Annotated in this window: 55 protein-coding genes, 1 tRNA gene and 2 pseudogenes (2 of these 58 only partly in view); 35 read left to right on the top strand and 23 right to left on the bottom strand. The window is 68.9% G+C overall.

Going from position 1 to position 56,008, the window contains the following annotated elements:
- The 7 genes from J8M50_RS05190 to J8M50_RS05160 all read left to right on the top strand — a co-directional run.
- Window positions 1–227, top strand: the 3' portion of a protein-coding gene (locus J8M50_RS05190) for a helix-turn-helix domain-containing protein (RefSeq protein ID WP_029183478.1). It extends 628 nt beyond the left edge of the window; 227 of the gene's 855 nt are visible here — the last part of the coding sequence; its start codon lies off the left edge, out of view; it ends in the stop codon at window positions 225–227.
- Between the two features lie 11 nt (window positions 228–238).
- On the top strand, window positions 239–439 hold the full coding sequence (locus J8M50_RS05185; protein WP_010351117.1) for a DUF397 domain-containing protein: 201 nt from the start codon (window positions 239–241) through the stop codon (window positions 437–439).
- 77 nt (window positions 440–516) lie between these two features.
- A complete protein-coding gene (locus J8M50_RS05180; RefSeq protein ID WP_010351116.1) occupies window positions 517–789 on the top strand; it encodes a hypothetical protein in 273 nt (90 codons plus the stop codon).
- On the top strand, window positions 786–1,214 hold the full coding sequence (locus J8M50_RS05175) for a type II toxin-antitoxin system VapC family toxin (RefSeq protein WP_010351115.1): 429 nt from the start codon (window positions 786–788) through the stop codon (window positions 1,212–1,214). The genes J8M50_RS05180 and J8M50_RS05175 overlap by 4 nt, the downstream gene beginning before the upstream one ends.
- A gap of 71 nt (window positions 1,215–1,285) precedes the next feature.
- On the top strand, window positions 1,286–1,738 hold the full coding sequence (locus J8M50_RS05170) for an aminotransferase class IV (protein WP_141655539.1): 453 nt from the start codon (window positions 1,286–1,288) through the stop codon (window positions 1,736–1,738).
- A gap of 331 nt (window positions 1,739–2,069) precedes the next feature.
- Window positions 2,070–3,434 (top strand): ATP-binding protein, encoded by a 1,365-nt coding sequence (locus J8M50_RS05165; protein ID WP_078480476.1) that lies wholly within the window; start codon window positions 2,070–2,072, stop codon window positions 3,432–3,434.
- Between the two features lies 1 nt (window position 3,435).
- The gene (locus tag J8M50_RS05160; RefSeq protein WP_141655538.1) at window positions 3,436–4,161 is read left to right on the top strand and encodes a DUF4435 domain-containing protein; all 726 of its coding nucleotides are present in this window, start codon (window positions 3,436–3,438) and stop codon (window positions 4,159–4,161) included.
- On the opposite strand, the gene J8M50_RS05155 is transcribed toward J8M50_RS05160, so the two are convergent.
- A protein-coding gene (locus J8M50_RS05155) for an IS5 family transposase (protein WP_370516800.1) occupies window positions 4,151–4,977 on the bottom strand; the annotation gives its coding sequence in 2 pieces (ribosomal slippage) (window positions 4,151–4,618 and window positions 4,621–4,977; 825 coding nt in all). The two genes, J8M50_RS05160 and J8M50_RS05155, sit on opposite strands and share 11 nt — an antisense overlap.
- A 275-nt stretch (window positions 4,978–5,252) precedes the next feature.
- Between J8M50_RS05155 and J8M50_RS05150 the strand changes: the two are divergent.
- A pseudogene (locus tag J8M50_RS05150) lies at window positions 5,253–5,905 on the top strand (transposase family protein); the annotation flags it as partial.
- Here the strand turns inward: J8M50_RS05150 and J8M50_RS05145 are convergent.
- Window positions 5,902–7,098, bottom strand: coding sequence for an ISAs1 family transposase (locus J8M50_RS05145; RefSeq protein WP_079187963.1), 1,197 nt, complete (start codon window positions 7,096–7,098; stop codon window positions 5,902–5,904). The pseudogene J8M50_RS05150 and the gene J8M50_RS05145 sit on opposite strands and share 4 nt — an antisense overlap.
- Before the next feature lie 157 nt (window positions 7,099–7,255).
- On the opposite strand from J8M50_RS05145, the pseudogene J8M50_RS05140 reads away from it, so the two are divergent.
- A pseudogene (locus J8M50_RS05140) lies at window positions 7,256–7,432 on the top strand (IS5/IS1182 family transposase); the annotation flags it as partial.
- Between the two features lie 7 nt (window positions 7,433–7,439).
- On the opposite strand, the gene J8M50_RS05135 reads toward J8M50_RS05140, so the two are convergent.
- Both J8M50_RS05135 and J8M50_RS05130 read right to left on the bottom strand, forming a co-directional pair.
- Window positions 7,440–7,868: a hypothetical protein gene (locus tag J8M50_RS05135; protein WP_010358538.1), complete on the bottom strand. Its 429-nt coding sequence runs from the start codon at window positions 7,866–7,868 to the stop codon at window positions 7,440–7,442.
- A 320-nt stretch (window positions 7,869–8,188) separates the two neighbouring features.
- Window positions 8,189–8,950 (bottom strand): phosphoglyceromutase, encoded by a 762-nt coding sequence (locus tag J8M50_RS05130; protein ID WP_010358539.1) that lies wholly within the window; start codon window positions 8,948–8,950, stop codon window positions 8,189–8,191.
- Between the two features lie 137 nt (window positions 8,951–9,087).
- On the opposite strand from J8M50_RS05130, the gene J8M50_RS05125 reads away from it, so the two are divergent.
- Both J8M50_RS05125 and J8M50_RS05120 read left to right on the top strand, forming a co-directional pair.
- Complete coding sequence (locus J8M50_RS05125; protein ID WP_010358540.1) at window positions 9,088–10,335, top strand: MDR family MFS transporter; 1,248 nt, start codon at window positions 9,088–9,090, stop codon at window positions 10,333–10,335.
- Window positions 10,336–10,347: 12 nt separating this feature from the next.
- The gene (locus J8M50_RS05120) at window positions 10,348–11,115 is read left to right on the top strand and encodes a hypothetical protein (protein WP_010358541.1); all 768 of its coding nucleotides are present in this window, start codon (window positions 10,348–10,350) and stop codon (window positions 11,113–11,115) included.
- On the opposite strand, the gene J8M50_RS05115 is transcribed toward J8M50_RS05120, so the two are convergent.
- Window positions 11,100–11,939: an isocitrate lyase/PEP mutase family protein gene (locus J8M50_RS05115; protein WP_010358542.1), complete on the bottom strand. Its 840-nt coding sequence runs from the start codon at window positions 11,937–11,939 to the stop codon at window positions 11,100–11,102. The two genes, J8M50_RS05120 and J8M50_RS05115, sit on opposite strands and share 16 nt — an antisense overlap.
- Window positions 11,940–12,073: 134 nt before the next feature.
- Between J8M50_RS05115 and J8M50_RS05110 the strand changes: the two genes are divergently transcribed.
- Window positions 12,074–12,358, top strand: coding sequence for a hypothetical protein (locus J8M50_RS05110; RefSeq protein ID WP_141655643.1), 285 nt, complete (start codon window positions 12,074–12,076; stop codon window positions 12,356–12,358).
- Window positions 12,359–12,851: 493 nt separating this feature from the next.
- On the opposite strand, the gene J8M50_RS05105 is transcribed toward J8M50_RS05110, so the two are convergent.
- On the bottom strand, window positions 12,852–15,059 hold the full coding sequence (locus J8M50_RS05105) for a trypsin-like serine protease (protein WP_010358544.1): 2,208 nt from the start codon (window positions 15,057–15,059) through the stop codon (window positions 12,852–12,854).
- Window positions 15,060–15,176: 117 nt separating this feature from the next.
- Window positions 15,177–15,680: a hypothetical protein gene (locus J8M50_RS05100; RefSeq protein WP_178855099.1), complete on the bottom strand. Its 504-nt coding sequence runs from the start codon at window positions 15,678–15,680 to the stop codon at window positions 15,177–15,179.
- Between the two features lie 274 nt (window positions 15,681–15,954).
- On the opposite strand from J8M50_RS05100, the gene J8M50_RS05095 reads away from it, so the two are divergent.
- Both J8M50_RS05095 and J8M50_RS05090 read left to right on the top strand, forming a co-directional pair.
- Entirely contained in the window at window positions 15,955–19,335 is a 3,381-nt protein-coding gene (locus J8M50_RS05095) for an ALF repeat-containing protein (RefSeq protein ID WP_223786165.1), read from the top strand.
- Between the two features lie 29 nt (window positions 19,336–19,364).
- The gene (locus J8M50_RS05090) at window positions 19,365–19,751 is read left to right on the top strand and encodes a hypothetical protein (protein WP_010358455.1); all 387 of its coding nucleotides are present in this window, start codon (window positions 19,365–19,367) and stop codon (window positions 19,749–19,751) included.
- A gap of 286 nt (window positions 19,752–20,037) precedes the next feature.
- Here the strand turns inward: J8M50_RS05090 and phoU are convergent, their stop codons facing one another.
- A complete protein-coding gene (phoU, locus tag J8M50_RS05085) occupies window positions 20,038–20,718 on the bottom strand; it encodes a phosphate signaling complex protein PhoU (RefSeq protein WP_010358454.1) in 681 nt (226 codons plus the stop codon).
- Window positions 20,719–20,908: 190 nt separating this feature from the next.
- Here phoU and phoR point away from each other — a divergent pair, with 190 nt between their 5' ends.
- Window positions 20,909–22,174 (top strand): two-component system sensor histidine kinase PhoR, encoded by a 1,266-nt coding sequence (gene phoR / locus J8M50_RS05080; protein WP_010358453.1) that lies wholly within the window; start codon window positions 20,909–20,911, stop codon window positions 22,172–22,174.
- A gap of 5 nt (window positions 22,175–22,179) precedes the next feature.
- Entirely contained in the window at window positions 22,180–22,851 is a 672-nt protein-coding gene (gene phoP, locus J8M50_RS05075; protein WP_018568744.1) for a two-component system response regulator PhoP, read from the top strand.
- Between the two features lie 73 nt (window positions 22,852–22,924).
- Here the strand turns inward: phoP and J8M50_RS05070 are convergent, their stop codons facing one another.
- A complete protein-coding gene (locus tag J8M50_RS05070; RefSeq protein WP_010358451.1) occupies window positions 22,925–23,569 on the bottom strand; it encodes a copper chaperone PCu(A)C domain-containing protein in 645 nt (214 codons plus the stop codon).
- Window positions 23,570–24,185: 616 nt separating this feature from the next.
- Between J8M50_RS05070 and J8M50_RS05065 the strand changes: the two genes are divergently transcribed.
- The 6 genes from J8M50_RS05065 to J8M50_RS05040 all read left to right on the top strand — a co-directional run bounded on the left by J8M50_RS05065 (window position 24,186) and on the right by J8M50_RS05040 (window position 30,370).
- On the top strand, window positions 24,186–24,668 hold the full coding sequence (locus J8M50_RS05065; protein WP_003953493.1) for a CarD family transcriptional regulator: 483 nt from the start codon (window positions 24,186–24,188) through the stop codon (window positions 24,666–24,668).
- A gap of 257 nt (window positions 24,669–24,925) precedes the next feature.
- Window positions 24,926–25,672, top strand: a complete 747-nt coding sequence (ispD, locus tag J8M50_RS05060; protein WP_010358450.1) for a 2-C-methyl-D-erythritol 4-phosphate cytidylyltransferase — start codon at window positions 24,926–24,928, stop codon at window positions 25,670–25,672.
- Complete coding sequence (gene ispF, locus J8M50_RS05055; RefSeq protein ID WP_010358449.1) at window positions 25,662–26,150, top strand: 2-C-methyl-D-erythritol 2,4-cyclodiphosphate synthase; 489 nt, start codon at window positions 25,662–25,664, stop codon at window positions 26,148–26,150. Before ispD ends, ispF begins: the two co-directional genes overlap by 11 nt.
- Before the next feature lie 47 nt (window positions 26,151–26,197).
- Entirely contained in the window at window positions 26,198–27,598 is a 1,401-nt protein-coding gene (gene cysS, locus J8M50_RS05050) for a cysteine--tRNA ligase (RefSeq protein ID WP_010358448.1), read from the top strand.
- Between the two features lie 150 nt (window positions 27,599–27,748).
- Window positions 27,749–28,687, top strand: a complete 939-nt coding sequence (gene rlmB / locus J8M50_RS05045) for a 23S rRNA (guanosine(2251)-2'-O)-methyltransferase RlmB (protein ID WP_010358447.1) — start codon at window positions 27,749–27,751, stop codon at window positions 28,685–28,687.
- A gap of 96 nt (window positions 28,688–28,783) precedes the next feature.
- On the top strand, window positions 28,784–30,370 hold the full coding sequence (locus J8M50_RS05040; protein WP_075662825.1) for a DoxX family protein: 1,587 nt from the start codon (window positions 28,784–28,786) through the stop codon (window positions 30,368–30,370).
- A 34-nt stretch (window positions 30,371–30,404) separates the two neighbouring features.
- Here J8M50_RS05040 and J8M50_RS05035 read toward each other — a convergent pair whose 3' ends face one another.
- Window positions 30,405–30,608, bottom strand: coding sequence for a DUF397 domain-containing protein (locus J8M50_RS05035; protein WP_010358445.1), 204 nt, complete (start codon window positions 30,606–30,608; stop codon window positions 30,405–30,407).
- A gap of 13 nt (window positions 30,609–30,621) precedes the next feature.
- Complete coding sequence (locus J8M50_RS05030; RefSeq protein ID WP_010358444.1) at window positions 30,622–31,488, bottom strand: helix-turn-helix domain-containing protein; 867 nt, start codon at window positions 31,486–31,488, stop codon at window positions 30,622–30,624.
- Window positions 31,489–31,677: 189 nt separating this feature from the next.
- Here J8M50_RS05030 and J8M50_RS05025 point away from each other — a divergent pair, with 189 nt between their 5' ends.
- The gene (locus J8M50_RS05025) at window positions 31,678–32,106 is read left to right on the top strand and encodes an ATP-binding protein (protein ID WP_010358443.1); all 429 of its coding nucleotides are present in this window, start codon (window positions 31,678–31,680) and stop codon (window positions 32,104–32,106) included.
- Window positions 32,103–32,264 (top strand): hypothetical protein, encoded by a 162-nt coding sequence (locus J8M50_RS05020; protein WP_158002829.1) that lies wholly within the window; start codon window positions 32,103–32,105, stop codon window positions 32,262–32,264. The genes J8M50_RS05025 and J8M50_RS05020 overlap by 4 nt, the downstream gene beginning before the upstream one ends.
- Before the next feature lie 61 nt (window positions 32,265–32,325).
- Here J8M50_RS05020 and J8M50_RS05015 read toward each other — a convergent pair whose 3' ends face one another.
- The 4 genes from J8M50_RS05015 to J8M50_RS05000 are packed head-to-tail and all read right to left on the bottom strand — an operon-like array spanning window position 32,326 to window position 36,629.
- Window positions 32,326–33,078, bottom strand: a complete 753-nt coding sequence (locus J8M50_RS05015; protein WP_010358442.1) for a GAF and ANTAR domain-containing protein — start codon at window positions 33,076–33,078, stop codon at window positions 32,326–32,328.
- A gap of 9 nt (window positions 33,079–33,087) precedes the next feature.
- Window positions 33,088–33,942 (bottom strand): GAF and ANTAR domain-containing protein, encoded by an 855-nt coding sequence (locus tag J8M50_RS05010; RefSeq protein ID WP_010358441.1) that lies wholly within the window; start codon window positions 33,940–33,942, stop codon window positions 33,088–33,090.
- 22 nt (window positions 33,943–33,964) lie between these two features.
- Entirely contained in the window at window positions 33,965–35,404 is a 1,440-nt protein-coding gene (locus J8M50_RS05005) for a CheR family methyltransferase (protein WP_223786285.1), read from the bottom strand.
- A gap of 28 nt (window positions 35,405–35,432) precedes the next feature.
- Window positions 35,433–36,629: an ISAs1 family transposase gene (locus J8M50_RS05000; protein ID WP_079187963.1), complete on the bottom strand. Its 1,197-nt coding sequence runs from the start codon at window positions 36,627–36,629 to the stop codon at window positions 35,433–35,435.
- A 1,631-nt stretch (window positions 36,630–38,260) separates the two neighbouring features.
- Between J8M50_RS05000 and J8M50_RS04995 the strand changes: the two genes are divergently transcribed.
- Window positions 38,261–39,118: a slipin family protein gene (locus tag J8M50_RS04995; RefSeq protein ID WP_010355765.1), complete on the top strand. Its 858-nt coding sequence runs from the start codon at window positions 38,261–38,263 to the stop codon at window positions 39,116–39,118.
- A gap of 309 nt (window positions 39,119–39,427) precedes the next feature.
- The gene (locus J8M50_RS04990) at window positions 39,428–39,814 is read left to right on the top strand and encodes an STAS domain-containing protein (RefSeq protein ID WP_010355764.1); all 387 of its coding nucleotides are present in this window, start codon (window positions 39,428–39,430) and stop codon (window positions 39,812–39,814) included.
- Between the two features lie 372 nt (window positions 39,815–40,186).
- On the opposite strand, the gene J8M50_RS04985 is transcribed toward J8M50_RS04990, so the two are convergent.
- A tRNA-Thr gene (locus J8M50_RS04985) sits at window positions 40,187–40,260 on the bottom strand.
- A 214-nt stretch (window positions 40,261–40,474) separates the two neighbouring features.
- On the opposite strand from J8M50_RS04985, the gene J8M50_RS04980 reads away from it, so the two are divergent.
- From J8M50_RS04980 to J8M50_RS04970, 3 genes are all read left to right on the top strand, one after another.
- Window positions 40,475–41,560, top strand: coding sequence for an ABC transporter ATP-binding protein (locus tag J8M50_RS04980; protein WP_010355763.1), 1,086 nt, complete (start codon window positions 40,475–40,477; stop codon window positions 41,558–41,560).
- 209 nt (window positions 41,561–41,769) lie between these two features.
- The gene (locus J8M50_RS04975; RefSeq protein ID WP_010355762.1) at window positions 41,770–42,228 is read left to right on the top strand and encodes a hypothetical protein; all 459 of its coding nucleotides are present in this window, start codon (window positions 41,770–41,772) and stop codon (window positions 42,226–42,228) included.
- Window positions 42,229–42,356: 128 nt separating this feature from the next.
- Window positions 42,357–43,088, top strand: coding sequence for a nucleotidyltransferase family protein (locus J8M50_RS04970; protein WP_010355761.1), 732 nt, complete (start codon window positions 42,357–42,359; stop codon window positions 43,086–43,088).
- 35 nt (window positions 43,089–43,123) lie between these two features.
- On the opposite strand, the gene J8M50_RS04965 is transcribed toward J8M50_RS04970, so the two are convergent.
- The gene (locus J8M50_RS04965; protein WP_010355760.1) at window positions 43,124–44,227 is read right to left on the bottom strand and encodes a DUF4037 domain-containing protein; all 1,104 of its coding nucleotides are present in this window, start codon (window positions 44,225–44,227) and stop codon (window positions 43,124–43,126) included.
- A gap of 98 nt (window positions 44,228–44,325) precedes the next feature.
- Entirely contained in the window at window positions 44,326–45,243 is a 918-nt protein-coding gene (locus J8M50_RS04960; protein ID WP_063748092.1) for an aminoglycoside phosphotransferase family protein, read from the bottom strand.
- On the opposite strand from J8M50_RS04960, the gene J8M50_RS04955 reads away from it, so the two are divergent.
- Window positions 45,242–45,886 (top strand): rhomboid-like protein, encoded by a 645-nt coding sequence (locus J8M50_RS04955; protein WP_100216807.1) that lies wholly within the window; start codon window positions 45,242–45,244, stop codon window positions 45,884–45,886. The two genes, J8M50_RS04960 and J8M50_RS04955, sit on opposite strands and share 2 nt — an antisense overlap.
- A gap of 9 nt (window positions 45,887–45,895) precedes the next feature.
- Window positions 45,896–47,278: an NAD(P)/FAD-dependent oxidoreductase gene (locus tag J8M50_RS04950; protein ID WP_010355757.1), complete on the top strand. Its 1,383-nt coding sequence runs from the start codon at window positions 45,896–45,898 to the stop codon at window positions 47,276–47,278.
- A gap of 41 nt (window positions 47,279–47,319) precedes the next feature.
- On the opposite strand, the gene J8M50_RS04945 is transcribed toward J8M50_RS04950, so the two are convergent.
- Window positions 47,320–48,288, bottom strand: coding sequence for a zinc-binding dehydrogenase (locus tag J8M50_RS04945; protein ID WP_010355756.1), 969 nt, complete (start codon window positions 48,286–48,288; stop codon window positions 47,320–47,322).
- Between the two features lie 192 nt (window positions 48,289–48,480).
- Here J8M50_RS04945 and J8M50_RS04940 point away from each other — a divergent pair, with 192 nt between their 5' ends.
- Both J8M50_RS04940 and J8M50_RS04935 read left to right on the top strand, forming a co-directional pair.
- Window positions 48,481–49,170 (top strand): pentapeptide repeat-containing protein, encoded by a 690-nt coding sequence (locus tag J8M50_RS04940; RefSeq protein WP_010355755.1) that lies wholly within the window; start codon window positions 48,481–48,483, stop codon window positions 49,168–49,170.
- A 3-nt stretch (window positions 49,171–49,173) separates the two neighbouring features.
- Window positions 49,174–49,833, top strand: coding sequence for a hypothetical protein (locus J8M50_RS04935; RefSeq protein WP_010355754.1), 660 nt, complete (start codon window positions 49,174–49,176; stop codon window positions 49,831–49,833).
- A gap of 387 nt (window positions 49,834–50,220) precedes the next feature.
- On the opposite strand, the gene J8M50_RS04930 is transcribed toward J8M50_RS04935, so the two are convergent.
- Window positions 50,221–50,721, bottom strand: coding sequence for a hypothetical protein (locus J8M50_RS04930; RefSeq protein ID WP_010355753.1), 501 nt, complete (start codon window positions 50,719–50,721; stop codon window positions 50,221–50,223).
- Between the two features lie 39 nt (window positions 50,722–50,760).
- Here J8M50_RS04930 and J8M50_RS04925 point away from each other — a divergent pair, with 39 nt between their 5' ends.
- Entirely contained in the window at window positions 50,761–52,158 is a 1,398-nt protein-coding gene (locus J8M50_RS04925) for a M1 family metallopeptidase (protein ID WP_010355751.1), read from the top strand.
- Here J8M50_RS04925 and J8M50_RS04920 read toward each other — a convergent pair.
- Window positions 52,151–52,663 carry a GNAT family N-acetyltransferase gene (locus J8M50_RS04920; protein ID WP_010355749.1) on the bottom strand — a complete coding sequence of 171 codons (513 nt, stop codon included), beginning with the start codon at window positions 52,661–52,663 and terminating at the stop codon, window positions 52,151–52,153. The two genes, J8M50_RS04925 and J8M50_RS04920, sit on opposite strands and share 8 nt — an antisense overlap.
- Before the next feature lie 99 nt (window positions 52,664–52,762).
- Here J8M50_RS04920 and J8M50_RS04915 point away from each other — a divergent pair, with 99 nt between their 5' ends.
- Window positions 52,763–54,793, top strand: a complete 2,031-nt coding sequence (locus J8M50_RS04915; protein ID WP_010355748.1) for a pectinesterase family protein — start codon at window positions 52,763–52,765, stop codon at window positions 54,791–54,793.
- Window positions 54,794–54,806: 13 nt separating this feature from the next.
- On the opposite strand, the gene J8M50_RS04910 is transcribed toward J8M50_RS04915, so the two are convergent.
- Together J8M50_RS04910 and J8M50_RS04905 are read right to left on the bottom strand one after the other, a co-directional pair.
- Window positions 54,807–55,496 carry an ABC transporter ATP-binding protein gene (locus J8M50_RS04910; protein ID WP_010355746.1) on the bottom strand — a complete coding sequence of 230 codons (690 nt, stop codon included), beginning with the start codon at window positions 55,494–55,496 and terminating at the stop codon, window positions 54,807–54,809.
- 245 nt (window positions 55,497–55,741) lie between these two features.
- A protein-coding gene (locus tag J8M50_RS04905) for a bifunctional metallophosphatase/5'-nucleotidase (RefSeq protein WP_010355744.1) crosses the window boundary here: on the bottom strand, window positions 55,742–56,008 show its final stretch. The gene runs 1,536 nt beyond the window's last position; the window shows 267 of its 1,803 coding nt (coding positions 1,537–1,803); its start codon lies beyond the right edge, outside the window; it ends in the stop codon at window positions 55,742–55,744.

Here is a 56,008-nt window from a genome sequence, read left to right as displayed (position 1 = left end):
CGTTCACGTGCGAGGAGTTCATCGAGGTCACGCAGCCCGTCGTATACGCGTACGGGGTCGTTCCGCAGTTGGATACAGTCCAGATCGACAGCCCGTTCGGAGGCCGCTACCTGGACTCGGAGGCCGACCTCAAGAGGTACGCGAAGCTGCTCGACCTCGCCGAGCGCGAATCGCTCAGCCCGGAGGAGTCACGGCAGCTCATCCACCACATCGCACGAGAACTGTGAGACGCACCAGCATGAGCGCATCCATCCAGTGGCAGAAGTCGTCGTTCTCCGGAGACGGAGGGGAAGCCTGCGTCGAGGTCGCCCACCACGACGGCCACATCCTGATGCGCGAGAGCGACAACCCCACCGAAGTCATCACCACCACCCCCACCAAACTCGCCGCCTTCCTCGCAGGCGCCAAGGCCGGCGAGTTCGACCACTTCCTGAACTGACCCACCCCTCGCGCTGATCCCGCACCCTACCCTGGACATGGGACCAGCCCCCGAGCCGCGATGCGAAGGAGCCGACCATGAGCACCGCTGCAAGCCCACCTCCGTACAAGCCCGAAGAGCCCCGTCACCCGCTACGGACGATCCGGGAGATCCGGGAGTCGCTGCCCGCGCAGCAGGTCGCCCACTTCGACGCCGAACTCGCCGACACCGACCTCGACGCCCTCCCTGACATGCTTCACCGCTGGGCAACCCTCGGAAACGACGGCTTCCTGGACCGATTGATCTCGACCCCCTTCGAGGGCCTGGAATTCGGCGGACGCTCCTACGACGACGCGGCGGGCGGCGAGTGATCTACCTGCTCGACACGAACGTCGTCACCGAACTCACCACGCGACAGCGGCCCGCCCCCGCAGTGGTTGCCTGGGCACGCTCGGCCCCGTCCCCCGCACTCCACCTCAGCGTCATCACCGTCGCGGAGATCGAGGCAGGCGTCGCGGCAACCCCGGACCCCGTCCGTAGATCCGCCTTCCAACAGGCCCTCGACGGCATCCGCCACGAGTACCGCGACCGGATCACCCCCGTCGGAGAGACGGAAGCACTCGCCTACCTCACCCTCCACAAGCACCTCAAAACCACCGGCACCACCATCGACCCACCCGACGCCCTGATCGCCGCCACGGCCCTGGCGAACCACTGGATCCTGGTCAGCCGAAACACCAAACACCTGACCCGGACGGGCGTACTGCTGCTGAACCCTTGGGAATACGGCGGGTAGGTCACCCACTCGCCAGTTCGACCTGCTCCAGCGTCCCGCCATGCAGGTGTGCGGCTGACATGCTGAGCGACATGCCGAACCTGAACGAACACCCCACGACAGCAGAGGACTTGCTCCCCCTGGCACTGACGTCGTACGGACACTTCACCTCCATGCGCGTCGACGCCGATCGCCGCATTCGCGGACTGTCCCTGCACATGGAACGACTCGTCCGCGACAGCCGGATCGTGTTCGACGCACCCGTGGACACCGGTCACGTCCGCGAGCTGGTCAGCAAGGCTCTGGACGGAAGGGACAGACCCTGTGTCGTCCGCGTCACGCACTTCGATCCGGCGGTGGACATGGGACACCCGAAGGAAGCTGTACAGCCTCAGATCAGCGCAACGCCCCATGTCCGGAGTCTGGCAGAGCCTGTGCGGGGCAGCGGGCCGACTGGGGCACTGCTGACGAGAGCTGAGGAGTCCCATCTACCGAGCCCTCAGCTTGGGAAGCTTGGGTCTCCAGGTGACAGCTACAGGTCCTGACCTGCGGTGGAGCGGTGTTGGAGTCCGGGTCCCACATGGGGTGAGTCCCCGCCGTTCCCCGTGGATCCCCGCAAGATGTGGCACGTGAATGGCGCAGCCCTACCGTCGAACTGCCTGGGATTGAGACCGGCCTTGGGGCGGTGGCAATCCGTTGCCAGCGCCAGCGGTCGCTCTTCCGCCGGACGGGAACGTGCGTGCTGAACCCAAGGGAGCGCGTAGATGCGCATCTACGGTCACCAGTTACAGGCTGGAGCGAATTGAGGCGAAACGCACGCAGGGACCGTGCACTCGGGCTATTCTGTCCATCCCCCTCTCGTCTTAGGGATGTCTGATGCGACCGATCGCGAACGTGAAGGTATTCGGGCTCTTTGGATACGTCAATCATGACGTCGATTTCAGCACGGAACCCCCCATTACGATTATTTCAGGCCCAAATGGAGCCGGGAAGACTTACTTTCTGCGGATTCTACACGGCTTGATGACCCTGGACCTGAACACGCTGGCCTCCGTTGAATTCGATAACATCGAGGTGACGTTCCGCGATAAATGGGTTATTGGCATCCGTCAAGTCAGGAGCGCGATCCGGGTTTCAGAGTTTGAGCTGTACGGCAAAAGGCCGCTTGCGCGTAAATGGCAAAGTCTTAATTTCCCGTATCGGGAAGAAGAGCAGGCAATGGAAGACACCCCAGATTATTGGACGCGCCTTCCGGACGGCAGCTGGTACGACACTCGATTTGATCGTACGATTTCTCTAGCGCAAGCAAAGAGAATGGGCCTCTCTGTAACACCTCCCACCCTCGCGCAAGTTGAAGGAACTTGGGCAGAGGATCTATTCAAAGATGCGCGGGCAATTCTTGTTGACACGCAGCGTCTAGATGCCGCACCAAGCAATGCGAGGAATCAAGCCCGAGCTGTCCGACAGACAAAGCCTGGTGCTACTGCTACAAAAATTCTCTTGTATATCAACCAGGTTACTGCCCAGCTTTCAGATGCTCGCCGTAAGTCGCTCGATGTTTCGCTATCTGCAGACCAGACTTTTGCCGAGCGAGTTATGCAGAAAGCGCGAACAACCATCAAAGAGCGGGAACTAAAGGAGCGGTATGAAAGAATCGCTGATCAGCATGCCGAGTTGCATGCCAGCGGTATGAGTGTCCGTGCAGTCGACGTGCGCTTCCCTGAAGGACGCCCGACGCCGACGGAGAGGCGTATTCTGAACGTCTTCCTCGATGACTGGGAGCGCAAGCTAAAGCCTCTTCTGCCAATCCATGAAAAACTGAGCTCACTGAGGAGAATTGTCGAAACAAAATTCGTCGGCAAAGAGATTTTTCTTAGCCCGAAGGGGCAAATCAGGTTCCGGTCAAAGGCTAGCGGAAAGACTCTCAGCGTCCACTCGCTTTCTTCGGGAGAGCAGCACCTCCTTGCTGTGTTTACGATGCTCCTGTTCTCGGCCGAAAAGGGCTCACTTGTGTTGATTGATGAGCCTGAAATCTCCATGCACGCGGCATGGAAGCATGACTTCCTCAAAGATATTGAGGAAGTTGCTAGGATCTCTAATCTGCAGATTGTTATTGCGACCCATTCCAGTGCAATCGTCCACGGAAACTGGAATCTGGTTCAAGAGTTCCAGCTTCCTGATCTTGAGGAAGAGGATCGCAGACAGGACGATAGTGACGATGACCTCGACGAGGAGGTCTAGGGTGGGCGATCTGAAATCAATGCGGGAGCTGGATTGCGTTGCTGACCGCATCAGGCTTAATCGCCAAAACGATAAACGACCGGTCGTAATTCTAGAAGGACCGTCAGATCGGCGTATCCTTGAACGCGCTTTTCGCGATCAAGCCGTCTCGTACTTTGTGACCGGCACGCGTAATGTGGCTTTGGAGGCTGCCGCACAGCTCGCCGATTGGAAACAAGAGTACTTCACCTGTATTGTGGACAGAGATTTCGACGATGTAGTAAAAGGAGAAATGTCAAAAAACGCTTCAATTCATCCGTATGAAAACGCGGACCTGGAAGCGATGCTGTTGGTATCCAAGACCGGGATCGACCTGATATCCGAGCTGGGTAGCTCCGGAAAGATCGAGAAACATGGTGGCGAAGCTGTTGTCGTCTCGAAGCTGCTGGAAATTGTTGCTCCAGTAACTCGGCTGAGACGGGCTAGCTTTGAAAATGATTGGCGACTGGCGTTTGATGAGGTGGACCTGGCTGCAAAAATTGAAAAGAAGGACATGAAGTTCAAGCTGCAGTCCTACTGTCTTTCCCTGCATCGAGAGTCGCCGAAATCGCCTGGCCCCGCTACGCTGGAGAATTATGCTGTGGGCGCGATTCAGCCAAGACAGGAACCGAGTTGCCCTCGCGGTTCCTCGCCCTATTTTCGTGGTCGAGACTTCCTTGCAGTCCTTAGAGGTTGTCTCACGTGGTGAGTTTCGCGAGCTTCTTGTAGCAGGTCAGGGCGGCTGCGAGGCCGAGGAAGGCGAGGAAGTGCGATCCCTTCCGCTCGTATCGCACGGTGAGGCGGCGGTAGCCGAGCAGCCAGGCGATGGACCGTTCGATCTTCCAGCGGTGCCGGCCGAGTCGCTCGCCGGACTCGATGCCCGGACGTGCGATGCGCGGGACCAGGCCCCGTTCACGGAGCCAGGCCAGGTGGTCGGCGGAGAAGTACGCCTTGTCCGCGCGGATCTTGACGGGACGTCGTCTTCGTGGTCCGCGCCGCGAGCGGACGGCGGGTATCGCCCGGATCAGCGGCTTGAACGCCTGGCTGTCGTGGAGGTTCGCGCCGGACACCGCGAGGGCGAGCGGGATGCCCTGGGCGTCGGACAGGACGTGCAGTTTGCTGCCCTTCTTGCCGCGGTCGACCGGGTTCGGCCCGGTCAGTGATCCCCCCTTTTCGCACGGACGGAGGCCGCGTCGATGATCGCCGAGGTCCAGTCCAGCTCACCCCTGGCGCCGAGTCGGTCGAGCACGGCCCGGTGCAGCCGGCGCCACAGGCCGGCTTCGGTCCAGGCCGTGAACCGGCGGTGCGCTGTCGCCGGGGACGTACCGAACGTCGGCGGCAGGTGCCGCCAGGCACACCCGCTGGTCAGTACGTACACCACCGCCGTGAACACGGCCCGCTCATCACGCGGAGCGGTCCCGCCTCCCTGCGGTCGAGCGACGAACGACGGCAGCAACGGGGCGACCAGCTCCCAGAGTTCATCAGGAACCAGCCGCTTCGACAGATCGGCAGTCACGACCGACATCATGCCGCACGAACATCACGCCACATGAGACAACCTCTTAGTGTTGCCTTGTGTGCGTTTTGCGGTTCGAAGAGGGCGCAGAGCGTGCTGCCCGATAGCCTGGAGCAGACCTTGCGCCTTGCTGGGGCTGACGAACTAAGAACCACCCAATGGGGGGCGGAGCTCTTGTCTCTATTGCGGCGCGGAGCAAGTTACTGAACCTCTTTCATCCTGTACCGGCCGGGTGAAATGGGCTGGTCAGGTGGGGTGACGTGGCGAAGCCCCTCGTCGTTGGTGTGGTGATCTCACTCAACACGCCGACGGCCGGGGGGTTTCGTTGGTTCCGTATCCTTCCATGCTCGATGTCCCGCACGAGCTAGTCGAGCATGTCTCCTGGCTCATCTACACCCGAAGGCGTGAACTTCGCTCGCCGTGGCGGAAGCTGAGCTGCTTCAAGCAAGCTCTGCTGGCACTGGCACACCTGCGGAAGAACGAGACGTTTGCACAGGTCGGCGCCGGGTTCGGGCTGTCGGAGGCGACAGCCTGGCGCTACGTCGACGAGACACTCGACGTCCTGGCCTCCTGGGCGCCGGGCCTCCACGAGGCCCTGGTGGGCATAGGCGAAGGAGACTTCCTCATCGTCGACGGGACGCTCATCCCGACCGACCACATCAAGGCGGACGAGCCGTACTACTTGCAGAAACACAAACAGCACGGCATGAACGTCCAGGTCATCGCACGACCGGACGGCACCCCGCTGTAGTTCTCCCGCGCGACACCCGGCCGCACCCACGACCTCACCGCGGCCCGCGCCCACGGCATCGTCCAAGCCTGCCTCACCCGGCAAATCCTCGTCCTCGCCGACCGCGCCTACCAGGGTGCCGGCGCCACCGTCCGCACCCCCTACTACCACCACGAACAACCCGCCCACTACCCAGGGCTCGATCAAGTTCCGTGAGTGTCCGGGGTGTTGGTGATGCCCAGGATGGCGAGTGCTCGTTCGGGTTCGTGGCGGATGGCGCGGGTGGTCTTGGCGATGTTGTCGGCTCCGAGGATCTTCAGGGTGCCGATGGCGAGGTTGCGGATGGTGGCCATGGCGCGGGGCGTGGTGCCGGCGTGAATGGTCGAGGCGTCCTCGGCGAACGTGACGTCTCGGATGTAGTGGGAGGAATTTTCGATTCCCCAGTGCCCGCGAATGGCGGTGGCGAGGTCGGCGGGGCGGGTTTGGTGGGCGGCGAGGCTGGTGACCGCGTAGACGTTCTCGCGGGTTTCGGGCCGACCGGTGGGCTTGCGGCGGCGGTGGACCCGGATGGCGAGGTGGGCGTGGGGGAAAGCGATGCCGCCGAGGTTGTCGGCGATGGCGCAGGTCTTGATCGAGCGGGACTCGCGGCGGCCGTGGGCGGTGGCGGAGGTGGTGTGCTGGACCTTGATCGACGTCCAGGGCAGGGCGGCGAGCTGGGCGTAGGCGGTGGGCTGGTTGGTCTTGATGACGGCGATGTAGTGGGCCTTCTTCGTCTCGGCCAGCCAGGTGATGTTGGCCTTCACCGAGTGGAGGGCATCGAAGGTGACGACGGTGCCGGCGAGGTCGAGTGGCGCCAGCAGGGGCTTGAAGTGGCGCACTTCGTTGGTCTTCGCACCGACCTCGACCTGGGCAATCGTGGCGACGCGGTCGTGGGTGACCGCCGAGAGCAGGTGACGGCGCGGCGCGGCCAGGCGGGCTGAGCCCCTGAGGGCCTTGCCGTCCACGGCGATGACCTGCCGCGATCGGGCCTCGGGCACTTCCGCGGACGCGGTGATGCGGTGCCGGTCGGCCAGGTAGGCGCCCACAGCCTGGTCCAGGGCGTCGCCGTCAAGTGCCGAAAGAACGCGTCCGAGAGTGACCGGCCTGGGGCTGCGCCGCCAGCCGAGCAGGTGACGGCGTACCCCGAGGGATGCCAGCAGCGAGTTCGTGGCCCGCTCGCCGAACTCGGCGAGCTCGTCGATGCTCTTCGCTCCGCAGACGGCCGCGCAGGCACACACCAGCAAGATCGCCGTCAGCGAGTACCACCGGCCCCGGCGCGAGCGCGGATCCGGAACCGATTCGAGGTAGGGACGCAGGTCAGCGATCCGGTCCGCATCCAGCGGACCCAGCTTCTCCAGCACGGCAGGGATAGGGGAAGATGCAACAGCAGGCACGGGACGTCCTCGTGATCATCTGGCTTCGACACCACAATGATCACGAACCCCCGTGCCTGCTCTGCTGTCCGCCCCTACCGGCCTGATCGCCAACCCTCCACGCAATCACGGAACTTGACGGAGCCCTGCCCACTACCAGCAGTTCAACCGCGACCATGCCCGGCTGAGAGCTCCCGGAGAACGCGCCTTCGCACAGCTGAAGTCCTGGCGACTGCTACGCCAAGCACGCTGCTCCACTCGCCGTATCGGCACCATCGTCCAAGCCATCCACACACTGCTGACCTGGAACTACTCAGGATGAAAGAAGTTCAGTCGGCAGCCAAGGACTGCTCGGTCTCCGCCGTAAGGAGGCTGTGGAGGACTTCGTCTTCAGTTCGCTTGGCAGCACGGAACTCGTCCAAGAACTCGAAGAACATCTCCATCGCCGGTCTGCCGGCCTGTTCCGCCTCGCGTTCGATCTCTACCGCCCAGCACAGGGAGGAACTGCGGCCAAGTCGTTGCCACAGCCAGTCGGTGAAGTGGCCCTCGGTGCCGGATTGCCAGAAGTCGTCAGGTTCCCTGATGTCGTGTACCCCCAGGGCTATGCGGTAGCCAGTGAGCATGGAATCAAGGTGGAGTAGCGAACTGCCGCGAACCCACATGCCCGGCCGGAGTCGTACTTGCTCAAGGACGTCGTACACGTCAGTGAGTTCACCGGGTGTCAGCAGCCTGTGCTGTTGTTTGCTCGTCTCCGTCATCTGAGCACCCTACGAGGGGGTGGGCCGTTCCGCCTTGGCCGTCAGGATGAAGTCGCCTGCGTGCAACGGGAGTTCGCCGTCATGCGCCTCGGTGGCGGTGAGGCTTCGTCCGCGAGGCTCTGATCAAGGGCCGACAGTTCGGTATCGACCATCGCACTCTGTGACGCGTACGAGTCTCGGTCAGCACCCCAACACGACGTATGCCCGCCTCGGCGCTCCTGAACACCGAGGTCACCCCCTGCACTCCGCAAAACCCCGACCACCAAAAAGCCCCCTCCCCGCAGAGAATCCGCAGAGAGGGGGCCCGTTCAGGCGTGGGGTTACTTCTTCTTGCCCTGGTTCTTGACCGCCTCGATCGCAGCCGCAGCCGCCTCCGGGTCCAGGTACTTGCCGCCCGGGGTGAGGGGCTTGAAGTCGGCGTCCAGTTCGTAGGACAGCGGGATCCCCGTCGGGATGTTCAGGCCCGCGATCGCCTCGTCCGAGACTCCGTCCAGGTGCTTCACCAGCGCGCGCAGCGAGTTGCCGTGGGCGGCGACCAGGACCGTACGGCCCGCGAGGAGGTCGGGGACGATGCCGTCGTACCAGTACGGGAGCATGCGGACGACGACGTCCTTCAGGCACTCCGTGCGGGGGCGCAGCTCCGGCGGGATGGAGGCGTAGCGGGGGTCGGAGGACTGCGAGAACTCCGTGCCGTCAGCAAGGGCCGGCGGCGGCGTGTCGTACGACCGGCGCCACAGCATGAACTGCTCCTCGCCGAACTCCGCGAGGGTCTGCGCCTTGTCCTTGCCCTGGAGCGCGCCGTAGTGGCGCTCGTTGAGGCGCCAGCTGCGGTGGACGGGGATCCAGTGGCGGTCGGCGGATTCGAGGGCGAGCTGCGCCGTGCGGATCGCGCGCTTCTGGAGCGACGTGTGGACCACGTCGGGCAGGAGACCGGCGGCGGTCAGGAGTTCACCGCCGCGGACCGCCTCCTTCTCGCCCTTCTCGTTGAGGTTGACGTCCACCCAGCCGGTGAACAGGTTCTTCGCGTTCCATTCGCTCTCGCCGTGGCGGAGGAGGATCAGCTTGTACGGTGCGTCGGCCATACGTCTGAGCGTAATCGAAGGGTTTGGGACACAGCGCCGCACGGTGCATTGACGGGATCTGTTAATCGGCTGGCTCCCCGAACGCCGCCTCTCGTAACCTACGATCACCGCCTGCACCACTTACATCGGGGGTCCCCATGTCCATCGCGTCCCTCAGACGCGCCACCCGCGAGAGCGTCTCGGGCCTCCCCCGCGAGTTCTGGTGGCTGTGGACCAGCACGCTGGTCAACCGCCTCGGCGCGTTCGTCGCGACGTTCATGGCGCTGTACCTGACCATCGACCGCGGCTATTCCGCGTCGTACGCCGGTCTCGTCGCCGCGCTGCACGGGCTCGGCGGCGTCGTCTCCTCCCTCGCGGGCGGCGTGATGGCGGACCGGCTCGGACGGCGGCCGACGCTGCTGATCGCGCAGCTTTCTACGGCGTTCTCGGTGGCGCTGCTCGGGTTCGTCACCGATCCGGTCGCGATCGCCGGGGTCGCGTTCCTGGTCGGCGCGACGAGCAATGCCTCGCGGCCGGCGGTGCAGGCGATGATGGCGGACATCGTGCGGCCGGAGGACCGGGTGCGCGCGTTCTCGCTCAACTACTGGGCGATCAACCTCGGGTTCGCCGTCTCCGCGATGGGTGCCGGGCTGATCGCGGAGGTCAGCTACCTCGCCGGGTTCCTCATCGAGGCGGGGATGACGTTCGCGTGCGCGGTCGTCGTCTTCCTCAAGCTGCCGGAGTCCCGGCCAACTGCCAAGGCGGCGACGGAAGAAGAGCACGTCTCCCTCGCCACCGTCGTACGCGACCGGCGCTTCATGTCGCTCGTCGGGCTCTCCTTCCTCGTCGCGGTGGTCTTCCAACAGGGGTCCGTGGGGCTGCCGGTGGCGATGGGCGAGGCGGGCTTCTCGCCGGCCGACTACGGAACGGCGATCGCGGTGAACGGCATCCTCATCGTCGTCCTCCAGATCCCGGTCACCCGTTTCATCGAACACCGCGACCCTGTACGGCTGTTGGTCATCTCCTCGGCTCTCGCCGGGTACGGCTTCGGCCTCACCGCCTTCGCCGGGTCGGTCGGCGTCTTCGCGCTCACGGTGTGCGTCTGGACCCTCGCGGAAATCGTCAACGCCCCTACCCAGACAGGGCTGGTGGTCCGCTTCTCCCCCGCGCAGGGCCGGGGCCGCTACCAGGGCATGTACAACCTCTCCTGGTCCGCCGCCGCCCTCATCGCGCCCCTCATGTCCGGCCTGGTCATCGACCACTTGGGGGCGGACTGGCTGTGGGGGGTGTGCGCGGTGGTGGGTACGGTCGCGGGGGCGGGGTACTGGATGCTGTTGCGGCGAATCCCCGCCGAGGACAAGGGCGTTGAGGCGGGGGTGGAGCCGAAGGTGGCTGTGCAGCAGTAGAAGGGGGCGCTCATGCGCTGGGACGACCTACCCCTCACCGCACGCCGGGCGGTGGAGGAACGCGCGGGCCGGGTACGGGAGTTGGAGCCGACGTCCAGCAGGTTGCTGGCGGCCACCGTACGCACCGCCACCTCCGCCGTCTTCGTGAAGGGCGCGCCGGACGACTACCTCCAGGTCCACACGCACAACCGCGAAGCGGCAGTGAACCCCTGGCTCCCGATGGCCTCACCTCGCCTGAACTGGCGTGTACGCACAGGTGGTTGGGACCTCCTCGGATACGACCACATCGACGGCCACCCCGCCGACCTCACCCCCGGCTCCCCCGATCTCCCGCTCGTGGCAAGGGCGTTGGAGGAGGTACGCAACACCCCTCGCCCAGACGTGAAGTTGAGGCACGCCGAGGATCGCTGGGGCTCCTGGACACGCGACGACGATCCCCAACTCCTCGCCGGTGACACCCTGTTGCACACGACCCTCGCGCCGGACGACATCCTCGTCGACGACCGCGCCCACCTCGTCGGCTGGTCCCAGGCCACGATCGGCGCCGCCTGGATCGACCCCGCCGTGCTGATCCTGCGCCTCATGGACGCCGGACACACCGCGTACGACGCGGACTTGTGGGCGCGGGAGCAGTTTCCGGCGTGGGCGGGGGCGCCTCGTATGGCCGTCGGCGTGTTCTCCGAGGCCAACTCCCGGGTGTGGAACGCGATCGCCGAGGACGAACCGGCGAGGCGGATGGCTCGGGTCGCCGGGGAATGGGTGCGTTACTGGCGTTCGTAGAGGGCGTTGATCTCGTCCTGCGGGAGTTGGTTCTCGGCGTAGGTGAAGGTGCCGTGCTCGGCCAACTCCCTTGTTGCATCGAGGAGTTGGCGGTACATCGCCCGCACGATGCTCCCTCCGACCGTCACCCGGCGTACGCCGAGTTCCCTCAGGTCCGCCATCGACAGCTTGCCGCCCGTCAGGCCCATGACGACGTTCAGGGGACCGTCGAGGCCCCGGACCAGGGCGCCGATCGTCTCCGCGTCCGCCGCCCCCGGCACGAAGGCACAGTCGGCGCCCGCCGCGAGGTACGCGTTGGCGCGGCGGATCGCCTCGTCGAGGGTGCCGCCGGTGAGGAGGACGTCGGTGCGGCCGATCAGGGCGAAGGGGGAGCCGGCCGCGTCGACCGTCTCGCGGGCCGCGCGGATACGGTCCACGGCAAGTGCCGTGTCGTACAAGGGAGTTGCCCGATCCCCCGTGAAGTCCTCGATGTTGCCGCCGGCCGCGCCCGCAGCGATCGTCAACTCGATGGTCTCGGCGACAAGTTCGGGCGAAGCCCCGTACCCGTCCTCCAGATCCGCACTGAGCGGTACGCCGATCCCGCCCGCCATCTCCGCGACGCGGCCCAGCATCGTCGTACGGTCGACACGGCCCTCGCCGTAACCGTGGTCCGGCCTGCCCAGCGAGAAGGCGATCCCCGCACTGGTCGTCGCGACGGCCGGGAACCCGGCGGATTCCAGGAGGCGGGCGCTGCCGACGTCCCAGGCGTTGGGGAGAAGGAAGCAGCCGTCCTTCTGGTGCAAGTCGACGAAGTGCTGGGCGCGTTGGTGCTTCTCGGGGTTCATGTGGTCCTTTCCTTGCCGCGGCTGGGTCGACCGTATGCCTCCGTGGACCGATAGGGTCGATTCGACATAGCGCAACGGACTCGGGGGATCTCATGTCGGCTGGCTGGTTCTTGCTGATACCTGTCGCTGCTCTCGTGGTCATCGCGCTCGGTGCGGTGGCTGTACTGAAGCTGCAGAAGGCCTCGTTCCAGCGAATCAAGTCCATGCAGGGGTCGACATCACCGCACGCCTCGGCTCGGACCGGATTCCAGCAGTCGGAGCAGGAGAGCCGAGAGGAATTCGTGCGCAGGCACTGGCAGCGCCCCGGCGTGGTTGCCGACGGCGTGACTCTGGTCGATCTCTACGACCGCATCCGGGCCCTTGAGGAACGAGTCGCCAGGGCCGAGCGGGGTTCTGCGGCGCCCCCACAGTCCGACTGAGCCGGTACTGAGACCCCGCAGCCGGGTCGGGCCAGGCTGCGTGCAAGGCCCAGGTCTGCACCGGGTGGCCAGAGCACTGGACGCGCTCCACCAACCGCCCCGCGTACGCCCCAAGCCTCGTACACACGTCCGATCCGCGCCCTCCCCCACCCTCACCAACCCCCGCACCCTGAAAGCTCCGAACAAGGGAGCAGTCATGGCCGACTGGAAGCAGGGGAAGTGCAAGTGGCCCACCCCCAAAGGGTCTTGTCAGAACAAGACGATGAAGGGGACCGCCCGGTGTCACTTACACCAGGGCGACTGGACCAAGCGGGGACAGGCCGAGCTCAAGAAGAAGGCGGCTCGGCGGCGTAAGAAGTAAGAAGTAGCCCCCGCCCAGCCGAGAACACAAGCACCCCGCCCGCCCTGAACGCCAAAGGCACGAACACCCCCGCCCAGCCGAAGCCGAGCGGGGGTGTTCGACGTCATCACGTCACCGGAGCGAGAGCCCCACTCACCGAGCCGACTGCCCGAACCGGTCCCCCGTCGCCGCGAGGCCCCCCGCCCCCGGCTGGTACACCGTCACCGGCGCAACCGCCCCGCCCGCCGTCACATTGGACAGCGGCAAGGAGTAGAGCGTGCCGTACGCAGAAGGCCCATACGGCAGACCGACGTACAGGTTCGTCCCCGTGTACCAAAGGCTGGACCCCAGCTGCTGGTTCGCACCCGGCGTCCCGGGGATGCCGTCGCCGTCACCCACCTCCAGCCACCGGTCACCCGCACCCGGCGTCCCAAGCAGCGAGAACGTCTGGACCGCCCCCGCCTTGGCGGTCGTACCGATCGCCTCACCCGGCACCCCCACCGCCAGCTTCAGCGTCGCCGCCGAACTCACCGCGCGCGGTGCCGTGTTGACCGCCGCCAGCGTCGAGCCGAAGAGGTCGCCGGACTCCGAGGTGCCGGACACGTCGTCGTCGGCGGTCCCGGAGGAGTAGCCGTTGAGCTGCGTGTAGGTACCGGCGGAGGTGACCCGGAACGTCAGCACGTTCCCGGTGTCGACGCTCGACGTCCCGCTGACGTCGAGGTCCTCCCCGGGCGACCCCACCGCGAGGATCGAGTCCGTCGCGGCGGCAGCCCCGGACGGCCGGTACGACACGATCGCGAGCGACTTCCCGAAGAGGTCACCCGCCTCGGCGCCACCGGACACCGTGTCGAGGTCCTGGTCGAGCCCGAAGAGCGGGGTGGGCCGCTTCTCGGAGTTGAGGACGTTGGGGTTGAAGACGGCGAGGTTGCCGGCGTTGGCGGCCGTCCCGATCGCCTCGTTGGGCGCGGAGACGGCGAAGTGGTTGGACCCGGCGGCGACGGCCGACCCGAAGGCGTCGTTCGCCTCCACCGCACCCGGCACATCGAGGCTGTCCTGGTGGATGGACACGTTCGTCGTCCCCTGGAGGTAGAACACCTCCCCGGCCTTGGCCGCGCCGGACAGCGCCTCCCCCGGCACACCGATCACGACGTACGGCTCACCGGCGTTGGTGACGGACGCGGCGACCGCCGCCCCCATCCGGTCCCCGCTCTCGGGAGCGGACGCGGAGATGGACCCGTTCCCGTTCCCCTGCTGGTAGTTGGCGTCCTTCAGCGCACCGGTCCCGAGCCCACCGGGCGCCCCGTACAGCAGGTCGGTCATACCCGCGTCGACAGCGTCCCCCAGGTCTTCCCCGGGCGTACCGACGACGAGGTCCGTGCACCCGTCGGCGTTGTAGTCGACGGTGGCGATGGCGTCCCCGAAGGCATCCCCGGCCTCGGCACCCCCGTTGACCCAGTCGAGGTCCTGATGGATCTCGGCGTTGCCCTTGCCGCCCCCGTACACGATCCGTACGGACCCGGCCCCCGCGTCGCCACCGATGGTCGCGCCGGGATCGGCGATCGCGACGTCCTCGACGCCGTCGCAGTTGAAGTCGGAGACACGCGGCGCGCCGACAGTGGAGGTCACCCACGCGGCGATGTCGTCAACCCGCGCGACGACACCCCCCGTACGGGTCTCAGCGGCATCGATGCCGAAGCAACCACCTTGGAAAGACCGGCTGTTGAGCCCGACAAGCTGACCGCCACGGACGACGGGCCCGCCGGAGTCGCCCTGACAGGCGGCGGCACCGGCGACACCGGTGACGGTCGCGGCGCCGGCCGCAGCAGCATCGACCGTCAGCGCCCCGGTATGCAGCTTCAGCGGCACCCACTCGGTCTGCGTCCGCCCGTACCCGGCGAAGGTCAGCTGCTCACCGGCGGCCGGCGCGGTGGTGGAGACGACGGCCGGCGTCACCCCGGTGACGGGCCTGTCCAGCCGCGCCAGGACGACGTCCCGGTCCGTACGCGGCACGATCTCGACGACTTCGCGTACGGCGCCGTCGGTGCCGGAGAGATCGGTGCGGCCGATCGTCGCGACCGTCTTCTGCGCGGGCTTCCCGGCGGGCACGGTCAGCGAGGAGGCCGGGTCGGCGGCGAAGCAACTCGCGGCGGTGAGCAGCCACTCGGTGTCGACGAGGACACCGGAGCAGCCGCGCGCGTAGTCGCCGACGAGGATCTGGGCGGTGTAGCCGTACGTCGTCCCGGTCGCGGCCGTGCCGGTGACGGCGGACGCGGGGACGGCGGCGCACACCGCGACGGGGCCGGCGACGAGGGCCGCCGCGAGCGCGGTCAGGCGCAGGGAGAGGGGTCTGGGTGGTGTCATGACGTGGGTTTCCTCAAGTGCAGGAGCTGGAAAGGGAGTTCGGGGGAAGAACCGTCACGCGGCCATCACGCCGTCACGCGGCATCACGCCGCCGCACGGCCATCACGCCGTCACCGGCTACTTCGAGCTCCTGATCTCCACGAGAATGTGGTCCCGCCCCTGCTCATCCGCACTCGACCCCACCGGCGTCCACGCGTTCTTCGCGACATCGAAGGACTTCTCCTCCGTGCCGACGGTCATGTCGACCTGGGTCGCGTAGTCGTTGCCCCGAATGCCGTACACCGCCGGAATCTCCAGCGTCAGCCAGCCGGAGTTCCCCTTCACGTCGAAGCAGATCTTGTCGGCCTTGTCGTGCGCCCACACCTCCAGCTGCCCGGTGCCGGTGACGCAGTCGGCGAGGGTGATGTGCCCGTCGCCACGCTTCAGAACGATGTTCTTCTCCGCGAGGATCTTGTCCGCCTGCGGATAGGCATACTTCTCCACCGCATATCCGGGCGATTCATCAGCCACGGAAGAAACGGTTCCGGATTCCGACCCCGATGCGCCGATAGCGAGCCACGCCACAGCCCCCGCCGCTGCGGCGGCGCCCACTATGCGCCAGATTGTTCTTTTCACCTTCATTAATGTCCCCGTCTTTGTTTTCCGGACAAATACAGGTTCCGGAGGAGGACATGCCTGGTGAAGAGTCCTCCCCGTAAGAACTCGTACTCACAGCGGATGTCATCCAAGACCGGAGGGGGAAGCGCTGTCCAGCACGCCAGATGTGACATACGACACGCTCAAAGAAACGTGAAGGTCCGTTTGTGTAAATGTGCGATTCCGGCATTGACTTTCGACCATGACTCGTGCTTTACCTATGCCGGAAAACTCAAAAGCACCGGAAGGGTGATTCCTTTTGCCTCCCTCTTCTCTGTGGAGCAGACGCCGGATTCTCACCGCAGCGGCCGGCGTGGCCGCGCTGCCGGCCCTCCCCTCGATCCTCACGCTGACGGCCACCCCGGCCCTCGCCGCCGACGACCCCTCGGACAGCGGCCTGCCGGACACCGACCGAGGCAAGGCGGTGTGGGCGTACAAGACCGGCGGACGCAGCGTCCGCGAGTCGGCCACGGCGGCGCTGCTGGGCACCCCGGCAGCGGTCACCGCGTTCCTCACCACCGACCTCCCCGCACGCCGCGCGGAGGACAACCGCATGGGTGTGCTGGCAGGTCTCACCTATGCCGGCCGGTCCGTCCAGAACCTGGTCAATACGGCGTTGTCGGCGGGGGATGACGCGGTATCGACCTTCCTGGACGGCGGCTACACGGCGGCCGTCAGCTCCGACCTGCGCGCCTCGGTGCTCACGGTCATGAACAACAGCGGCACGGCCGTACAGCGCGCGGGCACGAAGGCGCTGGACGCGGCCAACGACAAGGCACTGCACGCCTTCCTGAACGACGGTCAGTTCACGGCGCAGGCCGAGGACGAGCGCTCGGCCGTCTTCAAGATCCTCGCCGCCGCCTCCCCGCAGGTCGCGGTGTACGCGCAGCGCGCGCTGGACGACGGCTCGGCGCAGGCGATCCGCCAGTTCCTGGTCTCCGGCCAGTACATCGCGCGGGCCCGCGACGAGGAGGCGGCGACGATCGACCAGCTCGTCGCGATCGTCGAACGCGAGGGCAAGCGCGCCCAGATGCAGACCGAGCAGGCCGTCGCCGCCTCCGACAAGGCGAAGGAGGCCGCCGAGAAGGCGAAGGCCGCCGCGCTGAAGGCCGCCGACGAGGCCGCCGCCGCGAAGGACGACGTCGCGAAGTCGGCGCGCGCCGCGAACGCCGCCGCCTCCGCCGCAAAGGGCGCGGCAGCAGCCGCGACCACCGCGATCTCGGCGTCCCGCATCGCGCAGGCCGCCGCCGGCCGGGCCACGGTCGCGGCCCAGGCCGCCGCCTCGGCCGCCGCTTCGGCGGGCAGCGCCGCGTCCCGCGCGTACGGCGCCGCGATCGCCGCGTCGAAGGACGCCTCGAAGGCGGCTGCCGCACGCTCCGCCGCCGAGGGCGCCCGCAACGCGGCGAGCAAGGCGCGGACCGCCGCGAAGGCCGCCGACCAGGCCCGCGCCGCTGCCGCCGCCTGCGACACGGCCGGGGCCGCCGCCAAGTCGGCCGCGAACAACGCCGCAGCCGCCGCGAACGCCGCCGCCGCTGCCGCCGCGTCCTCCGGTGTCGCCCAGGCGCAGGCCGCGCGCGCCCGCGCCGCAGCCGCCGAGGCCAACGCCGCCGCCGCGCGCGCGACGGCCGCCGCGAACACCGCCTCCACCCTCGCCGGACGCGCCGCAGCGGCTGCCGCCGTGGCCCGTGACGCCGCCAACTCCGCCGCCACGCACGCCGAGAAGGCGGCGGCAGCGGCGGACGAGGCGGCGGCGCACGCCGGTCAGGCCGTCGAGTACGCCAAGCGCTCCACGGAGTCCGCGAACGCCGCCGTCGAGGCCGCCAACACCGCCACCAACGCCGTCAAGGAGGCGCAGGAGGTCGAGAAGGCCGCCCGCACGGCGGAGACGGAGCGCATCGAGGCCGACACCGCGATCGGCGTCGAACTCGCGCGCCTCGCCGCCCAGGAGGAGACCGCCGACCTCGCCAAGGCGAACCGCGAGCGCACCCAGGCCGACCGGACCTCGTCCGACATCAAGGACCTGGTCGCCGCCGCCGAGGCCGCCGTCGCCGCCGGTGACACCGCCACGGCCGTCGACAAGGGCCGCCGCGCCGCCCTGCTCCTGCTGGACAACTCCGGCTCCTGGACCCGCCAGGCCGCCGAGTACGCGCTGTCCGGCACCGAGTACGACGTCCTGAACTGGCTCGCCGCCGACCGCGCGCTCGCCGAGGGCCAGGACGACCGCGAGACCGTCGTCACCGTCGCCGAGATCTCCCGCATCTCCGTCGCGCAGGCCGCCGCCGACACGCTGGCCTCCACCGCGCCGGACGCCGTCCGCACCTTCCTGACGACCGGCGCCGTCGAGGCGGCCAAGACCGACAACCGGGTGCTGGTCTTCAACGTCCTCGGCGCCAGCCCCGGCGCCGCCGTCAAGGCGAAGGCGCAGGCCGCGCTGGACGACGGCAGCGCCATCGCCCTGCACCGCTTCCTCCAGATCGAGCACGCCGAGGCGATCAAGGAGGACGACCGGGTCGAGATCTTCAAACTGCTCGCGGGCGGCGGCCAGTACATGAAGTCGGCCGCGCAGATCGTCCTGGAGGGCCCCGCCCGGATGCGGCGGAACTTCGTCGCCCACGACCAGTACGACGTGGCCCGCCTCGACCAGGACGCCGTCGCGCACATCTCGGCGATCCGCGCGGCCATCGCGCACGCCGCGAAGGTCGCCGCGAAGGCCCAGGAGGACGCCGCCCTCGCGTCCAAGGCCGCCGCCGAGGCCCGCCAGGCAGCCGACGAGGCGATCGCGTGGAAGAACAAGGCCGACGGGTACGCCGCCGACGCGCAGAAGTCCGCCGCCGAGGCCAAGTCCAACGCCGACGCGGCGGACAAGTCGGCCGCCGACGCCGCGAAGTCCGCCGCCACCGCGCAGCAGGCCGCCGCAGTGGCTCGTACGGCGGCCCGGACGGCGAACTACTCCGCGCGCCGCGCCGCGGCCTCCGCCAGCCAGGCAGTCGCCTCGGCGTCCTCCGCGCAGGCGTCCGCGACCGCCGCACGCGCCTCCGCCGTCCAGGCGGGCAAGGACGCGCAGGCCGCTGCCGCCGCCGCGTCCGACGCGAACCGGATCTACACCGCGAAGGTCGCCGCCGAGGCCAAGCAGCGCGCGATGGACGCGGCCGACAAGGCACGCGGCTACGAGAGCAACGGCACCAACCCCTCCCAGAACGCCGACAGCGACAAGCCGTGGTACGTCGACTGGGGGATCTGGCCGGACGACGTCGGCAGCGCCAGCGAGTGGTCGACCGTCGTCGGCCACTACTCGACGATCCTCGGCGGCGGCGCGGTCGCGCTCGGCGTGGCCTCGCTGTTCTTCCCGCCGCTGGCCCCGATCGCGATCGGCGTCGGCATCGCCTCGGTGGTCGTGCAGGGGGTCAGCGCGTTCCTCGCGCTCGCGGGCAACGACTGGAACTGGCAGAGCAAGCAGTTCCAGTCCGCGTTCGGCCTCTTCGGCCTCGGCCTGGTCACGCTCGGCGTGGGCGGCGCGCTGTCCCGCGTCGGCCTCAACTACGCCGACGACGCGATCAAGCTCGCCGACACCGTCGGCGGCAAGGTCGTCAGCGTGGCCGGTGACGTGACGACCACGGTCGTCGGTCTGCTGACCTGGTAATCCCGGTACGAGAGGGCGAGGATCCGCACATGCTCACTGAGGACATGTCCACGACCGGCTGGTGGATCCTCGCTCTCGCCTCGGGCGCGGCGCTGGGGTACGCGTCCCTGACCCTGGCGGACAAGCGCAAGCCGTCCCACCGCGTCATCTCCGTCGCGGTCCCCGGCAGCATGGGGCTGTTCCTCTGGGCCCAGGCGCGGTTCGGCAGCCTCGAAGGCCGCCAGGCGCTGTTCTTCTTCACCCTGATCAGCCTCAGCCTGGCGATCCTGCGCGCGGTCTACCACCCGTGGTTCAGGCACCAGTTCCGGCTGCGCGACGCGGGCGAGCCGATGGAGAACGCGACCACCCCACAGGTGTTCCTGTTCCTGTTCTCCTTCGTCGCGACGTTCGCCGGTGTCGCCTTCCTGGTGCACTGAAACGGCCGAGGGGTCCGGCACGAAGCCGGACCCCTCAGAAACAACTCAACCGCACTGGCACGGACTGCCGGACTGGCACCCGCACCCGCACCCCGACCCACACCCACAGGCCCCGATCAGCATCAGGTTCCTGATCTCGGCAGGCTGTTCGGTGGGTGTCTCCTGGGTGGGGTCGGGCGACGTGCTGGGGGATTCGGCCATGGGTCCCTCCTCGACGCAGGTACACCCATGGCAACCGCTCGGCGACCCGCTGTGAAGGGCGCACCGAGGGCGCATGGGAGTACTCCTACGCCTGGATCTCCGGCGGCAGGTCCTGCTGGAGATCGTCCGCGTGCTCGCCGGTGACGAGGAAGACGACGCGCTTGGCGACGGCGACCGCGTGGTCGGCGAACCGCTCGTAGTAGCGGCCCAGGAGGGTGACGTCGACGGCGGTCTCGATGCCGTGCTTCCAGCGGTCGTCGATCAGGTGCTGGAACAGCGTGCGGTGCAGCAGGTCCATCGCGTCGTCGTCCGCTTCGAGCTGGAGCGCGAGGTCGACGTCCTTGGTGATGACGCACTCGGCGGCCTTGGCCATCAGGCGCTGGGCGAGCTGGCCCATCTCCAGGATGGTCGCGTGCAGGTCACGCGGCACCGCCCGCTCCGGGAACCGCAGCCGCGCCAGCTTGGCGACGTGCTGGGCCAGGTCGCCGGAGCGCTCCAGGTCGGCGGACATCCTGAGGGACGTCACGACGATCCGCAGGTCGGTGGCGACCGGCTGCTGGCGGGCGAGCAGCGCTATGGCCTTGCCCTCCAGGTCGTGGTGCAGCTCGTCGACCTTCTTGTCGCCCTCGATGACGTTCTCGGCCAGGTTCAGATCGGCGTCGAGGATCGCGGTGGTCGCGCGCCCGATGGCCGAGCCGACCAGCCGGGCCATCTCCACCAGACCGTCGCCGATCGAATCAAGTTCCTCGTGGTACGCGTCACGCATCGGCGTTCCCTCGTTCCCTCTCGTGCATCAGTCCTACGCGCTTACAGTCCCACGTTCGGCCCTGGACGCGTCGGTTTCCGCCATCCCAAATGAATCACTACTGGCTCCAAGGTGAACTCTGGGCGACGAGTCTCGAAGGTCACCCCTCGACGGCTGTGGCGATGTCGCACCCCGTGCCTAACCTGGAGACATGGACGTGAACGCGGCAGTCGCCGCAGCGGCAGCGATCGCCGGGGTGCTCACCGGTGTCATCGCCATGCTGGCGTTCCGCTGGAGCGAACGCGACCAGAAGCGCCCCACCCGTACCTCGCTGCACACGGACCCGGTGCTCCCGCCGGGGGTCGACACGGTGCTGTCGGTCCTGCGCTCCTCCGCCGTCGTCCTCGACGAGGCGGACGCCGTGGTGAAGGCCAGCTCGGCGGCGTACGCCCTGGGCCTGGTGCGCGGCGGGAAGCTGGCGGTGGAGCCGATGCTCCTGATGGCCCGCGACACCCGCCGCGACGGCGAGATACGCCAGGTCGAACTGGACCTCCCCCGGCGCGGGACCGGCCGGGGCGAGGCCCTCGCGGTCTCCGCGCGGGTCGCCCCGCTGGGCTCGCGCCTGGTGCTGCTGCTGGTCGAGGACCTCACCGAGGCCCGCCGCATCGAGGCGGTCCGCCGGGACTTCGTGGCGAACGTCAGCCACGAGCTGAAGACCCCGACCGGCGCGCTCTCCCTGCTCTCCGAGGCCGTCATGGACGCCTCGGACGACCCCGAGGCCGTACACCGCTTCGCGGGCCGTATGCAGATCGAGGCGACCCGGCTCACGAACCTCGTGCAGGAGCTGATCGACCTCTCGCGGGTGCAGAACGACGACCCGCTGGACGACTCCGAGCCGGTCCGGGTCGACGAACTCGTCGCCGAGGCCGTCGACCGGTGCCGCCACCAGGCGGGCACGAAACAGATCACGATGGCCGCGGGCGGCACCGCCGACCTGCACGTATGGGGGAACCGCGGCCAGCTCGCGGCAGCGCTCGGCAACCTCGTCGAGAACGCCGTCAACTACTCCCCCGCCCGCACCCGCGTGGGGATAGCAGCCCGCCGGGTGACCGCGCCCGGGGGCGACCTGATCGAGATAGCCGTCACCGATCAAGGCATCGGCATATCCGAGAAGGACAAGGAGCGCGTCTTCGAGCGCTTCTACCGCGTCGACCCCGCCCGCTCCCGTGCCACGGGAGGTACGGGGCTCGGTCTCGCGATCGTCAAGCACGTGGCCGCCTCGCACGGCGGGGAGGTCACGGTGTGGAGCTCCGAGGGACAGGGCTCCACGTTCACCCTGCGACTGCCGGAGGCGGGTTCGTCCCGTGACCGGGCGCACCAGCACCCCGACCTGGACGGCGAAGAGGCCGACGAGGACAGGGCCGCACCCTCAGAATCACCCTACGAACCGCTCCCCGCCCCGGAGGTCCTTCCGTGACCCGTGTGCTCGTCGTCGAGGACGAGGAGTCCTTCTCCGACGCCCTGTCGTACATGCTTCGCAAAGAGGGCTTCGAGGTCGCCGTGGCGGCCACGGGCCCCGACGGTCTCGACGAGTTCGAGCGCAACGGCGCCGACCTCGTCCTCCTCGACCTGATGCTGCCGGGCCTGCCCGGCACGGAGGTCTGCCGCCAGCTGCGCGGCCGGTCCAACGTCCCGGTGATCATGGTCACCGCCAAGGACAGCGAGATCGACAAGGTGGTGGGCCTCGAAATAGGGGCCGACGACTACGTCACCAAGCCCTTCTCCTCCCGCGAACTCGTCGCCCGCATCCGCGCGGTCCTGCGCCGCAGGGGCGAACCGGAGGAGGTCACCCCGGCCGCCCTCGAAGCGGGCCCGGTCCGCATGGACGTAGACCGCCACGTGGTCACGGTCTCCGGCTCCAAGGTCGACCTCCCCCTGAAGGAGTTCGACCTCCTCGAAATGCTCCTCCGCAACGCGGGCCGAGTCCTCACCCGCATGCAGCTCATCGACCGGGTCTGGGGCGCGGACTACGTCGGCGACACGAAGACTCTGGACGTCCACGTCAAGCGCCTGCGCGCGAAGATCGAGCCCGACCCCGGTGCGCCTCGCTACCTGGTCACGGTTCGCGGCCTCGGCTACAAGTTCGAGCCGTAAAGAGCTTCGCTACGACGATGAGGGCGGCACCCCCAGTAAAGGGGTGCCGCCCTCAGGCGTCGTACGGGGTGGGTCAGTGACCGGCCGCCGGGGACTCCGACGTGCTCGGGGAGGACGAGGGGCTCGGGGAGGACGAGGGGCTCGGGGACTCCGAGGAGCCCGCGCTCGGGGACGACGACGGGGTCGGCACTGCCGTCGGGCCCCAGGCGGTGAAGTAGTTCGTCGCGGGGACGACGAACGCCTGGAGGCTGACGTCACCCGTCTCACTGAACGTGAAGGTGATCTTCTGGGCGTTGCCGTTCTTGACGGCGTCGCCCGGCTTCTCCAGCACGGCGGACGCGTTGTTCGCGCCGCCGATGACGACCGAGCCGCCGGCCGGGACGACCAGGCTGCCCTTCTTGCTCTTCGTGTCGTCCTTGCCCGGCGTCAGCACGGCGGAGGCGCTGGTGCCGTCCACGGTGATGCCGGTCAGCGTCTGGTCGGACCCGCTGGTGTTGAAGACGGTCGCGGCGACGGCGGCGGGCCCTTCGGCACCGCGCTCCGGCTGGGTGACGACGATCGCGTTCTGGATCTTGATCACCCCGACGGTGACGGCCGCGTTGTCCGGCTTGATCTCCAGGGTCTGGCTGTTGTTCCCGGCGGCGCAGCCGGCGAGCGAGGCGATCGAGAACGCGAGGGCGGAAGCGGCGAGGGCGCCGCGTCGAAGGCTGCTGCTCACGGCGGCGGCATCTCCTTGGAACGCAGGGGCGGATTCCGATAAAGCCGCCCTAAGGGTCAGTCAGCGCCCTCAGGGTATCGACCCGTTCACCGGCCCCCGCACCCGACCCGCCTCTGACACCTCCCGACGTCCCGAGCGCCCCACCTGTCACACCAGCCCCACCCGCCTCTCGTTACCCGCAAGTCACCATGGCCACTTCCCGTACCCCGCGCATTCACATAACCCCGCGCGGCCCCGGCCCGGATTTTCGAACCCCGAATGCGGCGGGTGCCGGAAATTCGATCACCCGGGCGGGGCGGGATGTTCGAAGATCAATTCCGGAAACGTCGAAGACCGGCCACGTCACGCCGAACGGAGTAGCGGAAGTCGCACACCAGGAAGAGGACATATCGGGACGTTCACTCGCCTTGACGCGGTTCCGGAAGCGTGTAACGTACGCGTTTCACCCCCCATGGAGAGCCGCTCCCACCTGCGAATACCCGCTTCCGGGCGCCTTCCCCAGCACGTTCCTGTTGCTGTTGTCAAGCCCCGAGATATGCCCTGACCTGCGAAAACGCCATTCAGGAACCGTCGTTTCCGTGTTACCCTGGATAGCCACGGAAGGGGTACCTGTCACATGACGTTCAAGGTTGGCGACACCGTGGTCTATCCCCATCACGGGGCCGCGCTGATCGAGGCCATCGAAACTCGCCAGATCAAAGGCGTGGACAAGACCTACTTGGTGCTGAAGGTCGCCCAGGGTGACCTGACGGTACGTGTGCCAGCGGACAATGCGGAGTTCGTCGGCGTACGTGATGTGGTCGGTCAGGACGGGCTGGACCGGGTCTTCGAGGTGCTGCGCGCGCCGTACGCCGAGGAGCCCACGAACTGGTCGCGTCGCTACAAGGCAAATCTGGAGAAGCTCGCCTCCGGCGATGTCATCAAGGTCGCGGAAGTCGTCCGTGACCTGTGGCGTCGTGAGCGCGAGCGCGGACTCTCCGCCGGTGAGAAGCGCATGCTCGCCAAGGCCCGCCAGATCCTGGTGAGCGAGCTGGCCCTCGCGGAGAACACCAACGAGGACAAGGCCGAGGCCCTGCTCGACGAGGTACTCGCTTCCTGAGCCGAGCCTGTTCTCTCCACACCTGATCATGCCGCGGTGCCCGATGACGTATTTCCCGTCGCCGGGCGCTGCGGCATGTTCGTATCCCCACCGCCCGAGCCCGGGGTCCCCGAGGGAACACCCGAGTACTTGTACGAGAGTCCCGGGCTCCCGCTCCCGGCCCGCGCGTCACGGAAGGGGCAGGTCGAGGTGGGGGTACCCGGCACTCCTCCCAGGCCATACCCACGTAGGTCGAGCACACAAACCTGACAGGAACCATGTCTGACGAATCACATCCCCCCAAGGCGGCCGTCCGTACGGCCGCGGTGATTCCGGCCGCCGGTCGCGGCGTCCGCCTCGGCCCCGGCGCACCCAAGGCGCTGCGCACGCTGAACGGCACGCCGATGCTGATCCACGCGGTGCGCGCGCTGGCCGCGTCCCGCGCGGTCTCCCTGGTCGTCGTCGTGGCGCCTCCGGACGGCGCCCCCGAGGTCCGCTCCCTCCTGGACGCGCACGCGCTCCCCGAGCGCACGGAATTCCTCGTCGTCCCCGGCGGCGAGACCCGCCAGGAGTCCGTGAAACTCGGCCTGGACGCGCTGCCCGAGGGATACGACATCGTCCTCGTCCACGACGCGGCCCGGCCCCTCGTCCCCGTCGACACGGTGGACTCCGTCGTGGAGGCGGTCCGCGAGGGCGCCGTCGCCGTGGTGCCCGCCGTACCGCTCGCCGACACAGTCAAGGAGGTCGAGCCGACGCCGGGGGCGCCCGAGCCCGTCGTATCCACCCCGGTCCGCGCCCGCCTGCGTGCCGTGCAGACCCCGCAGGGGTTCGACCGGAAGGTTCTCGTGCACGCGCACGAGACCGTCACCGAGGACGTCACGGACGACGCGAGCATGATCGAGCAGCTCGGGGGGACGGTCGTCGTCGTGCCCGGTCATGAGGAGGCGTTCAAGGTGACGCGTCCGCTGGACCTGGTGCTGGCGGAGGCGGTTCTGGCGCGCAGGAGGGCGAACGATGGCTTCTGAGTTTCCTCTGTTGCCGCAGGTCGGCATCGGTACCGACATCCACGCCTTCGAGGAGGGCCGCGAGCTGTGGTGCGCCGGCCTCAAGTGGGACGGCACCGGCCTCGCCGGTCACTCCGACGCGGACGTCGTCGCGCACGCGGCGTGCAACGCGCTGTTCTCGGCGGCGGGGCTCGGCGACCTGGGTCAGCACTTCGGCACCGGGCGCCCGGAGTGGTCGGGTGCATCCGGCGTCACGCTGTTGACGGAGGCGGCCCGGATCGTGCGGGACGCGGGCTTCGTGATCGGGAACGTCGCCGTCCAGGTCGTAGGCCCCCGCCCGAAGATCGGCAAGCGCCGGGACGAGGCCCAGAAGATCCTGTCGGACGCGGTCGGCGCCCCGGTGTCGGTGTCGGGAGCGACGACGGACGGGCTCGGATTCCCGGGCCGGGACGAGGGTCTGATGGCGATCGCGACGGCGCTCGTCGTACGGAACCCCTGAACAACGGCGGTGTTTTTTCGCCGCCTTCTCCTACTACCCTTGGTCCCGTGACTATTCGCCTGTACGACACCAGCGCCCGGCAGATCCGTGACTTCTCCCCGCTCACGCCGGGCTGCGTCTCGATCTACCTCTGTGGCGCCACCGTGCAGGCGGCACCGCACATCGGGCACGTCCGGTCGAACCTCAACTTCGACATCATCCGCAGGTGGTTCACGTACCGGGGGTACGACGTCACGTTCGTGCGGAACGTGACGGACATCGACGACAAGATCATCAACAAGGCCGGTGAGCAGGGCCGTCCCTGGTGGTCCATCGGCTTCGAGAACGAGCGCGCGTTCAACGACGGTTACCGCGCGCTCGGCTGCCTCCCCCCGACGTACGAGCCCCGCGCGACCGGCCATGTCACCGAGATGGTCGAGATGATGCGCACGCTCATCGAGCGGGGGCACGCGTACGAGGCCGACGGCAGCGTCTACTTCGACGTCCGCTCCTGGCCGTCGTACCTCGAACTGTCCCGGCAGGACCTGGACGAGATGCGGCAGCCGGACGAGTCCGGGATCACCGGCAAGCGCGACCCCCGCGACTTCGCGCTGTGGAAGGCGACGAAGCCCGGCGAGCCCGACTGGGAGACGCCGTGGGGGCGGGGGCGGCCCGGCTGGCACCTGGAGTGCTCGGCGATGGTCCGCAAGTACTTGGGCCCCGCGTTCGACATCCACGGCGGCGGCCTGGACCTGATCTTCCCGCACCACGAGAACGAGATCGCCCAGTCGAAGGCGGCCGGCGACGACTTCGCGACGTACTGGCTGCACAACGCGTGGGTCACCATGAGCGGCGAGAAGATGTCGAAGTCGCTCGGCAACTCCGTGCTGGTCTCGGAGATGGTCAAGCAGTGGCGGCCCATCGTCCTCAGGTACTACCTGGGTACGCCTCATTACCGATCCATGATCGAGTACAGCGAGGAGTCGCTGCGCGAGGCCGAGTCCGCGTTCGCTCGGATCGAAGGGTTCGTGCAGCGGGTCGTGGAGAAGGCGGGCGGGGTGGTCGAGCCGGCCGCCGAAGTTCCGCCCGCGTTCGCCGAGGCCATGGACGACGACTTCGGCGTCCCGCAGGCCCTCGCGATCGTCCACACCACCGTCCGCCAGGGCAACAGCGCGCTCGCCGCCGACGACAAGGAGGGCGCGGTCGCCCGCCTCGCGGAGGTCCGGGCGATGCTGGGAGTCCTGGGCCTCGACCCCCTCGACCCGCACTGGGCGGGCGAGTCGGACCGGGGCGAGGACCTCCACGGCGTGGTCGACAGCCTCGTACGGCTGGTCCTGGACCAGCGGGAATCGGCGCGGGCGCGGAAGGACTGGGGGACGGCAGACGCGATCCGCGACCAGTTGGCGCAGGCGGGGTTGGTTGTTGAGGACGGCCCGCAGGGACCACGCTGGGGGCTGGCACCCCGCTGACGTTGCAGTTGGCGGTGCCGTCGGGTTTTTAGGGGCGCGGGGAACTGCGCGACCAGCCCCGACGGCGCCGCACCCACAAGACGACACGAGCCGCCCCCATCCCGCACACTGACAGCAGCACTCATACATTCGTACGGAAACAGGTAGGTCATGGCAGCCAACAACCGCCGCATGTCCGGCAAGAAGGGCGCGCAGGTCGGCAGTGGCGGCCAGCGACGCAAGGGTCTGGAGGGCAAGGGCCCGACCCCGCCCGCCGAAATGCGCAAGAAGCACAAGGCGAACCGCATCGCGAACGCCAAGGCGAAGCAGATCGCGCGCCGCCCCGTGGCCCGCCGAGGCGGCAAGGGCACGTCCGAGATGGTCGTCGGCCGCAACCCGGTCGTGGAGGCGCTGCGCGAGGGCGTCCCCGCGTCGACCCTGTACATCCAGCAGTTCATCGACAACGACGAGCGCGTCCGCGAAGCGCTCCAGCTCGCGGCCGAGCGCGGCGGCATCAACCTCATGGAGGCGCCGCGCCCGGAGCTGGACCGCATGACGAACGGCCTGAACCACCAGGGCCTCGTCCTCCAGGTCCCGCCGTACGAGTACGCGCACTCGGAGGACCTCGCCGCCGCCGCGTACGACGCGGGCGAGGACCCCCTGATCGTCGCGCTCGACGGCGTCACCGACCCCCGTAACCTCGGTGCGGTCGTCCGTTCGGTCTCGGCGTTCGGCGGCCACGGCGTGGTCGTCCCGGAGCGCCGCGCGGCCGGTATGACGGCGGGTGCGTGGAAGTCGTCCGCCGGTACGGCCGCCCGCACGCCGGTCGCCCGCGTGACGAACCTGACGCGGGCCCTGGAGGCGTACAAGAAGGCCGGCGTCACGGTGGTCGGCCTCGCGGCGGACGGCGAGTCGGAGGTCGGCACGCTGGCGGCGCTGGGCGGGCCGGTGGTCATCGTCGTCGGGAGCGAGGGCAAGGGGCTGTCGCGGCTGGTGGGCGAGACGTGTGACTATCGCGTCCGCATTCCCATGCCGGGCGGCGCCGAATCGCTCAACGCCGGTGTGGCTGCGGGGATCGTGCTGTACGAGGCGGCGCGCCGACGGGTGTAGTACTCGTCATCCGTACGGGGTAGTCCTGGGGTTTGACGCTGTCCGGACACTTCCGGTGAGTCAAGGCAGTGTCCTAAACACAAGTCACTCGGTTAGATGAGTGTGGACACCAGAACACCCCGTACACCCGCGGGGGACCGCCAGTCGGGATTCGCCTCAGGACTCGACGACGGTCCCGCACTGAGCATGGTGAAGGTGCCGAGCGATCCGGCGCAGGTCATCGTCACGCACGCCTCGTTCCGTGTGCAGCTGGGAGCGTCGTCGCGACGCCAATCCCCCAGCATCGCGCGGCACTTGAGCGCGTCCGAGAGCACCGCGCGGATGCCCGCAGGCAGCAGTGGCGGCAGCCCGGCGCGGCGCCGCGCCGTCGTCTGGAGCGGGCACTCCGCGCCGGACGACACCGGTGCGCACCGCCTCCTCCAGGCGGTCCGCGCCGGCAGCGTGGGCCACGCCGAACAGCCCTCCTCCGCCGACGCGGGCGCCACCCAGGTCATCCCCCGCGTGGAGGCCGAGGACCTCGTCGAGCGGACGATGGAGACGCCCCTCGTCGGCGCCCAACGCACCCGCGACAACCGGCTGTTGCCGCACATGCAGGCCGTCGACAGCGTCTACGACGAGCCGTCGTACGCGCCCCCGCCGTACGACGGGTACGACTCGCCGCGCGAGCGGGTCCCCGGCGATCCGGCGCGGCACGCGTACTACCCCGGCCGCCGGCTGAACCTCGGCGTCGTCCTGCTGCCGCTGCGCATCTTCCTCGGCTTCCTCGCGGCGTACGCGGGGATGGGCAAGCTCTGCGACCCCGTCTACTTCGACGGCGGGAAGCGGGGGTCGATGGTGAAGTGGCTGAACACGCTGCACCCGTGGGAAGTGGCTGAGCCACTGCGCCAGTTCGCGTTGCACCACCCGGTCGGCTCGGGCCTCGTGATCGCCTTCCTCCAGGTCGTCGTCGGCGTGCTGACGATCCTGGGGTGCTGGCAGCGGGTCGCGGCCGTGGTGGGCGCGGTGCTGTCGGCCGCGCTGATCGTGACGGTGAGCTGGAAGACCGTGCCCGTCTACGACACCCCCGACATCATCAACCTCGCCGCGTGGTCGCCGCTGATCATCGCGGGGGCGCCGGTGTACTCGGTGGACGGGCGGCTCGCGTCCGCCGCGTGGCGCCGACTCGGGCCCCGGGCTCCGCTGTGGCAGCTGCGCCGCTACACGCTGCGGCGGGGTGCGCTGGTCACCTCCATCGTCGTAGGGCTGACGCTCCTGTTCGGCTCGCTCCTCGGTGCGGCCGTCCGTGACGCCGACCGGGTGGTCGTCCCCGGCCCCGGCGAGGCGCCGCGCAACGAACTCCCCGGCTCCCCGCTGCCGAGCGCCTCCGGCAAGGGCAAGCACGGCTCCCGCCCGAGCGGCGAGGCAACCTCCTCGCCCACGACGGAGGGCACGACCTCGACGCCGTCGACACAGGCCCGCCAGGACGAGCCGACGTCCACACGCGACACGTCCAACTCGCCCAGCCAGACGCAGGGTTCGTCCTCGGACGACACTCCGTCGAAGAGCACGACGCCGGTGCAGGAGGCACCGAGCACGACGTCGTCGGGGCCGTCGTCGGGGGGTAGTTCGTCGTCCAGCGGGTCGTCCGACGGGGGCGCGTCGTCGGGCGGGAACGAGAACCTGGTGGGCGGCCTGCTGGGGTAGGTCTGCTGCTCGGTACGACGATGGGCCGGGACGGTCACACTCCGCGCGCGGGGTACCGCCCGGCCTTCACGTCGTCGACGAACACTTGCCACTGTTCAGCTTCGAAGCGCAGCGCGGGACGCTGGACGTCCTTCGAGTCACGGCATCCGACGCCGTCGGCCTGGAACCGGGCTTCTACGCAGCCGCCCGCCTCGCCGCTGTAGCTGCTCTTGAACCATCCCAACCTGCTTGTGCGCATGCACCGTCTTCCTCTAAGAGTCGAGCTGTCCTGCCAAGTCCCGGATCAGGGACTGGGACTGGAGGGGGCTGCTTGCCACGGAGCAGAGGCGGTCGAATGCCTCACCGTAGTACTTGATGTCACTCGGCTTCTCCAAGTAGCTCTGGCCCATGTGGTTTTCCAATGAGACCACCTCCATGACAGAGGGCTTCGGGAAACGGTAGATCATAAAGGGGTACGGCCCTCCCCGGTATGCCCCTGCGGAAAAAGGCAGTACCTGCAACGTCACGTTCGAAAGCTCCGACAACTCGACCAAATACCGCAACTGGTCCAGCAGGACAGCCCGTCCGCCGTACTCATGTCGCAGCGCGGCTTCGCCGATGACGAGCCACGTCTCCAGCGGACGCTCGCTGCGGGTGAGGGCTTTCTGTCGCTCCATCCGGACCTGGACGCGCGCCTGGCGGACTTCACTGAGCGGACCAGGTTCGCCGCCACCGACAACCGCTTCCGCGTACGCACGCGTCTGAAGCAGGCCATGCACCAACCCCGCCTCGAATCCCCGCAGATGAGAGACGTCCTCCTCCAGCCCGACCAAGTCCAGGAAATCGTGCGCGAGTTTGTCCTCCAGGTCGCGCCACCAACGCCGTTCACGGCTCTCGCGGGCCAGTGCCAGCCAACCCGCCCGCTCCTCCGGGTCCTTGATCTCGTACAGGTCGAGCAGCAGCTTCAAGTCCACCTGGCGGATGCCTGATTCGGCTTTCTCTATGCGGCTGATCTTCGACGGGTCGCAGCTCAGGACCTCGGCGGCGTGTTCGAGGTGGAGGCCGCGGTCGGAGCGCAGCCGACGGAGGTTGGCCGCGAGAACGCGGCGGCGGACGGTAGGGCGTTGCACGACAGCCATGGTCTTCCCTCTTCTCCGGGCTCGGGGCGCTGGGGGGACGGTGCCTTGCCAGGGGTCGAACCCGCAAGCGAAAAGGCGTGACCTTCACTCGTCCTAGTGAACAACTTAGTTGTTCCGCTTGCGACTTGAGTTCGCGGTGGCTCATGCTACCGAGCAACCCAGGCACCCGATGCAGCGGGAGGCAAGCGCATGTCCCGAGTGGAGTGGTCCGTCACGCTCGTCAACGACGACCAGGCCGCAGGCCGGGCCCGCCGGGTCATACGCGATGCCATGGCCGCCGGGGAGTACGACGCGGAGGTGACCGACGCCGCCGTACTCGTCGTATCGGAACTCGTGACGAACGCGACGCGGCACGCCCCCGGCACCGCCCGCGTGGAAGTCCGGTTCACGGTGACCGATGAGGAACTCGTCGTCGAGGTGTACGACGGGAACCCCGGCCGGCCCGTGCGGCGAACCGCCCCCGCCGACGCCGAGTGCGGCCGAGGACTGGACATCGTCGAGGCCGTGACCGCCGAGTACGGCGGCTGCCTCGGCGCCCGGACCGCCGGACGCGGCAAGTACGTCTTCGCGACGCTGAAACTCACCCCCGTTCCCTCGCCCTCCGGAGGCCCCCGATGAGACTTCTCAGGTTCCGCGCCCCCGCCGTACGCTCGTACCGCCGCTGGTTCAACCACTCCCGTACGTGCGGGAGTTGCGCGGGAACCAGCCGATGCGGGACGGGCCAGAACCTCTGGGACGCCTACCGCGACGCGCGCGCGAAGCACGGACCCCGGTGAACACCGAGGACCCCCACTGCCGGGACGCCGAGCCCCGCGACAGCGGCGTACCGGGCGTCCGTCACCCATGCCTCACGACGGCGGGATCGGTCAGCTCGGGATCCGCGTGTCCTTCGACCACCTCGCGGGCCACGTCCTTCAGCGGTCGCTGACCTGAGCGGGCGTGTTTGCGCAGAAGACCGAAGGCTTCGTCCAGGGACACCCCGCGGAGAGTCGACAGCACTCCCTTGGCCTGTTCGATGACCACGCGGCTGGTCAACGCCTGTTCGAGCTGGGCGGTGAGCGTCCGGCTGCGGTCGGCCTCGCGGGCGCGTTCCAGCAGGACGGCGGTGAAGTCCGCGAGCGACCGGCCGAGAACCAGCGCCGCCGGGGGCAAGGCATGCCGTGCGTCGGACAACAGGACGAACGCACCGATCGTTTCGCTGTTCTCGCGCAAGGGGAGGGCCGCGACGTGGGTGTAGCCCAGCCGCAGCGCCTGTGGGGTGTAGTGAGGCCATCGCTGTCTGGTGGGACGGCTGTCGAGAGCCATCTCGGTCCAGGTCCCTGCGCCTGCCTGGTGGCAGTCGTGGCCGGGGCCCTCCTGCCATCCGACGGCCTCGCGTTCCAGGCGGGACACCTGGGGGTTGGAGCCCGCCACATGCACCGCGTCGTAGCCCTTCGGAGCGAACACCACGGCTGCGGCACAGGTGCCGAGCAGGACTGGCGCACGGTGCGCGAGGACGGAAAGGGGCCCGGGAACGCCCGCCGAATCGTCCGCTGTACTGCTGGCCAGGGCCACGAACGCGTCGGCCAGCCGCTGGTCGGGCGTCATCATGTCTCTTCCTCAGATGAGTTTGCGGTCTCCGTGCAGGATCTGCCGGGCGACGACGTCGGGAGAGACCTCCTCGGCGAACGCCCGGGCCTTGATGAGTGCAAGTGCGTCGGCGATGGAGCAACCGATCTGTTCGGACAGCGCGCCGACCGCCTGGTGCACGGTGGCTCGCACGCTGGTTCCACCGTAGAGGTCCGGGTCGGCGTCGGGGTCGAGCAGCACGATGTGGGTGAGGACCTCGGCGATCTCGGCGAGGCGGGCGGGCCTCACGTCTGCGGGACGAGGGTTGAGAACCGTCAGTGACCCGATACAACCGTCCTGCGTCCGCAACGGTACGGCGGCCACCGAGTTGATGCCCAGCGGGATCAGGGAAGCCCCGTACTCCGGCCAGCGCGCCTCGATCTCGGGCCTGGACACATGCATCGGACGATGTCCCGCGGCCGCGGCCCGACCCGGACCTTCACCGAGGACGTATTCCAGGTCCTGAGCCGTACTCGACAGGTGGTCGGACACGGCGACCGCGAGCTGGTTCCGATCGGCGTCGAGCAGTGCGATCGCCGCACTGTCGGTTCCACACGCCTCGGCGACCACCGTCATGAACCGGGGCCGGGTACCCCGGTCCCCGGCCCAGGCCGTCGCGCGGAGGGCGAAGCTGTCCTGGAGGCGGGCCGAGGCGCGATGGCACTCGGCGGTTCTGCGGTGTGTCCTCGCGATATGGCTATGGATCTCCTGGCCGGGCTTCGTCGCCAGCAGTTCGTGCCGCTCGGCCGCCTTCTCCGCCCGGTCCGCGCGCTCACGGGCCAGCGCGGCACGCCGCCGTGCGACCGCTGCCAGACCGAGGTCCGCCCTGTGCCCCTCCGGGTCCATGAGCCAAGGCTACGCTGCGGAGTCAGTCGGCGACATCGTTTCGGCCCTCTTCCATCATCAGGACGACACCGCCGTGGTTCCCGCCGAACGGGGAGAAGAACACGTCGCAGTTGATGGGCCGGCCGATGCGGCTCAGGGCCTCGACGCCGACCGGGCCGGAGCGGCTGCGGGTCTCCATGCACCGGTCCACGACGGGCCGCAGCTCCTTCGTGGGCAGCCCGAAGTCCAGTTCGAAGAAGGGCTGGCCCATCACCTCGTCCGCGCGCAGCCCCCACAGGTCGACGGCGCCCCGGTTCCAGCTCTTGACCTTCAGGTCCCTGCCCAGGACCACCACACCCGCCGCGATGCTCGTCAGAACCGCCTCCAGGAACGCCCTGGCCTCGTCCAGTTCGTCCGTGCGGATGCGCATCTCCTCGTTCATCGTCTCCAGCTCCTCGTTTCCGGACTGGAGTTCCTCGTTGGTGGTCTCCAACTCCTCATTGGTGGACTGGAGTTCCTCGTTGGTGGTCTCCAGCTCCTCGATACTGGACTGGAGTTCCTCGTTGGTGGTCTCCAACTCCTCATTGGTGGACTGGAGTTCCTCGTACGCTGTCTCCAGCTCCTCCCGGACCCTCTTGACCTCGGCCTTCAGATGCGTGGCGACAGTCACGTCGGTGAACGAGATCACGGTGGCGACGTGCAGCCCACTGGGTCCGGAGAGCGGCTGGATGAGGATGTCGTAGTACTGAACGCTCTCGCCCGTCCGGCGCTCGACCCGGTTCGCCCGGAGGGTCCGGCGCTCGTGCATGGACTGGTCGATCAGGGAACGGAGTTCGACCGGCCGGTAGGAGACTTCCAGGTCCTGGAAGGGACGGCCGATGTCGCCGGTGGTCAGGCCGAGCTGGGTCCTCGCCTGGTTGTTCACCGTCACGACGGTTCCGTCGCTGTCGAGGGCGATCAGCGGAGTGGGCCCGGCGTCGAGTACGAGGTCGCGCAACTGGCGGGCGCGCGCCGCCGACTGTACCTCGGCGCCTGCGCCTGTCCTGATCTTCAAGGGCGCCGGATGGTAGGTCGGCCCGTTGTTGCCGGCCCTCCGTCGGAAAACACGCTGACGCATGTTCACCACTTCGAAGCGCTCACTGTCGTTCAGGAGCATCTCGGCCTTGCCGAGGAAGAGGAAGCCGCTGGGGCGCAGAGCGAAGTGGAAACGGTCGACGATCTGCGTCTGTGCCTCGACATTGAAGTACATCAGCGTGTTCCGGCACACGAGCAGGTCGAGCCGGGAGATCGGGGCGTCACGGGTGATGTCGTGCCGCCCGAAGATCACCCGACGTCGCAGATCGGGGCGGAAGCTGAACTGCGCGCTGTTCTGTTCGAAGTATTTGTCCCGCACCTCGGGGGAAAGCGATTCCAACGACTTCGCCGTGTACAGGCCGGACCGGGCCTCGCGCAGCGCTTCCTCGTCGACGTCCGTGGCATAGATCTTGACGCGGCGCAGGCACAGGGCTCGATCAAGTTCCGTGAGTGTCCGGGGTGTTGGTGATGCCCAGGATGGCGAGTGCTCGTTCGGGTTCGTGGCGGATGGCGCGGGTGGTCTTGGCGATGTTGTCGGCTCCGAGGATCTTCAGGGTGCCGATGGCGAGGTTGCGGATGGTGGCCATGGCGCGGGGCGTGGTGCCGGCGTGAATGGTCGAGGCGTCCTCGGCGAACGTGACGTCTCGGATGTAGTGGGAGGAATTTTCGATTCCCCAGTGCCCGCGAATGGCGGTGGCGAGGTCGGCGGGGCGGGTTTGGTGGGCGGCGAGGCTGGTGACCGCGTAGACGTTCTCGCGGGTTTCGGGCCGACCGGTGGGCTTGCGGCGGCGGTGGACCCGGATGGCGAGGTGGGCGTGGGGGAAAGCGATGCCGCCGAGGTTGTCGGCGATGGCGCAGGTCTTGATCGAGCGGGACTCGCGGCGGCCGTGGGCGGTGGCGGAGGTGGTGTGCTGGACCTTGATCGACGTCCAGGGCAGGGCGGCGAGCTGGGCGTAGGCGGTGGGCTGGTTGGTCTTGATGACGGCGATGTAGTGGGCCTTCTTCGTCTCGGCCAGCCAGGTGATGTTGGCCTTCACCGAGTGGAGGGCATCGAAGGTGACGACGGTGCCGGCGAGGTCGAGTGGCGCCAGCAGGGGCTTGAAGTGGCGCACTTCGTTGGTCTTCGCACCGACCTCGACCTGGGCAATCGTGGCGACGCGGTCGTGGGTGACCGCCGAGAGCAGGTGACGGCGCGGCGCGGCCAGGCGGGCTGAGCCCCTGAGGGCCTTGCCGTCCACGGCGATGACCTGCCGCGATCGGGCCTCGGGCACTTCCGCGGACGCGGTGATGCGGTGCCGGTCGGCCAGGTAGGCGCCCACAGCCTGGTCCAGGGCGTCGCCGTCAAGTGCCGAAAGAACGCGTCCGAGAGTGACCGGCCTGGGGCTGCGCCGCCAGCCGAGCAGGTGACGGCGTACCCCGAGGGATGCCAGCAGCGAGTTCGTGGCCCGCTCGCCGAACTCGGCGAGCTCGTCGATGCTCTTCGCTCCGCAGACGGCCGCGCAGGCACACACCAGCAAGATCGCCGTCAGCGAGTACCACCGGCCCCGGCGCGAGCGCGGATCCGGAACCGATTCGAGGTAGGGACGCAGGTCAGCGATCCGGTCCGCATCCAGCGGACCCAGCTTCTCCAGCACGGCAGGGATAGGGGAAGATGCAACAGCAGGCACGGGACGTCCTCGTGATCATCTGGCTTCGACACCACAATGATCACGAACCCCCGTGCCTGCTCTGCTGTCCGCCCCTACCGGCCTGATCGCCAACCCTCCACGCAATCACGGAACTTGACGGAGCCCTGCGTCTGTGTGACGGACACGGGAACGAGGCCCCCCACGAATCCGTCCGGCCCGCGTATGTCCGGGGCACCGGCGCTGACACCGGCCACTTCCCTGGGGCCGCTTCCCCTTTTCCCATCGGCGGGTGAGCACGGACGATCTCCGCCTGACCGGGTATCGACGCGTGCTGATGCCGCCGAAGTGGCCAGGCAGGCAGGGCCACCCGGCCCTGGAATCGGGGCCGGGCGGTGCTGCCCGCCGGGCCGTCCGGCTCCTGTCCGGCGGAGCTGCGGAGCGGAAGTCTGGTGGACGGGAGGTATGCGGCGAAGGCACCAGGCGGACCCGTGTTCCCCGGAACCGGGAGGGCCAGTGCTTCGCCCGGGGCGGTCCGGACAGAGTCGGCGCTGTCGGGACCGCGGCGGCTATGGGCGGGAGCTCGGCCGCCGGGTGTCCGCACATGCGCGGGCACCCCCTTCCTCTTCCTCACCACGGGCGCCCTGCACCACTGGCACAACAGGCTGTGGGCCGGTACCGGACGGTTCGCGTACTGCCGCCGTCACTGGGTCGGGTATAGCGTGGTCGGAGGGGCCTTCGAGTGTTTCACCGGCTGCGGCCGGTGGAGGGTTACCGGCCCCGTATCTTTCGGCCCCCTGTCCCCGGGCCGCAGTGACTGTCTGAACCACTGCGAGGGGGCTGGAGCCGCATCGCCGACAACGTGGCTCCAGCCCATCGTCGTTCCCCGCCCTGTTCGAGGCCGGGGTGTACTCGTGTACGCCCCGGGTGGGGTGGTGGGGACGGGTCGGTGTGAGACGGCGGGGAGGGGACCTCGGTGCCGTCCTCACGCTTTGACGAGTTTTCGGCGGTGAGAAACAACGACACCGGGGCGGCGTGGCTGCCGCCACCTCTGCCGGTACGGCTTTCGCCGGCGCCCTACAAAGCTGTCTCAGGCGGATTCGACGGCGTCCGGTGGCCCTACTCCCGCGATCTCATCGCCGAACTCCTCACCATCGCAACGGCCCACTCCGAAAAGCCACCTCCCAAGGCGCCTCGCAAGACCTTCCTGGATCAGAACGAGATTCCCCGGTTCCAAGTCCTGAGCCCTACCATCCAGGATCCCCGGCAGACGGGCCGGACTCCCGGGTACGCGGGCTGGTCCTGCCGGACACCACGCCGGCGGCGAAGGCCTCCGGGCTCCCCGGCCGCCCCATGCCTCTCCCCGCCGACAACGGCTGAACGCCCCTGGGTGGAACCGGACACTCCGGGGACCGTTCGGCCCAAGCGGCGGGCGCGCTCGGCAGGGGATGCTGGACACATGACGGACCCGCGGTCCGCACCGCGCTCCGCGCCCCTCTGGTGACAGCGCGGCTGTCACGACGGCCCGGGCACCCGGACAACGTGCCGGTGCCCCTCCGTGGCTCACGCGCTGCCGCCTCATCCCCCGTCCCCGGGACCTCGCGCGACACCGACGCGGTCCTCAACCTGAGGAGCAGCACATGGGAGTCCTCGTCTTCCTTCTGGTCGTCGTCGCCGTTCTTGCCGTCCTGGCACTCGCGATGGCCGTGAAAATCGTCAAGCAGTACGAGAACGGCGTGCTGTTCCGCTTCGGCCGTCTGGTGGGAACCCGCGATCCGGGGCTGCGGATCATCATCCCGTTCGTCGACGTCCTGCACCGGGTGTCACTGCGGATCGTCACCATGCCCATCCAGTCCCAGGGCATCATCACCCGGGACAACGTGAGCGTGGACGTGTCGGCGGTCGCCTACTTCCGGGTGGTCGACGCGGTGAAGTCGGTCATCGCCGTAGAGAACGTCCACGCGGCGATCAACCAGATCGCCCAGACCACCCTGCGGAAGGTCGTCGGCCGGCACACCCTCGACGAGACGCTCTCCGAGACCGACCGCATCAACCTCGACATCCGCCAGATCCTCGACGTCGCCACCGTCGAATGGGGCGTGGAGGTCACCCTGGTCGAGCTCAAGGACATCCAGCTGCCCGACAGCATGAAGCGCGCCATGGCCCGCCAGGCCGAGGCCGAGCGGGAGAAGCGGGCGAAGATCATCAACGCCGAGGGTGAGTCCCTGGCCGCCGCCGCGCTCGGCGACGCCTCCGACACGATGATGGCCCACCCCCTGGCCCTCCAACTGCGCAACCTGCAGAGCCTGGTGGAGATCGCCGTCGACAAGAACAGCACCGTCGTCTTCCCTGCCCCCCTCATGAGCACCATCGGCGAACTCGGCTCCTTCCTCGCCCGCGAGACAGCGGCAGCCTCCACGGCCACGGTGCCGCCCGCCGAACTCCCCGCCAAGACGATCCCTGCCCCGGCATCGAACGGCGTACCCGAGACCGTGTGACCGGCGGTCGGAGACCGTGTGACCGGCGGTCGCAGAAGCGCCGGCCGGTCACGCGCCACGGCCGGGCAACGACTCTGAGACCAAAGGCCCTTGACGTACGAACGCGTTGGATGGCCGAGCCACGCATGTCAAGCGGATGCGCTGAAAATCGCCCCATCGAGTGAACCTCGCTTGCAGGGAATCTTTTGTCATACAAGCGATAGCAATGGGGCATACGCTGGGCGCCTGTTGCCGCCCCAGTCCCTGGTGGTGAAAATGCGTCCCCGCTCCCGGTCGTATCGGGCAGCCGGGCTCACCGGGGGTAACGCCGTGCAGCATGACAACAGCGCATGGCCCGTCGGGTACATCCACACCCACCAGGTCAGCGGAGTCACCGTCATCGAGTTCCGCGGCGAGATCGACATCGCCGCCGCCCAGCACATCCTGCCGGACCTGGACACGGCGACAGCCGCTCCCGGGCAAACCGTGGTCATCGACCTGACTCCGGTGGAGTTCTTCGACTGTTCCGGACTGCGACTGCTGTGCCACGCCGAACGGCGGGTCACGGAGCGGAGCGGATGGCTGCTGCTCGTCTGCCCCCAGCCGATGATCCTGCGGATCCTGCACGCGGGAAACCTCAACGGCCGGTTCACCCCACTCGCCGCGCTGGAAGAAGCCCTGGCACTCGCCGACTCGGAATCGGAAGCCACAGGGTGATGCCCAGCGCGCACAGGATCGGACCGGACGGAAAAGAAGCGGGACTCGGTCGGTCCGATGCGTCCAGGCACTCTACGGCCAGGTCCCTGACCCGGGTCTCCTCGGCGTCGAGTTGTCGTCCAACCCACGAACAACGTAGGACCTGCTGAGGTTGAACTCGCAGTGGTGGGTGGGGGGCCGACGCTTCATGATCGTTGCGGTAGGCCGGAGCTATGCGCATGAACCGCCCCGCGTGGGCAGCAACCCGCAAGATCGGGCCCCCATTGAGACCAGCAATGAGACCACCGACAGCCGGGCGGCCCGCGCGCGACGCCGCGTCCCGTTGAACGACAAAGGCCAGGTCAGAGGTGCATCTGACCTGGCCTGGAAGAGAGCCCCCTGTCGGATTCGAACCGACGACCTACGCATTACAAGTGCGTTGCTCTGGCCAGCTGAGCTAAGGAGGCGTGATGTACGCGACTGCGTACGCGACCCGTGCAGTGTACCCAAGCCGATCCGCCGCCCCGGCGAAAATTTCCGCGAAGTTCACAGTCCCCCAGGTGCTGACATACCGGAAAACGCGAGGTAGCGTCCTGAGGCAGTCCACCCGTGGACTACACCACCACCTTCCTACAACGGATCGTCCGGCACGTTCCTGCCGGTAGAAGGGGGCCTAGCACCATGGCCACTGTGTCTTTCGACAAGGCGACCCGGATCTACCCGGGCACCGAGAAGCCCGCCGTCGACGGGCTCGACATCCACATCGAGGACGGGGAGTTCCTGGTCCTCGTCGGCCCGTCCGGCTGTGGAAAGTCGACCTCCCTGCGGATGCTCGCGGGTCTTGAGGACGTCAACGGCGGAGCCATCCGCATCGGCGACCGCGACGTCACGCACCTGCCGCCCAAGGACCGGGACATCGCCATGGTGTTCCAGAACTACGCGCTGTACCCGCACATGTCGGTCGCCGACAACATGGGCTTCGCCCTGAAGATCGCCGGCGTCCCGAAGGCGGAGATCCGCGCGAAGGTCGAGGAGGCCGCGAAGATCCTCGACCTCACGGACTACCTGGACCGCAAGCCGAAGGCGCTCTCCGGCGGTCAGCGCCAGCGTGTCGCGATGGGCCGCGCGATCGTGCGTGAGCCCCAGGTCTTCCTCATGGACGAGCCACTGTCGAACCTCGACGCCAAGCTCCGTGTGTCGACGCGTACGCAGATCGCGTCCCTCCAGCGCCGCCTCGGCATCACGACCGTGTACGTCACGCACGACCAGGTCGAGGCCATGACGATGGGCGACCGCGTCGCGGTCCTCAAGGACGGTCTGCTCCAGCAGGTCGACACCCCGCGCAACATGTACGACCGCCCGGCGAACCTCTTCGTCGCCGGCTTCATCGGCTCCCCGGCGATGAACCTCGTCGAGGTCCCGATCGCCGACGGCGGCGTGAAGTTCGGCAACGCGGTCGTCCCGGTCCAGCGCGACGCGCTCTCCGCGACCACCGACAAGACGGTCACGGTCGGCGTCCGCCCCGAGCACTTCGAGGTCGCGACCGAGACCGACAAGGGCCTCGTCGTCACCGTGAACGTGGTCGAGGAGCTCGGCGCCGACGCGTACGTCTACGGCACCGCCAAGGTCGGCGAGGAGTCCAAGGACCTCGTCGTCCGTGTCAGCGGCCGTGCCGTCCCGGAGAAGGGCTCCACCCTCTCCGTCGTCCCGCGTGCGGGCGAGACCCACGTCTTCTCCACCTCGACGGGCGCGCGCCTGTCGGACTGACGCGAGCTGGGTGAAGGACCCCGTGGCCGGAAGGTCGCGGGGTCCTTCCGCGTTCCCCCGAAAATCCCCGGCACTCCCGACTTTTCGGGCACGAACGTCAACCCTCTACCCAATAACCGCCACTTCATCGTCCCCCATCCGGGTGACTAAATGTCTCCAAATCATTACCGGGCGCTACCATCACTGGCGTGAAGCACTCGAAGCGCTCCGTGGAGCACACCACCACGCGGACGCGACGCGGCGGCCGGGGTCCCGCCCGCCGGATCGGTCGCTCCCTCGCCCTCGTCCTGCCTGTCGTCATGGTGCTCTCCGGGACCCTCGCGGTGACCCGGGTGAACTGGACCGGGGACCCGTCGGACTCGGTGCTGACCGCGTCCGACGTCTCCGCGCCACGCACCGGCCACGACAGCGTCGCCCGCGCCCCGCAGGACCTCCTGCGCGACCAGCTCCTCACGGAGCTCCAGCAGAAGGACCCCGGCATCGCCCTGACCCACCTCCAGCAGGCGGTCAACGGCAAGCCGGCGCTCGCGAAGCACTGCGCGTCCATCGCGCGGGCGCTGGGCCGCGCCGCCGTCCGGGCGTACGGTCCCAGTCGCGCCCAGTCCTTCTCCCGCCCCGTCTGTGACACGTCCTTCGCGTCCGGCGTCCTCGCGGCGCACACGAGCTGAGCCGACCGCACGCCGACCGCCGTACGCCGCCGACCGGCCCCGGGGACATGAACCCCCGGGGTCGGCCCATGCCCGCGTAAGAACCCCTTCCCCGCACCCCCCTCACCCCCGTCTCGTACAGTGCGGTCATGACCGACCCGCACGCCGCGTCGCGGCCCACGCAAGCCGTCATCCTCGCCGGGGGCCAGGGCTCACGTCTGCGCCCGTACACCGATGACCGGCCCAAGCCGATGGTCGAGATCCCGGGGACGGGGACGCCGATCATCGGGCACCAGCTGAACTGGCTCGCGGAGGAGGGGGTGACCGACGTCGTCGTCTCCTGCGGGCACCTCGCGGACGTCCTCCAGAAGTGGCTGGACGAGACCGACCTGCCGGTCACCGTCACCACCGTTGTCGAGCCCGAGCCGCTCGGGCGGGGCGGGGGGCTCCGGTACGCCGCGGCCCGGCTGCCGCACCCCGACCAGTCCTGGTACGCCACCAACGGCGACATCTGGACGCGGTTCTCGCTGCGGGAGATGGCCGACTTCCACACGGAACGCGACGCCGTGGCGACGATCGCGCTCGCGCGCCCCCGGATCCCCTGGGGCGCCGTCCAGACCGACGGCTTCGGCCACGTCACCGACTTCATAGAGTCCCCGCCCTCGACGTTCGAGATCAACGCGGGCGTGTACGTGTTCTCACCGGAGTTCGCCGAACTCCTCCCGGAGCGGGGGGACCACGAACGGAGCACGTTCCCCCAGCTCGCGCGGGAACTGAGGCTGGCAGGATTCCCGCTGCCGCAGGGCGCGTACTGGCGAGCCATCGACACGGCCAAGGACTTGACCGAGGCGGCCAAGGAGCTTTCGGCACTGGGGCGTTGACCGAGGCGGCACCCCGCGCGGGATGTGATCGCCCCCTAGTCCTCGAAGGCCCGGTTCAGTGCGGTGCTGAGCTGGGCCTTCGGCATGTTCAGCGCGTCCGCGTTGTCGATGTACTGGTCGATCGCGCCCAGCAGCGGCAGCGCGCGGATCGTCGGGTCGGTGATGGTCGCCGTGAGGGCCTCGGCGAAGCGGTCGGCGCGGAGGACTCGGAACGGGCGGGAGTGGTAGGGGCGGGTGGTGGGGTCGAGGGGGTCGGTGAGGCCGAGTGCGTTGTGCGCGGTGGCTATCTCCTCGTATGCGTGCGCCAGTTGGGCTTCCCGAATGGGCCAGTCGGAGGCGGTGAGGGTGGCTCGGAGTACGGGGGTGAGGCGGGCGCCGAGGGGTGTGCGGGAGAAGGCTGTGCCGAGCCACTTGCCGTACGGGGGATAGCGGCGGTCCATCAGGAGGCACAGCCGCATCAGGTCGCGGACCAGGCGGGCGGCGGTGACGGCGGAGCCCAGTTCGTCGCCCGCCTCTCCGCTGCGGCCCACGAACGCCTCTTCCTGCGCGACGCGTTGCCATTGCGCGGCCAGGACGTGGCGCCAGATGTCCGGCGGGTACCAGGAGAGGGCCTCGCGGGCGGGTACGAGGGTGTCGAGGCCGTCGTGGAAGACCTCGCCTGCCGTGGCCTCGGCCAGGCGTTGGGTCGGGGTCGTGAGCCAGTCCGCCGGGGTGACACCCCTCGTGGGGTCGAAGCCGAGGGTCCGGGTGAGCCAGGCGGGGAGGGTGGTGATCTCGACGCGGTGGTGGACGGGGCCGTCGGCCGGGGTCATGACGCGGATGTCGCGGTCGCCGTCGGTGCCGGTGAGGGCGAAGTGGGTGGAGTGGCCGAGGAAGGTCTTCGGGAGGTTCTCCGCTAGGTGGGCGCTCAGGACGTCATGGGCCGCGGGGTCGTCGTCGCGTACGAAGAGCTGGAGGCGCGGCCCCCACTCGTGGTCGGCGGAGCGGGGTGTGTCGTAGCCGAGGACCTCCGAGCCGGGGCCGATCCGGGCGGCCGAGTGGGGGAGGCCGGCAAGGAGGGGGCGGACGGCCTCGGCGTAGAAGCGGCGGGCCAGGGTGAGGCCGGGGAGGAAGGCTTGTCGCTCTGTTCTCGATGCCAAGGATCGGGCTGTTGTCGGGTCCAACGTGCCGTGTTTGCCGGGAGTTCCCGAGTCGTCACGCAATTTCCTGATCCTCCTCGTTCTTCGTGCCGCCGCCCTCAGGAACTCCGAAGTCGCCGCGCGATTTCCAGGTCCTCCTCGTCGAGCGGTTCGCCGTCCTCGATGTTCCAGAGGGAGTTCTCCAGGAGGCGGCCCAGGGTCCAGGCTCGGGCTCGGGCGCGGTCCAGGCCGAGGCCGGAGGTCATCGCGTCGAAGCGCCAGCGGATGTCGTCCGCGTCGAAGCGGTTGGCGATGGCGGGCCAGAGGTCGTAACCGGGGTCGCCGGCGAGGGGTTTGGGGTCGATGGCGAGCCAGGGCGCGCGGTCGGCGGCGAGGACGTTCTCGTCGTGGAGGTCCCAGTGCAGGAGCCGGTCGCCGGGCTCGTCGACGACCTCGGCGACGGCGGAGGCGCAGTCGGCGACGATACGGCGGTGCTCGGGGTCGGGGATGCGGGCCAGCGCGGCCGGCGTGCGCTCCAGCATGGACGCGGCGATGTCGGCGAGCCGCCGCATGCCCTGCGGCGCGGGCCCGGCGGTGAGGTGGGCGAGCAGCCCGGTGATGACTTCGACGGAGGTGTGGGCGTCGGCCACGCGCGCGAGCATGCGCGTGGGGTCGAGGCGTTCGAGGAGCATCGTCCCGGTGGCGTCGTCGAGGTCGAGGAGCCGGACCGCTCCGTCGCCGTCCCACAGCCGCAGGGCGACCGCCTCGCCCTCGCTCTCCTCGTCGAGGAGTTGCAGCTTCAGGACGGCGCGCAGGCCGTCCGTACGGACGACGGGCAGGATCAGCGCGCACATGCCGTGCATCGACGGTCCGTCGAGCCGCAGGTCCCAGCCTGCGAGGAACTCCTGCGCGAGCGCCGGCAGCCCTTCCAGGAAAGCCACTCCGGCCGCCCCGTTCGCCCTTTGCTGAGACTTCACTAATCCCTGCGGAATGTCGATCACCACTCGGACGATACTGAACCGCGTGAATCCGCTCATGCGAATTAAGCGCGGACTGCGGGCAGTCGGAAGGTACGTCCGGCGCTCCCCGGGGACGTACGTCTGGCTGGGCATCCTGCTGTTCACGACGGCCGCCGCGCACCGCATGTCGCCGCAGTTCGAGGAGGAGTTCCTGCGGCAGCGGTCGACGAACCTGCACGAGCTGTCGGACAACCCCGTGCGCGTGCTGCTCGCGAGCGCGATGTGGCTGGACGGCGGGTACTGGCTGCCGTACGCGGCGCTGTACTCGGTGGTCCACGCGCCCGTGGAGCGCTGGCTGGGGACCATGCGCTGGCTGGCCGTCGCGGCCGGCGCGCACGTGCTGGCGACGCTCATCAGCGAGGGGGCGCTCCTGGTCGCGATCGAGCAGGGGATCGCGCCGAGGTCGGCGATGAACACGCTGGACGTGGGGGTGAGCTACGCGCTGGCCGGGGTCGCGGCGGTCCTCACGTACCGCCTGCGGGCGCCGTGGCGGTACGTGTGGGCGGCGGGGCTCCTGGTGTTCTTCGCGGCGCCCATGGCGGTCACGCCGACGTTCACGGACCTCGGGCACTTCATCGCCGTACTGCTGGGGCTGGCGGCGTATCCGATGACCAAGGGACGACGGGATCCGAAGGGGACAGCCCTCGCCCGGACGGGCTAACGTCCGCGCATGGGTGCTTTCGCGAACGGCGGTGTCTCCTTCTGGTGGGCCGAGAACGGCCTCCCCCGGGAGCGCGATCCGCTGCCCGGGGACACGACCGCCGACGTCGTGATCGTCGGCGGCGGATACACCGGGCTGTGGACGGCGTACTACCTCAAGAAGGCCGACCCCTCGCTCGCGGTCACCGTCCTGGAGCGCGCGTTCTGCGGGTACGGCGCCTCCGGGCGCAACGGCGGCTGGCTGTACAACGGGATCGCCGGACGCGACCGGTACGCGCGCGTGCACGGCCACGAGGCCGCCGTACGGCTCCAGCGGGCCATGAACGACACCGTCGCCAAGGTCGTCGCGGTCACCGAGGCCGAGGGGATCGACGCGGACATCCACCGGGGCGGCGTCCTGGAGGTCGCCCGTACGCCCGCGCAGCTCGCGCGCCTGCGCGCGTTCCACGAGCACGAGCTGGCGTACGGCGAGACCGACCGCGAGCTGTACGGGCCCGCCGAGACGTCGGAACGGATCCGTATCGTCGACACGCTGGGGTCCACATGGACGCCGCACGGCGCGCGCGTGCACCCCGTCAAGCTGCTGACGGGGCTCCTGGAGACCGTCGTACGACTCGGCGTGACCGTCCACGAGGGGACGGCGGTGACGGAGATCCGTCCCGGACAGGCGGTCACTCCGTACGGCACCGTGCGCGCGCGGTACGTCCTGCGGTGCACCGAAGGGTTCACGTCCGAGCTGAAGGGGCAGCGGCGCACCTGGCTGCCGATGAACTCCTCGATGATCGCCACCGAGCCGCTGAGCGAGGCCCTCTGGGAGGAGATCGGCTGGCACGCGCGCGAGGCGCTGGGCGACATGGCGCACGCGTACATGTACGCACAGCGCACCGCCGACGGGCGGATCGCCCTGGGCGGGCGGGGCGTCCCGTACCGCTTCGGCTCGCGCGCGGACGCGGACGGCCGCACCCCCGGGGCGACGGTCGACGCCCTGCGCGCGGTGCTCACCGACTTCTTCCCCGCCCTGCGCGGCGTACGGATCGACCACACCTGGTCCGGCGTCCTCGGCGTCCCCCGCGACTGGTGCGCCACAGCCACCCTGGACCCCGCCTCCGGCCTCGGCTGGGCGGGCGGCTACGTCGGCTCCGGAGTCGCCACCACGAACCTCGCCGGCCGCACCCTGACGGAGCTGGTCCTCGGCGGGGACGGGGAGTTGAGCCGGTTGCCGTGGGTGGGACACCGGGTGCGGAAGTGGGAGCCGGAGCCGCTGCGGTGGGTGGGGGTCCGAGGGCTGTACGCGGTGTACCGGGCGGCGGACCGCAGGGAGCGGGAGATGCGGGCGGGGGCGGGGTCTTCGCGGTTGGCGCGGGTGGCGGATGTGGTGGCGGGGCGGGGGTGAGGAGGGCTCCGCGCGCGGGTGGGTCCGGCCCGCGCGCGGGGTCACGGTTCCAGGATCACCTTTCCCGTCGTCCTGCGGGTCTCCAGGGCCCGGTGGGCGGCTGCCGCCTCGGCAAGGGGGAAGCGGTGGACGGCCGGGGTGAGGTTGCCGGTCGCGGCTTCTGCGAGCGCCTGGGCTTCCAGGGTGCGGAGTGGGGTCTTCTCGAACATGGCCGGGCCCAGGACGTGCTGGGACAGGCCAGGCACCTCGTACGCCGTGCCGTCGGTGACTCCCTGGGAGGACCGGCCGAAGATCAGGTGTTGGCCGGTGGGGGTCAGGAGGGCCGTCGATTCGCGGGCCGCTTCGCCGCCTACGCCGTCGAGGACGATCGTGGCGCGGCGGGGGCCTAGGTAGGTGCGGAGGTGGTGGGGCCAGTCGGGGGTCGTGTAGTCGAGGGCGAGGTCGGCGCCGTTCGCGCGCGCCTGTGCGGTCTTCGCCGGGCCGCCTGCCAGGGCGATGACCGTGGCGCCCCGGTGTTTGGCGTACTGGACCAGGAGCGTGCCGAGTCCGCCCGCCGCTGCCGGGACGATGGCGATCGAGTCGGGGGTCAGGGTGGCGAACTGGAGGATGCCGAGGGCGGTGCGGCCGGTGCCGATCATGGCCACGGCCTGGGCCTCGTCGAGGGGGGCGGGGATCTCGTGGAGGCGGGTCACGTCCGTGACGGCGAGTTCGGCGTAGCCGCCGGGGGCGAAGCCGAGGTGGGCGACCACCCGGCGGCCCAGCCAGGTTCCGGCCACGCCCTCGCCGAGGGATTCGACCGTGCCGGCGACTTCGCGGCCCGGGATCGTCGGGAGGGTGACGGGGGTGGGGGCCGGGCCCTGGATGCCTTGTCTCAGGGCTGTGTCCAGGAGGTGGACGCCTGCGGCGCGTACGGCTATGCGGACCTGGCCGGGGGCGGGGTGGGGGTCGTCGGTGGGTTCGTAGGTGAGGTTCTCGGCGGGGCCGAAGGTGTGGAGGCGGATGGCGTGCACGGGTCCCCCTGAGGATGCCGGTTGTCCGGTGTTCTTGTCGTACGAGTTCTCCAGGCTTCGGCCTCAACCCCGCTTGAGGTCAAGGAGTTTGAGGTCAAGGAGCTTGTCGCCGAAGGCTCCGGTGGCGGAGTTATCCACAGGCGTTATCCACAGGCCAGGGGCGTTGTCAGTGGCGGGGTGCAGGATGGGGGCATGGCGAGCAACGGACGTGGCAGCGGCGGCAAGCGGGGCGGGGTCAAGGGGGCTCGGCGGCCCGAGCTGCGGCTGCCGGAGCTGCGGGAGTTCGAGGACGGGGAGGTGGAACCGGACGGGGATTACGACGGGATGGAGCTGAAGGAGCTGGACCTGGCGGGGCAGGACGGCGCGGGGGCGACGTTCATGGACTGCGCGCTGACGGGGTGCTCGCTGGACGAGACGCGGCTGAGGAACGCGCGCTTCCTGGACTCCCGGCTGACCGCGCCGCGCGGGGTGGGGACGGACCTCGCGGACGCGACGCTGCGGGACGTGGAGGTGATCGAGGCGCGCCTGGGCGGCACGCAGATGTTCGGGAGCGTGCTGGAGAGGGTGGTCGTACGGGGCGGGAAGATCGACTTCCTGAACCTCCGGCAGGCCCGTCTCAGGGATGTCGTTTTCGAAAACTGCGTTCTCGTCGAACCGGATTTCGCGGGCGCGCGTATGGAACGGGTGGAGTTCGTCGACTGCGCGCTCAAGGGCGCGGACTTCAGCGCGGCGACCCTGTCGGACGTCGATCTGAGGGGAGCGGTCGAACTGGGCATCACCGCCGGTGTGGACCGACTGCGCGGTGCCGTCATCAGTACGGCACAGCTGCTCGATCTAGCACCGGTGCTGGCGGGGGAACTGGGGATCAGGGTGGAGGAGTGACCGATGGGCACGTTTTACGGGAACGTACTGGTGGCGCGGCCGTGCCAGGAAGTGGTGCCGCTGCTCTCCGAGGAGACGGCGGCCGGCCGCCCCGCGATACGCGGGTACGCACTCGCGGTGGGGCCCAGCCACACCGTGATTCATCCCGCTGAGGAGACGGAGGCGCTGACCCTCGCGGAAGCGGTGAGCCGCCGCCTGTCCGTCCCGACGCTGGGGATGTACGTCTTCGACTCGGACGTACTGGTCATGCAGGTGTACGACGACGGCGAACTGCGGCACGTCTACGACTCGTGGCCGGGGTACTTCAGCGGGGAGCGGCCCACCGACGCGTGGACCCCCGAGTGGCCCGAGCCGCTCGGCGCCGCCCCCACCGCGTTCCTCCCCTTCGCCGCCGCGCCCCTCGACATCCCGGCGCTGGAGTCGGTGCTGCGCTGCGTGCCGCTCGCGCGGGAGGACGGCAAGGACGGGCGGTACGTGTTCGCGGACGCGCAGCATTACGACGTGATGGCGCTGCTGGGGCTGTCGGCGCCGAGGCTGAACACGGGGTACGGGGCGCTGTCGCAGGGGTACCTGCCGCCGGGGACGGCGTTGACGGAGCTGTGGCTGCTGGGTGGGGCGACGTTCTGGGCGGGGGGTGCGCCGGCGGGGGCGTCGGGGATGTGACGGGCAGTGCGGGGTGCTGATGCCGGGTTCTTCAGCGGCGCGTCGTTCAGGGGCGCGGGGCGCTGAGAGCGGGGGCATCGGTGGCGCGGGGCTGGGGCGCCGGTACGGGGCCGGGGGCGCGGGGCTGAGGCCAGCGGGTACAGGGCCGGGGGCGCGGGGCTGAGGCCGGCGGGGGCGCGGGGCTGGGTCGATCTGCGGCTCCGCCGTGTGGGCGCGACCGGCCCGTCAGCGGCTCCTCCTCCACCCGCATCCAGTCGGCTCCGCCGCGCGGGCGCAACCGGCCGCCATGGCATCGCAGCCGCACGGCACCTCAGCCGTATGGCACCGCAGCCGCCCGACGGCCTAGCCCGGCACTTTCCGCCGCCCCCGCCCCCGCCCCCGCAGGGGTCAGCTCAGCCGGGGAAACTTCGCCTGGAGGGTCCAGATCGCCGGGTTCTCCCCCAGGTCCTCGTGCAGATCCGTCAGGTCCGCGATCACGTCGTGCAGGAAGTCCCGCGCCTCGCGCCGCAGCTCGCTGTGGGAGAACGTCAGCGGCTCCTCCTCCACCCGCATCCAGTCCGCCTCGATGTCCACCCACCCGAACCGCCGCTCGAAGACCATCCGGTCGGTCGACTCGGTGAAGTCCAGCTCCGCGTACTGCGGCCGGGAGGCCCGGGACCCCGCCGGGTCGCGGTCGATCCGCTCGACGATGTCGCACAGCGCCCACGCGAAGTCGAGCACCGGCACCCACCCCCACGCCGTGGACACCTCGCGGTCCGCCTTCGTGTCCGCGAGGTACACGTCGCCGCAGAAGAGGTCGTGGCGCAGGGCACGGACGTCCGCGCGCCGGTAGTCCGTCTGCGGCGGGTCCGGGAAGCGGTTGGAGAGGGCATAGCCGATGTCGAGCACGCCCCGATGGTGTCATGGCCGCGTCCTAGGATCTCCGACATGTCCAGACGAAGCCGCGCCGCCGCCGTAGCCGTCCTCCTGCTCCTGGGCGGGTGCAGTTCCGAGGACGGCGACGACGCCGAGGGGGCGGCCGGTGTCGGGGACCCGTACTTCCCGAAGGCGGGGAACGGCGGGTACGACGTCACGCACTACGACCTGACGCTCGACTACGCCCCCGGGACGCGCCATCTCACCGGTACGGCGGTGATCACGGCGCGCGCGACCCGGCAACTCACCTCGTACCACCTCGACTTGACTGGTCTGGACGTCGAGAAGGTCACCGTCGACGGTGAACCGGCGCGGACGAGCCGCTCCGGGCAGGAGCTGACGGTCCGCCCCGCGAGCGGCCTCTCCGAGGGCAAGGTCTTCACGACGACCGTCCGCTACTCCGGCACACCACAGACGATCACCGACCCCGACGGGTCCGAGGAGGGGTGGCTCCCCACGGCGGACGGCGCGGTCGCGCTCGGGGAGCCCGTGGGGTCGATGGCCTGGTTCCCCGGGAACCATCACCCCTCCGACAAGGCGACGTACGACCTGAGAGTGACGGTGCCGGAGGGCCTTACGGCCGTTTCCAACGGGGAGTTGGTGAGCGAGAAGGCCGCCGGCGCGGGGCGGCGTACGTTCGTCTGGCGTACCGGGGAGCCGATGGCGAGCTATCTCGCGATGCTGGCGGTGGGGAAGTTCGAGGTGCGGCGTACGGCTGTTGACGGGCTTCCGGTGTACACGGCCGTCGATGCGACGCAGGTTGCCGCAAGTCGTGCGGTTGTGGGGCGACTTGGGGATGTTCTCGACTGGGCCGCGTACAACTTCGGGCCCTATCCCTTCCGTTCGGCCGGGGTTGTCGTCGGGCGGGCCGATGACGCCGGGTACGCGCTGGAGACGCAGAACCGGCCCTTCTTCCCCGGGCCGCCTGAACTCTCCATACTCGTCCACGAGTTGGCCCATCAGTGGTTCGGGGACTCGGTGACGCCCCGGACCTGGCGCGACATGTGGCTCAACGAGGGGTTCGCCACGTACGCGGAGTGGCTGTGGTCCGAGGATCACGACGGGGACACCGCTCAGGAGATCTTCGACGCCGTGTACGCCGGGGACTACTACGACGACGCCGAGGCGAACGAGGCGATCTGGGCGTTCGCGCCGGGTGATCCGCCTGGGGCCGACCAGATCTCCGATCCGCCCGTCTACATGCGGGGCGCCATGGTCGTACACAAGATCCGGCAGATTCTGGGGGACGACGCGTTCTACGACTTCGTGCAGGGGTGGACCCGTGAGCATCGTCATCTCGTCGTGGACACCGGGGAGTTGAAGGCGTACCTGGAGAAGGTGGCCCCGGGTGAGGACTGGGACGGGGTGTGGGAGCAGTGGGTGTACGGGAAGTCCAAGCCCTCTAGTTGACCAGCGGCTTCCTCAACACCGCGCACGGACGCTGGAGTTGGCGGTCCTTTCGGCGGTCGATGAGTTCGTAGCCGAGGGCTGTCCAAAAGGCCATGCCCTGCGGGTTGTTGTCGAGGACCGCCAGGCGAACTGCCGTTCGGCCCGCTGTGCGGAACGTGTCCTCCACCGCCTCCGCGATGCGGCGGCCGTGTCCCTTGCGGTGTTCGCTCACCATCAGGAGGCCGATCCAGGGGTCCGGGTCCTGGGGGTCGGGGTGGTGTGCCAACGTGACCGCGATACCGGTGAGTTGGCCCTCGCTGCGGGCGAGCAGGACCTCGGCGTCCGGGTTCGCGAGTTCGTCGGCCAGTTCCTTCGCGATCTGCTCCGGGCGGATGTCCGTGGGGTCAGGGAAGTCGCCGCTCAGGGCGAAGAAGGTCTCGTTCGCGGCGTACAGGGCGGTCAGTTCGGTGAGGATCGGGGTGGGGATGTCGTGGTCGGGGGTGAGCGGGAGGGGCGCGAGGATCATGCCGCGAGGGTAGTGGGGCGGACAAGGAAGACCCGGCAACCTTTCCCTCCGACGCGGCGACAGAGCAGCGACTCTCCCCCGCACGGAAAGGTCTCCCACATGAGCCGCAAAGCACTTCGCAGGCATCGGCGGCGTAACACCTCGCTGGCGGTCGGGCTGCCGCTCGTTCTGACCGCTACCGGGGTCTTCGTCTATGGGTACGGGAAGGGTGACGAGGCGTCCGCAGCGGCGCCGGGGTGGGCTGCGGTGGCAGCCGACGGGTTCGCCTCCGTCAACTCGCTTGGGCAGAACGGGACTTATGGCGGGCGGGACGGGAAGACCGTCACCGTCAGGACGCTCGCCGAGTTGGAGAAGTACGCGACCGCGAGTGAGCCGTACGTGATCGTCGTGGCCGGTGCGATCTCCATGGATCCGGTCGGGAAGGAGATCAAGGTCGCTTCCGACAAGACGATCGTGGGGTCCGGGACCGCCGGGCACATCGTCGGCGGTGGGTTCTTCCTGGGGCAGGGCGTGCACAACGTCATCATCCGGAATCTGACCATCAGGGATGCGTACCAAGGGACTTGGAACGACAAGGAGCACGACTTCGACGCCATCCAGATGGACGGCGCGCACCATGTCTGGATCGACCACAACGACCTGCGGCACATGGCGGACGGGCTGATCGACAGCCGTAAGGACACGACGTACCTGACCGTCTCCTGGAACAGACTCAGCCAGGAGAACAAGGCGTTCGGGATCGGCTGGACGGAAAACACGACCGCCGACATCACGATCCACCACAACTGGATCCGCGAGACGGAGCAGCGCAACCCTTCGACGGACAACGTCGCGCACGCGCACCTGTACAACAACTACCTTGAGGACGAGGCGAGTACGGCGATCACCTCGTCGTACGGGAACTACGCGCGCGGCAACACGAACATGGTGCTGGAGAATTCGTACTTCCAGGGCATGAAGAACCCGGTGATCAGGGACAGTTCGGCGACGCTCGTCCAGCGGGGGAACGTGTTCTCGGGGACCAGCGGGCGCAACGAGAGCGGTGGCGCGGGCGCCACGTGGGACCCGAAGAGCTACTACCCGTACACGCTGGACGCGACGGCGAACGTACCCGCGCTGCTCAAGTCCGGTGCGGGGCCGAGGAGTTCGATCGGTACGACGGCCGCCCTCAAGGCGACGACCCTGACCGTCGCCCAGGACGGCTCCGGTCAATACCGCACCGTTCAGGCCGCCGTGAACGCCGTTCCCGTCAACAACCCGGCCCGCGTGGTGATTTCGGTCAAGCCAGGCACGTACCGCGAGGTTGTGAAGGTCCCCGCGAACAAGCCGCACGTCACCATCCAGGGCTCGGGCGCCAGCCGTAAGGACACGGTCATCGTGTACGGCAACGCGGCGGGCATGACGAAGCCCGACGGTTCGGGGACGTACGGGACGCCCGGCAGCGCCACCCTCTCCGTCTCCTCGGACGACTCGCAGGTCAGGAACCTGACCGTCACCAACGACTTCGACGAGGCCGCGCATCAGGACATCGCGAACCAGGCGGTCGCGCTGCTGACGCAGGCCGACCGGGTCGTCCTCGACGGGGTGATCGTCAACGGGGACCAGGACACACTGGAGTTGGAGACCGCCGCGAAGGACAAGCTCGGCCGGGTCTACATCGCCAACTCGTACATCGTCGGGAACGTCGACTTCATCTTCGGCCGGGCAACTGCCGTGGTGGACAAGTCGGTCATCACCCTCAAGAAGCGCTGGAACGGCACCTCCGCCGGGTACGTCACCGCGCCCAGCACCGCCGCCGGGCGCAAGGGCATCCTCATCAACAAGTCCACCGTCAACGGCGATGTGTCCAACGGGAGTTACTACCTCGGGCGGAACTGGCACCCCGGCGGTGACACGACCGTCGACCCGCAGGCCACGGTTCGCGAGTCGACCCTCGGCGGCGGCATCAAGTCGACGCCGTGGACGGACATGGGCGGCTTCTCGTGGAAGGACGACCGGTTCGCCGAGTACCGGAACACGGGGGCGGGGTCGGGGGCGGCGTCCTCGGAACGGCCGCAGTTGAGCGACTCGCAGGCGGCGGGGCAGGAGGTCGCGGACTGGTTGGGGGACTGGACGCCGTCGGCTTCTTGAACTGGGCCCGGGATCACTGGAGTTGGTGATCCTCGGCCTCCAAGTACGGGTCGGCGCTCTCCCCGACCAGCACCCCCCTCTCCAACCGGTGCACGACGTCCGCGATCCCCCACACCTCCGGGTCGGCGGACGCGAGCACCACCGCCCGTCCCTCATCGGCGAGTTCACGGAAGAACGCCATCAACTCGGCGCCCCCCGTGGGCTCGTCGGCGAGGAGCACGGGCGGGTCGTTGATCAGCGCGCGGGCCAGGGCGACCCGGCGCTGTTCGTCGTCCGTCAGGTCGCCGGGGAGGTGTGCGGCCCGCCGCGTCAGGTCCATCCGGTCGAGGAGGTCGCGCGCCCGGCGTTCGCCCTCGGCGCGTGAACCGGCATACGGGACAAGGACGTTGCGGTACGCCGAGTGGCGGGGCAGGAGGTCGGGGGAGCGGAAGACGATGCCCAGGCGGCGTCGGCGGGTGTCGGCCCGGGCGGGTCCGGTCAGGGCCGTCAGGTCGTCGCCGCCGAGGAACACGCGGCCCCGGTCGGGGGTTTCGAGGAGGGCCAGGATGTGCAGCAGCAGCGTCTTCCCCGACCCCGAGTCCCCTGCCAGCGCGGTGACTTGACCCGCCTCGACGCCGAGTGTGACGTCGTCCAGGAGGTCGATCCTCGCTCCCCGCAGTGCGTGCGTCCTGCCCACGCCCTCGGTCCGCAACAGGGTGGTCAATGGGGCTCCTCGCCTACGACGCCTACGACGCCGGGCAACTCGCCCGGAGACAGGCACCCTTCCTATCGGCGCGTCACCCTCGTACACCTCATCCGCGTCACCACGAAGAGTGAGCTGCCGGGCGGATTCAACCCCTGCGGGGTACGCGGCGCCAGGCGGGTGACGACGCCTCCGGACATGGCGAGATCCCCCCGGGAACTGGTCCTCGGGGGGATCTCGGAACTTCATGAGGGCTTACGCGGGGTTCACCGTACGAAGGTGATCCGGTCCGCCGTCGGAGGCGCCAGCGGGGTGCCCGCCGACGAGTTCGCCGTCAGGTACTGCGCGAGGGCCGACAGGTCGTCCGTGCCGACGAGGTCGTTCGTGCCCTGGCCGAGCGTGGGGAAGCCGTCGCCGCCGCCCGCGAGGAAGTTGTTCGTCGCGATGCGGTAGGTGGCGGCGGGGTCGATCGCCGCGCCGTTCAGGCGGATCGTGTCCGTGACCACGCGGTCCGCGCCCGACTTCGTCAGGTC

The sequence above is a fragment of the Streptomyces acidiscabies genome (genome assembly GCF_020010905.1).
Taxonomy (GTDB): Bacteria; Actinomycetota; Actinomycetes; order Streptomycetales; family Streptomycetaceae; genus Streptomyces; species Streptomyces acidiscabies.
Note: the sequence above shows the minus strand (reverse complement) of the source record. Positions and strands in the feature narration are given on the sequence as shown.

Coding starts and splice junctions, on each gene's coding strand:
- J8M50_RS05185 (WP_010351117.1), top strand. CDS start 239: ATGAGCGCATCCATCCAGTGGCAGAAGTCGTCGTTCTCCGGAGACGGA.
- J8M50_RS05180 (WP_010351116.1), top strand. CDS start 517: ATGAGCACCGCTGCAAGCCCACCTCCGTACAAGCCCGAAGAGCCCCGT.
- J8M50_RS05170 (WP_141655539.1), top strand. CDS start 1,286: ATGCCGAACCTGAACGAACACCCCACGACAGCAGAGGACTTGCTCCCC.
- J8M50_RS05165 (WP_078480476.1), top strand. CDS start 2,070: ATGCGACCGATCGCGAACGTGAAGGTATTCGGGCTCTTTGGATACGTC.
- J8M50_RS05135 (WP_010358538.1), bottom strand. CDS start 7,868: ATGACGGAGACGAGCAAACAACAGCACAGGCTGCTGACACCCGGTGAA.
- J8M50_RS05130 (WP_010358539.1), bottom strand. CDS start 8,950: ATGGCCGACGCACCGTACAAGCTGATCCTCCTCCGCCACGGCGAGAGC.
- J8M50_RS05125 (WP_010358540.1), top strand. CDS start 9,088: ATGTCCATCGCGTCCCTCAGACGCGCCACCCGCGAGAGCGTCTCGGGC.
- J8M50_RS05120 (WP_010358541.1), top strand. CDS start 10,348: ATGCGCTGGGACGACCTACCCCTCACCGCACGCCGGGCGGTGGAGGAA.
- J8M50_RS05115 (WP_010358542.1), bottom strand. CDS start 11,939: ATGAACCCCGAGAAGCACCAACGCGCCCAGCACTTCGTCGACTTGCAC.
- J8M50_RS05105 (WP_010358544.1), bottom strand. CDS start 15,059: ATGACACCACCCAGACCCCTCTCCCTGCGCCTGACCGCGCTCGCGGCG.
- J8M50_RS05100 (WP_178855099.1), bottom strand. CDS start 15,680: ATGAAGGTGAAAAGAACAATCTGGCGCATAGTGGGCGCCGCCGCAGCG.
- J8M50_RS05090 (WP_010358455.1), top strand. CDS start 19,365: ATGCTCACTGAGGACATGTCCACGACCGGCTGGTGGATCCTCGCTCTC.
- phoU (WP_010358454.1), bottom strand. CDS start 20,718: ATGCGTGACGCGTACCACGAGGAACTTGATTCGATCGGCGACGGTCTG.
- phoR (WP_010358453.1), top strand. CDS start 20,909: ATGGACGTGAACGCGGCAGTCGCCGCAGCGGCAGCGATCGCCGGGGTG.
- J8M50_RS05065 (WP_003953493.1), top strand. CDS start 24,186: ATGACGTTCAAGGTTGGCGACACCGTGGTCTATCCCCATCACGGGGCC.
- ispD (WP_010358450.1), top strand. CDS start 24,926: ATGTCTGACGAATCACATCCCCCCAAGGCGGCCGTCCGTACGGCCGCG.
- ispF (WP_010358449.1), top strand. CDS start 25,662: ATGGCTTCTGAGTTTCCTCTGTTGCCGCAGGTCGGCATCGGTACCGAC.
- rlmB (WP_010358447.1), top strand. CDS start 27,749: ATGGCAGCCAACAACCGCCGCATGTCCGGCAAGAAGGGCGCGCAGGTC.
- J8M50_RS05040 (WP_075662825.1), top strand. CDS start 28,784: ATGAGTGTGGACACCAGAACACCCCGTACACCCGCGGGGGACCGCCAG.
- J8M50_RS05035 (WP_010358445.1), bottom strand. CDS start 30,608: ATGCGCACAAGCAGGTTGGGATGGTTCAAGAGCAGCTACAGCGGCGAG.
- J8M50_RS05030 (WP_010358444.1), bottom strand. CDS start 31,488: ATGGCTGTCGTGCAACGCCCTACCGTCCGCCGCCGCGTTCTCGCGGCC.
- J8M50_RS05025 (WP_010358443.1), top strand. CDS start 31,678: ATGTCCCGAGTGGAGTGGTCCGTCACGCTCGTCAACGACGACCAGGCC.
- J8M50_RS05020 (WP_158002829.1), top strand. CDS start 32,103: ATGAGACTTCTCAGGTTCCGCGCCCCCGCCGTACGCTCGTACCGCCGC.
- J8M50_RS05015 (WP_010358442.1), bottom strand. CDS start 33,078: ATGATGACGCCCGACCAGCGGCTGGCCGACGCGTTCGTGGCCCTGGCC.
- J8M50_RS05010 (WP_010358441.1), bottom strand. CDS start 33,942: ATGGACCCGGAGGGGCACAGGGCGGACCTCGGTCTGGCAGCGGTCGCA.
- J8M50_RS04995 (WP_010355765.1), top strand. CDS start 38,261: ATGGGAGTCCTCGTCTTCCTTCTGGTCGTCGTCGCCGTTCTTGCCGTC.
- J8M50_RS04980 (WP_010355763.1), top strand. CDS start 40,475: ATGGCCACTGTGTCTTTCGACAAGGCGACCCGGATCTACCCGGGCACC.
- J8M50_RS04970 (WP_010355761.1), top strand. CDS start 42,357: ATGACCGACCCGCACGCCGCGTCGCGGCCCACGCAAGCCGTCATCCTC.
- J8M50_RS04955 (WP_100216807.1), top strand. CDS start 45,242: ATGCGAATTAAGCGCGGACTGCGGGCAGTCGGAAGGTACGTCCGGCGC.
- J8M50_RS04960 (WP_063748092.1), bottom strand. CDS start 45,243: ATGAGCGGATTCACGCGGTTCAGTATCGTCCGAGTGGTGATCGACATT.
- J8M50_RS04950 (WP_010355757.1), top strand. CDS start 45,896: ATGGGTGCTTTCGCGAACGGCGGTGTCTCCTTCTGGTGGGCCGAGAAC.
- J8M50_RS04940 (WP_010355755.1), top strand. CDS start 48,481: ATGGCGAGCAACGGACGTGGCAGCGGCGGCAAGCGGGGCGGGGTCAAG.
- J8M50_RS04935 (WP_010355754.1), top strand. CDS start 49,174: ATGGGCACGTTTTACGGGAACGTACTGGTGGCGCGGCCGTGCCAGGAA.
- J8M50_RS04925 (WP_010355751.1), top strand. CDS start 50,761: ATGTCCAGACGAAGCCGCGCCGCCGCCGTAGCCGTCCTCCTGCTCCTG.
- J8M50_RS04920 (WP_010355749.1), bottom strand. CDS start 52,663: ATGATCCTCGCGCCCCTCCCGCTCACCCCCGACCACGACATCCCCACC.
- J8M50_RS04915 (WP_010355748.1), top strand. CDS start 52,763: ATGAGCCGCAAAGCACTTCGCAGGCATCGGCGGCGTAACACCTCGCTG.